Below are 54,466 nucleotides of genomic sequence, written 5' to 3'. Positions count from 1 at the left end.
TACTATTTAATTACAATTGCAAAATAATGTCCATTGTGATAAATTATATAAGGTATGTATACACACATATGCAGTTAGGAGGGATTCGTATGTCAAGAAAATGTGTTGTTACTGGACGTAAAACTGGAACTGGAAACCACCGTTCACACGCTATGAACGCTAACAAACGTAAATGGAAAGCGAACGTACAAAAAGTTAGAATTATGGTTGATGGAAAGCCTCAAAAAGTATACGTTTCTGCACGTGCTTTAAAATCAGGAAAAGTTGAACGTGTATAATCGACTTTTTATACAAAAATAGACGTCATCGTCTTCATGACAATGGCGTCTATTTTTCTCGTCTTATAACGTGAATTTATGTAACATTTCTTGTAATTTTTGTCCAACTAAACTTAAGTCATGACTTGCACTTGTAACATCTTCCATTGCACTACTTTGTCCTTCAATACTCGCTACGGTTTTTTTCGTGTTTTCCACTACTGTATTAGTGATTGTTTCTACTTGTTTCATGATATCATTGACCTGATCACTTGTCGCTGCCATTTGTTGGGTGGAAGCAGATACATCTTGCATTTCATTCGTTACACATTGAATACTCATAATAATTTCTTCCATTGCTTTTGTCGTTTGTGCTGCAATATCAATTCCAGTCTCAGATTCTTGTTTTCCTTTATCCATCGTCACAACAGCCTGTTCAACATCCACATGAATTGTTTGAATTAATTGAGCTATTTCATCTACAGATTGTTTCGATTGATCTGCTAAGGTACGTACTTCTTCGGCAACAATGGCAAATCCTCTACCGTGCTCTCCTGCTCGTGCTGCTTCTATTGCTGCATTTAGTGCAAGCAAATTCGTTTGTTCCGCAATATCCGTAATCGCATATAACATTTCTTCAATACGCTTAGATTGGCTTACTAATCGTTGAATCACTTTTTCAATATCCAGATTTGTATCATTAATTGCTTGCATTTGTGTGACAACCTTTTCAATTGTTTCATGCCCTGCTTGTGCTTCTTCTAACACTTGGACAGCAGAGTTTGTTGCATTCGTTGCTGCACTAGCAATCGTTTCAATACCTGTATTCATTTCCTGCATATTCATAGCAGTCTGCTCCACATAATCATGTTGTGTTTGTGCACCAGTAGCGAACCCTTCCATTAATTGCTCCATTTGACGGTTCGCTTCTAATGATTGATCAGCACTTGCAAATAGTTCTTCGGATGAGGCAGCAACAAGCTCAGATGTTGTCGCCACTTGAGTCATGACATCTTCTAATTCTTCTACCATCACCTCGAATGATGTACTTAATTGACCAACTTCATCTTGACGATTATTTGGTAAAGAAGTAATTTGTTCACTTGCTGCTTTTAGATTTCCAACTGCAATTTTTTCTGCAATTTCTTTAATGGTCTGTAATGGACGCATTTGTTTTAACACATAATATAATAGACCAATAGATGTAACGATAAAAATAACGACAAATACAATTAAGACAATAGGCAATACCTTTTTCATTACATTGTCCGTAATTGTTTGTACTTTTTCTGCACTAATATCCACAGCAATGATACCAATAGCATTTCCATTTTCATCTTCCAACGGGGCTAATGCGGTTAAAAAATCCCCGTATATTTCATTTTCTCGTATTTCAGTAGAAATGATTGCACCATCTAAAACAGATTGTAATAACTCTGGACTATATGTCGTCGTTTCCTCTTTGATTGCTGTTTGAACTTCAGCATTTTCTGGCTGACCATTAATCATAACATATGACTTATCGTCTTCTAACGAAATCGTATATACGTACAGTAAATCCGCTTTTTCGCGAAAATCATTCATGGATGTTTTTAGTTCTCTATATACGTCATCCTCTTTTTGCTGTTCTAAAAATTGTTTATATGTCGGAACATCCATATAATTTTTACTATTTTCAACAGCCTCTTCTGCATATAATGCTAATGTTTTCTCCGTCGAAACCTTTCCCATATATTGAAGTAAAATAATTCCAACAATCATTAATAAGAAAATCATACTTAAAGTAATGGCAACCATTTTTATCGCTAAACTTTTCCTATTCCACTTAATCTTCACTATCAAACACTCCTTTATACCCATTTTATTTATTTTATATAGGAAACAATAACTATTATACAACTGAATTCTATTAATTCCAGTATTGTAAAATAGATAAAAAGTTCTGAATTTACTGTGAAAATAGTGAAATAGGTATTACATACATAAAAAGCCACACTTCCTAGTAGCTTACTACAAGAAGTATGGCTTTATTATATGTGACAATTTTATAATTATTTCAAACTAATTACGAGAACAAATGATATGACCTGAACGAATCAGCACGACATCGAAACTTACATCATATAATCACTCTTCATTCTTTTTTCCATATATTGATGAATAATTTCACTATATTGCTCATAAATCGCGGCAATTTTATCGTATAAAATTTCATTTATTTGCCTCCTCCATCGTTCAAGTTAGCTTGACATTTTTTCTACTAATATTCTATGTACAAAGCTATATTTTAGAACAATGGAAGCAAAATTAATCTAATGTTACTTGACGAATAGCTGTAATTGCAGCTGCACGGTCTTCCTTATTATATACTGCACTTCCAGCTACAAGAACATCAGCGCCTCTATCTGTACATAATTTGGCAGTGTCTACATTGACACCACCATCAATTTCAATTTCAAATGAATATCCATGTTCCTTTCGCAATGTATGTAACTTTTCAATTTTAGGAAGTACTTCATGAATAAATGATTGTCCACCAAATCCTGGATTTACTGTCATGACTAACACCATGTCCACAGTGGATAATATTTCTTCAATGCTTGATACAGGTGTCGCCGGATTAATGACGACTCCCGCTTTTACTCCATTATCTTTAATTAATTGTATTGTACGGTGCAAATGTCGACAAGCCTCTTGATGAACTGTAATAATATCAGCTCCCGCTTTAGCAAATGCAGGGATATACTGATCTGGATGTTCAATCATTAAATGAACATCTAAAGGTAATGTCGTAATTGGACGAATCGCATCTACAATAAGTGGACCAATAGTAATATTTGGTACGAAATGGCCATCCATCACATCGACATGTATATAATCTGCTCCACCACGTTCCACATCTTTTATTTCTTCTCCTAATTTTGCAAAATCTGCAGATAAAATCGAAGGCGCTATTTTTGTCATCCTTAATACCTCGGCTTTCTTTCCATTATTTCTTGTAAAAATTGTACGTAATGATCATAACGATACTGTTTAATTTCCTTATTTTCAACTGCTGCTTTTACAGCACATTTTGGCTCTTTAACATGTAAACAACTTCTAAATTTACAATAACTACTTATCTCACTTATTTCAACGAATCCATGCATCAATTGTTCATGGTCCATGTCATCAAAATCTATGGAACTAAATCCTGGGGTATCTGCAACTAATCCTTCTCCTACGTCGTGTAATTCCACATGTCTCGTCGTATGTTTCCCACGACCTAAACTCATGGAAATTTCACCTGTTTCAATCGATAAGGATGGATTAATCGTATTTAATAGAGTTGATTTACCCGCACCAGATTGCCCCATTAATACCGTAATCTCATTTTTTAATAATGTTTTTAAAAATGCGATTTCATCGTCTTTTTGTAAGCTAACGATGAACACATCGTAACCTAATTGTTCATAATCTGCTTTATATGCGTCCATCTTCATTAATTCTTTTTCTGTTGCAAGGTCTTTTTTTGTCATGACAATACATGGTTTAATTCCTTTTAATTCCGTGATGACAAGAAAACGATCCAACAAATATGGGTTGAAGGAAGGAGCAGTAATGGCATTTACAATTACTGCTTGTGTAATATTAGCAATAGGCGGTCGTACAAATTCATTTTTTCTTTCTTCAATTGTCGTAATATATCCTTCTAAATCGCCAGATTCCTTGAACCAAACATAATCACCGACAAGAGGAGTTATTTTTTTGTTCCGAAATACGCCTCGTCCTTTACAAGCATATAGTGCATTTTCAGTTTGAACATAATAGAATCCACTTAATGCTTTTACAATTCTTCCTTCTTTCATTTAATCCCCGTCCTCATATGATATCGTCTTATTTAAAATTTCTTCTCCATCCCGGACTACTTTATATGTCGCTTCCTCATCAGGATCGATCACTAAAGTTAAGGTATATTGCTCATCTTTTTTTATTTCTTCCACATACAACGGTTTATCCATCGATGTATTTTTATCCTCTACGAATACTTCTACCTTTTGGGTTGTTGCTAGTTCCCCATCTTCATCCTCTTTTGGTTTAAACGGGACCGTAAATGTAACAGAATGAGATTTTGCTGGCAATTCTTCCGGGCCGACAGACACCGTCACTTTAATCGTATCTCCCTCTTCTACATCTGTATTTGCTTCAGGACTCTGCCCCATAATTTTACCTTCTTCTACATCATCTGAATAATCTTCCGTTACTTCTAATTTTAAATTATTTGTTTCTGCATATGCTTTTACATCATTTAATGACTGACCAACTAAGTTATTTAAGCTGATTTTTTTAGGACCACCACTAATTTCAAATATAACTTTCGTTTCACTTGGAACAACATCCGATTTTGGTGCTGGTTGAATCTGGGTTAAAATTTCGCCAACTGAACGGTCTGATTCCTTTTCGTATGCAATAATATCTTCAAAACCTAACCCTTCTAATACTTTTTCTACTTGTGAAAATTTATCTCCGACATAATCGTCCATTTCCAATGTTTCTTTTCCATCACTAACAAACATTTTAACAATGGATGTCTCTTTTACTTTTTTCCCCTTAACAGGTGTCGTTTTTGTCACATATCCTTCTTCTACATCTTCAGAAAAGGTCATTTCTTTTTCGACTTCCAAGTTTAAGTCATCTAAAATATCTTCTGCTTCATCTGCTTCTTTGCCAACGACATCCGGTACTTCCACTTCTTTCGGGGTAGTAAGTAAAACAATAGCAATAATACTTATAATGACAAGTGCTAGTATAAGTAAAACGATTTTTGTTTTACGAAATCGCTTCTTCTTTTTCGGCTTTGCATCCTTTTCTTCCGCTTTTGCAGGTTTTTCTTCTATCTTTTTCGTTTCTTCCGCATGATGAACTAGTGTTTCATCTGCACTCGTATCTTTTAATTGATCATCTGTAATAACAGGAATTGCCTTTGTTTCCTCGCCAGCTTCAAATGGTGGTGTATATTTTGCTACATTTGCTAATGATGGATCTAATGCATGTACTAATGCATCTTCCATTTCATGTACGGAATTATACCGATGAAACGGATCCTTTGCTGTTGCTTGTAATATAATGTTTTCCACACTTTGAGGTACTTCAGACCGTAATGTTCTTACAGACGGTGTATCATTTTGTAAATGTTTCAATGCAATGGATATAGGTGACTGTCCTGAAAAAGGCACTTGTCCCGTTAGCAATTCGTATAATACGATACCTAAGGCATAAATATCTGATTTTCTTGTCGCCATCCCACCTCGGGCTTGTTCTGGTGATAAATAATGTACAGAACCTAATATAGAATTTGTTTGTGTTAAAGAGGTTGCACTTAACGCTACTGCGATTCCAAAGTCTGTTATTTTTACATTACCATATTCATCCATTAAAATATTTTGTGGCTTAATATCGCGGTGCACAAGTCCGTTTGCATGTGCATGTGCAATCGCATCTGTTAATTGTTTCATGATCTGAATCGATTGTTCCACGTCTAATGGTCCATGTTCTTGAATAAATTCTTTCAAGGTCGATCCTTCCACATATTCCATGACCATATATAAAATATTGCCTTCTTCCCCTACATCATAAATACTTACGATATTCGGATGCGTTAAGCTCGTTGCAGCTTGTGCTTCACGATCAAATCGCGCAATAAACTCAGGATCATTTGCGAACTCCAAACGTAACACTTTAATGGCTACTTCTCTATCTAAAATCACATCATGTGCTAAATACACATTAGCCATTCCACCGCCACCAATTGTTTTTTCTATACGGTAACGTTCATTTAAAACATGTCCTTCTAACATAGTTGATCACCTACTTTACCAATAGGTCGATTACGGACAATAGATATCGTTATATTATCTTCTCCGCCTCTTTTATTCGCTTCTTCAATTAATCCATTTGCAACTAGATCTATATCTTTCATTTCGCGTAAACCATGTTCCAATTCTTCATCAGAAACTTTATTCGTCAAGCCGTCAGAACATAATAATAAAAGATCATCTTCCTCCCAAATGATTGTTCTAACATCTGCTTGCGCTTGGTGGTCTGTTCCAAGAGCCCTTATCAGAACATTTTTTTGTGGATGTTTTTCCGCTTCTTCTTTCGAAATTTCCCCAGTACGTATCAATTCATTTACTAAAGAATGATCTTCTGTAATTTGATCAAATTTTTCACTCGTCAATAAATAACAACGACTATCACCAACATGTGCGACCGTTACAAATTCGAACGTACAAATTGTCATAACGACCGTTGTTCCCATTCCTTTTAATGAGTCATTTTCTTTTGATTGTTGTAAAATTTCTGCATTCATTTTATCAATCATATTTTTTAACCAAATTTCGGCTTCCATCGGAGTGACAAATCTCTCTGCATTTTTCCAAGCTTCACGTGCAAGTTGTACAGCGAGTTGGCTGGCCACTTCTCCTGCTTGATGACCTCCCATTCCATCTGCAACAATTGCTAAAGCTTGTTCATGTTCATTGATTAAAATAGCTCCCGCATCTTCATTAGTTGAACGTACTTGTCCACGATCCGTTTTTATTTTCCCATCCACATGCTCACCTCATTCCATCCTAGTCTATCTAAAAAAAAGAATTATTATGTGCAACATCTTTGCCTATTTTTTCACCAATCTTGTAATGAAAAATCCATCTGCATTCAGTGTTTGCGGAAATAATTGTATTCCTTTCTCTGTAATATGTGCTGCATCAGCAAACATTTCTTTACACATCGTTATAAATGATTTGTCTACTTTAAAATCTGTATGTTCCGCTAAAAATGCTTGAACAACTGCTTCATTCTCTATCGTATTAACTGTACATGTACTGTATATAAGTTTTCCATTTTGTTTTAATAATGGTGCAATTTCTTTTAATATAGCAATTTGTACTTTTTGTAAAGCTTCCATATCTTTTTCCTGTTTATGATATTTAATGTCTGCTTTAGAACGAAGTACACCAAGCCCAGTACATGGAGCATCCACTAGAATACGGTCGAACGTCTCATTTTCATGTTCTTCCCTTAATGTTCGAGCGTCTTTTGCTGCAACAGTAATATTTTCAATTCCAAGTCTTATAGCATTGTTTCGAATTAATTTCGTTTTATTTTTGTGTAAATCATATGCATAAATGTCCCCTATTTGATGCATCATTTCTCCAACGTATGTTACTTTTCCACCTGGGGCACTACATGTATCGAGTACTGTCATTCCTTCTGCTACGTCCAAACAATAGCTTGCAAACATCGAGCTATAATCTTGCACCGTTATATACCCATCTTTTAATAAATTTGTTTTCAATACATTCCCATGTACAATTTTAAGAGCATCTGGTACAAAAGTACATGCAGTCGCTTCTATCCCGTGACTTTTCAATCTTTCCATTACCATTTCACGAGTCGTTTTTAATTGGTTGACACGGATATACATTGGTTTTTTCACATTGTTTTTTATGCACATTTCTTCTGTTCGTTCATATCCATATGTTTGAACCCAATAAGAAACTAACCATGTAGGATGACTCGTTTTAATGGCTAAACGTTCTATTTGATTTGGGATCGTATCAAGACTAGGAGGACCTTGACGTTGAAATGAACGTAAAACACCATTCACAACACTAGAAATACCTTTATGACCTCGCTTTTTAGCAATTTCTACCGCTTCATTGATTACTGCATATGAAGGTATTTGATCCAAATATACTAATTGAAAAATAGACATACGTAATAAAACACGTACCCAATCTTGTAAATTTTTCTGTTTCGTTATAAATGGTTGTACATAAAAATCTAAAGTCATTTTTCTTTCAATTGTCCCATAAACAATTTCAGTTAATAAAGCTGCATCTTTTTCATGCACTTTTCCTTGATCTATTACTTGATTTATTAATAAATGACTGTAACTACCTGATTTCTCTACCCTTAAAAGAAGTTCTAATGCAACTTCACGTACATTTTTCATTTTGGTCACTCCAGCACCTGTCCTACTTGAAATAATTGTTTATTTCCACGTAACAACTCTTTCACGGACATTTTTTTCTTGCCTGCAAGTTGAACTTCTGTAATACGTACAGCCCTTTCATCTCCACATACCACATCAATAGCTTCCTCATCTACGTGGGCGATTTCACCTGCTCGTTTACTAGGATACTCATTGATAGATTTCTCGCCCCACCATACTTTCATCGTTTTTCCTTCATGTGTTGTATAGGCAACAGGCCATGGATGTAACCCACGAATATGGTTATACACCTCTTCTTGTGTACGAGTAAAATCGATTTTCTCTTGTTCTCGTGTTATGTTTGGAGCAAATGTCGCTTTTGTTTCATCCTGTTCTATGCGATCATTTGTTTTTTCAAAAAGTGCCGGCAATGTCTCTATTAGTAAGTGTGCGCCAATTTCGGATAATTTATCATGCAGCGAACCTACATGATCCTCTTCTTCAATCCGAATTGCTCGTTGTGAAATTATATCTCCAGCATCTAATTTTTCAGCCATATACATGATGGAAATACCTGTCTCTTTTTCTCCTTGTAAAATAGCGTAGTGGATCGGTGCCCCACCACGTAATTTCGGCAATAAAGAGGCATGTACATTAATACATCCAAATGGAGGATGTTCTAATAATTCTTTTGGCAATAATTGACCATATGCAGCTGTAACGATTAAGTCTGCATCATAGGCAAATAACGCTTCATAACTATCTTTTAATTTTTCTGGCTGGTATACAGGGATATCATGTTTCAAAGCTGCTTCTTTCACCGGTGGGGCTGTAAGTACACGTTTTCTCCCAACCGGTCGATCTGGTTGTGTGACGACTAAAACAACTTCATAATTTGCTTGTACTATACTTTCTAAAATAGGCACTGCAAAATGCGGTGTTCCCATAAAAATAATTTTCTTCATATTATATTCCTTTCTACATCAATTGATATGGATTCATATCGACTATAATTTGTACATTTTGCTTTCGCTCATCTTGTAATTGTTCTAAAATATGATCCATCTCTTTCTCCAATGTTGGTTCATAACGATATTTAACCATCAACTGGAAACGATATTTATTTTTGATTCGAGCAATTGGTGATGGTGTTGGACCTAAAATAATGGATTGTGCTTGTAATGTTGGTTGTAACATTTGTACGATCTTATTCGCGACTTCATGTACTTTAAACATATTTTCATGCGAAATCGTCACAAGCATTAAATAAACATATGGTGGATATTTAAAAGTTCGTCTTAATCGCATTTCTTTTTCATAAAACTCCATATAATTATACTTGCTTGCTAAGTCGATACTATAATGGTCTGGTGTATATGTTTGAACAATTACTTTTCCTTCTAATTCATGCCGACCAGCACGACCACTTACTTGTGTTATTAATTGAAATGTTTTTTCAGCTGAACGAAAATCTGGTAAATGTAACATCGAGTCTGCTGCTAGCACACCTACTAATGTCACATTTTCAAAATCGAGTCCTTTTGCAATCATTTGTGTACCGAGAAGAATATTCGCTTCTTTGTTCGAAAATTTTTGTAATAAGCGCTCATGAGCTCCTTTACGACGTGTTGTGTCGTTATCCATTCGAATGACGGATGCTTCAGGCATTAATTTGATCAATGCTTCCTCTACTCTTTCTGTTCCCGTTCCAAAAAAGCGAAATAATTCACTTTCACAGCTTGGACAATGTGCAGGCATTGGTTGTTCATGTGTACAATAATGACATTTCAAGCGATGATCTCCTTTATGGTAAGTTAAGGAAATATCACAATTCGGGCATTGCTCCACATGACCACAATCACGACATAAAGCAAAGGTGGAATAGCCTCGTCGATTTAATAATAAAACGACTTGTTCTCCACGTGCCATGCATGCTTTCATTTCTTCCATTAATGTCCGAGAAAACATCGTTCGGTTACCTGCATGTAATTCAGCTCTCATATCTACGATGTCTACTTTCGGCATTGGCTGATTATTTGTACGTTGTTCTAATGTTAGCAATGTATATACATCTTTTTTTGCACGAGCAAATGACTCCAATGTTGGGGTTGCACTACCTAGTACAACTGGGCAACTATGTAGAGATGCCCTTTTAATTGCTACATCTCTTGCATGATAACGAGGTGTTTCCTCTTGTTTATAGGTCGTTTCATGTTCTTCATCAATAATAATAATGCCTAAGTTTTCAAAAGGGGCAAATATAGCCGACCTTGCTCCAACTACGACTTGTACTTCTTTTCGTTGTATTTTCCTCCACTCATCATATTTTTCACCGGTAGATAATCCACTATGCATCACAGCAACTTTGTCTCCGAAGCGGCCTTTAAACCGCTGTACCATTTGGGGCGTAAGTGATATTTCTGGAACGAGACAAATTGCCTCTTCCCCACGATTTAACACTTTCTCAATCGACTGTAAATATACTTCCGTTTTTCCACTTCCTGTTACTCCATGTAGTAAAAATGTTGTATCTTGTTCCTCTTGGATTGATTCGTGGATACGATTCACTGCGATTTGTTGTTCATCCGTCAATGTTAAATTAGTCGTTTTCTCAAAGTCTCTATCATATGGATTACGATACACTTCTACTCTTTTTTCTGTTAAATATCCTTTATCTAATAACGGTTTAATATTACTTCGTTGTATATTTAATTGATCACAAAGTAACTTTTGGTCTATCGGATCTGGATATTCTATAAAATATGCGATAATTTGTTTTTGTCTTTTCGCGCGATTATCCATTTCTTCATATACCTTTTTTAATGTTGATTTGTCAGTAGGAATAATCATCGTTTTATACTGTTTTGTAATATTTGATGTAACAACATACACAACTTGTACTACTTTTTCATCTATAAGCTCTTTTAAGATTCTATGACCAAATTTTTCAATAAAATCATCATATGGAACGGATTGTTTTTTATGAAAAAATGCAGCCACATCCGTTGGCAACATACTATCATCTATTCTTTGTATCTCTTTATCATATGTGGAACGTAAAGCTTGAGGTAACATCGCTTTATACGTCGAAATATATAACGATAAAGTTTTATGGGCTAACCACTTCCCAACGTGCAATAATTCTTCCGTTAAAACAGGAGCGATATCTAACACATCGATTATTTCCTTCAATGTTTCATAGGAAGAATGATTGACAAGAGAATCGACAAATCCTGTAATTTTACGTGGACCAAATGGAATGACAACACGCATCCCTGGCTGCACAATTCCTTTTAATCTTTCTGGAATTTCATAATCAAATGTTTGATTCACCATGCTCGACGGTACATCCACGATTACTTTCGCAATATTCAAGGACGATCATCCTTCATATCATCTACAATTTTTTGCAAAATTTGTACTGAAATATCTTCTTTCGATGCTAATGGAATATGTGTCTCTTCTAGGTCTTTATTTACATATGTCACAATGTTTGTATCGTGTCCAAAACCGGCACCATCAGATGAAACGTTATTAATAACGATTGCATCTAAATGTTTTTTCTGTAATTTTCCAATACCATATTCGATTGGGTCGTTCGTTTCAGCGGCAAATCCAACAAGATATTGGGATGTTTTCTTTTCCCCTAATGACTGTAAAATATCTTTCGTACGCTCCATTTCAATGACTAAATTTCCACCTTGTTTTTTCATTTTTTGATCAAACGTTTCCTTAGGACGATAATCCGCCACTGCTGCTGCCTTAATAACAATGTCTACCTCTTCATAATAACGCCACATAGCATCATACATATCTTCCGCACTTATAACATCGACACGTGTAATATTCGGATGATGAACACCCAAACTCGTCGGACCAGCAACTAACGTTACCTTCGCACCAAAATTTGCTGCCGTTTCCGCTAGAGCGAATCCCATTTTTCCTGTCGAACGATTAGAGAAAAAACGAACAGGATCAAGTACCTCTCTAGTTGGACCAGCAGAAATTAACACATGTTTTCCAGCTAATAATTCAGCGTTTTTTTGGTGATCTTCAATAGCTTGTATAATCGTAAGTGGTTCTTCTAAGCGACCCTTTCCAACATACCCACATGCTAAATATCCTGCACCAGGTTCAATGAAATGAAAACCTAAACCAGCTAATTTTTTCATATTTTCCTTGATGACCGGATGATCATACATATGTACATTCATTGCAGGGGCAATATAAATATCTGCCCTTGTAGCGAGTAATATCGTCGTTAACATATCATCTGCAATACCGTTTGCTAATTTACTAATCATATTCGCTGTCGTTGGAGCAATGATTGCCACATCAGCCCAGTCGGCTAAATCAATATGTGCTATCTTTCTAGCATCTTTCTCATCAAAAGTATCGATAAACACTTCATTTCTCGATAATGCTTGGAATGTTAATGGTGAAACAAACTTCATCGCGTTTTCAGTCATGACAACTTTCACATCTGCGCCTAATTGTGTCAATTTACTTGTTAAATCACATGCTTTATATACTGCAATGCCTCCTGAGACACCTAGTAAAACTTTTTTATTTTTTAACATGCTGTATCACCTCTTTAAAATATAGACGTCAAATAATAAAGGAAAAAGACGAACGATTTGTTATCGTACCTTAGCCATTTAAAATAAAAAATTATTTAAACGGTTAAAGGCTCAAATACAAAGATCATGTTCGTCTTTTCTTACTTTCTATTTCCAAAAGTTTTTATGCCTCTTCTTTTAATACTAATTTTTCTTCTTGAATCTCTTCTAAAGCAATCCCAACGGGTTTAATCGATGTTGGATTTTCTATTGGTGTATTCCCTTCATCTTGCAATTCTCTTGCACGACGTGATGATATTGTTACCAGTGTATACTTTGAATCAATCTTCTTTAATAGGTTATCAATTGATGGTTCTAACATTTTTTGTTCATCCTTCCAATATTTTTTGATATGCTGCTTCAATTCTTTCTCTTTTACAATGTTCACTCGTAATAATTGCCTTTACTTTTTGAACTGCTTGATCTACATCATCATTGACGACAACATAATCGTATTCAGACATCAACCTAATTTCTTTTTCCGCTTCTTTTAGTCTATTACGAACAAGATCATCAGATTCTGTCCCACGTCCAATAATTCGATTTTTTAATTCTTCCAAACTAGGTGGAAATAAAAAGATAAAGACACCTTCAGGGAAGTTTTCCTTTACTTGTAATGCACCTTGTACTTCAATCTCAAGGAATACATCGTTTCCTTTTTCTAATTGTTCTTCCACATATGCACGTGGTGTACCATAATAGTTCTGAACATATTGTGCATGTTCCAATAGTTCTCCATTTTGAATCATTGCCTCAAATTGTTCTTTCGTTGTATAAAAATAATCGATACCTTCTTGTTCGCCCGTACGTTTTTCTCTCGTCGTTGCTGACACCGAATATTTTAAATGTGTTTCCTGTTCAAATAAATGTTGTCTTACCGTCCCTTTACCGACACCTGATGGTCCAGATAAAATAAATAAAATACCTTTCTGTTCAAACAACCTGTATCCTCCTAATTAGTCTTCTGTCATCTCATCTTGCGTTAATACTCTTTGTCCAACTGTTTCAGGTTGTACAGCTGATAAAATAACATAGGAACTATCTGTAATAATGACTGCTCTCGTTCTTCTACCATATGTCGCATCAATTAAATTATTATTCTCTCTCGCTACTTGAACAATTCTTTTAATCGGTGCTGATTCTGGTGACACAATGGAAATGATTCGATTTGCTGAAACAACATTTCCAAATCCGATATTAATTAGTTGTAAAGCCAAAATTGCACCCCCTAATAGTATACCATGAATGTTTCATTCTATATTTTGAACCTGTTCTTTAATTTTTTCGTTTTCACTTTTTAATGTAACGACTAATTCACTCATCAATGGATCAATGGACTTTGAACCAATCGTATTTATTTCCCTGTGTATTTCTTGATTAATAAAATCTAATTTTCTTCCAACCGCACCTTCTTCTTTCAACACATTGGTGAAATGTCGAAAATGACTTTGTAAGCGAGTAATTTCTTCGGTAATCTCGCCTTTCTCGGCTAAAAGTGCAATTTCTTGCAATACATTTGTTCCTTCTATTTGTATATGTTCGCCTATGTAAGTTTCAATTCTCTCTTGAATACGGGATTTATACGCCTCCATGATGATGGGAGCACGCTCTTTTATTTGTTCAACGAGATCTTTCATTGTATGAAGCCGGTTCATGATATCTTTGAGTAAAAAGTTCGCTTCTTCTTCCCGTTTTCTCTTCACTTCATTTAATACATCTTCCATACAATGAAAAAATTTCTCCTGAAATGCATCAAGCTTTTTAGGTTTTTCTTGCACAGAAAAAATGTCTTCATGATGAATAAAGGAATGAATGGAAAGGTCGTTTTTCAATCCATATGATGACATTAACTCAGTTGCCTTATTCAAATAGGCCTGTAGCAATGGTTCATCTACATGTAACTCTTTTTCCATAAATGCATCTCCAGCTATCGATACATATACTTCCACTCTTCCTCGTAAAAAATAACGTTGAATGAGTTGTTTCATATCTAATTCGAAAGCCTGTAATATACGAGGCATTTTTGGAACAAAGTCTAAGTAACGACTATTGATTGTTTTTATTTCGATCGTACAAGTTGTATTCCCTACATGGAACTCACTTATACCGTATCCTGTCATACTCATTACCATTATCATCACTCCAATAATTTATATTATACAATTTTACGTGAAAATTCTCTATTAATATGTGATGATAAGGAATGTTTTAAGAAATGTTATTTTTTGCGATGTTTCGTGAAAATACTAACAATAGTAGGAATACTCCCTAATAACACTATCATACCCCAATCTCCCTTTAATAAAGGAACCGTTTGGAAAATTTGTTGTAAAAATGGGACATATAACACGACCAATAATAAAACAAGTGATGAAAGAACTGCACCTACTAAATATAGATTACCAAAAGGGGATCTCGTCCATATCCCTCTTTCATTTCGGCAATCAAAAACATGAATCAATTGTGCAACAATAATCGTTGAAAATGCAATCGTTCTTGCATAGGTAATATCATTCGATATGTGGTAACTGACAATAAAAGCAATTAATGAAACAAGTCCAATTAATAATCCTCTCGAAATGATTTTCCAACCTAATCCTCTTGACAAAATCCGTTCATTTGGATGCCGAGGTTTTTCATTCATGACATTTTTTTCTGGTCTATCCATACTTAATGCCATTGCTGGTAAACCATCCGTTACTAAATTGACCCATAATATTTGCACTGGGATAAGTGGCAATGGATACGACAATAAAATTGCAAACAACATTAATATGATTTCTCCAACATTCGAGGTTAATAAATAGCGAATAAATTTTCGAATATTTTCATATATATTTCGTCCTTCTTTGATCGCTTCCTGTAAGGTTATAAAATTATCATCCATTAATACGATAGAAGAAGCTTCTTTCGTTACATCTGTTCCAGTAATCCCCATACTTATTCCGATATTACTCTGTTTTATTGCTGGTGCATCATTCACCCCATCCCCTGTCATTGCCACGATATGTCCTTTTGCTTGAAATGCTTCTACAATGCGCAATTTATGTGTAGGAGTGACACGTGCAAATACATTTATGTTGGAAACTACTTCTTGTAGCTTCGCATCTGACATATGTTCTAATGTTTTTCCATCCAACACTTCATTATGAGTATCGTTTACAATGCCTACTTCTTTCGCAATCGCACTTGCTGTAAGTGGATGATCTCCAGTAATCATTACCGTTTGAATACCCGCATTTCGACATGTAGCGATTGCTTTTTTCACTCCTTTACGAGGTGGATCAAATAATCCATACATCCCTAAAAAAATACAATCATTTTCATCTACTGTGGAGCCTTTTATTTCTTTCATTGCAATTGCAATAACACGATACGCTTTTTCTGCCATATGTTCCGCCGCTTTTTGCAACTTCCTATTGTCGGCGGATCGTTTTTTTCCAGCAGTATCTAGCTGGTAACGACTTCGTGGAATAATTTCCTCTGGTGCTCCTTTCATAATAAAATATCTTTTTCCATCTTCACCTTCTACAATGGTATGCATTCGTTTTTTTAACACATCGAAAGGTTCCATTGTCACTTTGTCGTATTTTTCATCTTCTACGTAAGAGATACCATAATTTCTCGCTGCAATTAATATTGCCCCATCTGTTGGATCCCCATCTACAACATAAGCGCCACGTTTCACTTGTAAACTCGCTTCATTACATAATGCGCCAAACTGTAACATTTGTTGTACATTGTTTGAAGAAATATTTTTGGGTAGACTACTTTGTAAAAGGTCATCGAATGCAATATATTGTCCATCCATATATAATTCTTTTACGACCATTTTATTTTCTGTAATCGTCCCTGTTTTATCTGTACAGATTACAGACGTACAACCTAATGTTTCAACAGATGATAGTTTACGTACTAAAACTTTCCTACGTAACATTCGTTGTACTCCTAAAGATAAAGTGACAGTGACGATGGCTGGTAACCCTTCAGGGATGACTGCAACTGCCAACGATATACCAATTAAAAACATATCATACATCGGTTTCCCGTCATATAATCCAATTAATACGGTTAATATCGTTAAAGCTAACACAATATAAATTAATACTTTACCTAAATCAGCTAGTTTTCGTTCCAAAGGTGTAGTAGTAACCGTTGTTTTTTCTAATAGCTGTGCAACTTGTCCGATTTCCGTCTGCATTCCTGTGCGAACAATGATTCCAACACCACTTCCTTTTCGAACGAGCGTACTTTTAAATGCCATATTCGTTTGGTTATGAATTTCTTCTCCATGATGAGTAAGTGCTGCTTCTTGTTTATGTACTGGCGCAGATTCACCCGTCAAAATTGCTTCATCGATTTGTAATGCATTGACATGAACCAACCGAATATCTGCTGGTACTCTATCCCCTGTACGTAGTGCAACTACATCGCCAATAACCGCTTCCTTCGCTTGAATCGTCTTCCACTCTCCATTTCGGAGAACACGCATTTCAGGTGCTGATAATGCTTTTAATTGTTCCAATGATCGTTCTGCTTTTCTTTCTTGAAAAAAACCGATACATCCATTTAATAACACAATTAACAATATAGCTGTTGCATCAATATATTCTCCTAAAATTGCAGCTATAAATGTTGCAGCAAATAAAATAAGAACCAAAAAATCTTGAAATTGTTTCATCCATAAGACAAGAATGGATGGTCTTTCTGCCTCTTGCATCAAATTTTCGCCATATTTTTTTCGTCTTTCATCTATTTGGGTTTGTAATAGCCCCCTTTTATGAAATACATGTAATTTTCGTTCCACTTCATTTACCGGTAATTTATACCATTCCATTTACACCCCACCTATCTAACATTCTTTTTCATATATATGCAGTGGGACAATGATTAATGATATAATAGAGGACGAGGTGAAGGAAATGCCATTTGATGGAATTGTTACACGAGCTGTAACAGAAGATTTACAACAAAGTTTAATCGGTGGAAGAATTAATAAGATTTATCAGCCGACAAATTACGAAATTATTATGACGGTTCGTAACAATCGAACAAATTATACATTGTTATTATCGATTCATCCGTCCTATGCTCGTATTCATTTGACGAAGGACAAATTTCAATATCCGAATGAACCTCCAACTTTTTGTATGGTTCTTCGTAAACATTTAGAAAGTGCCATTATTGAAAGTATTGAACAATACGGCCTAGAAAGAATGGTTTCCATCAAAGTAAAAGGTTTTAATGAAATTGGAGATCCTATTACAAAAACGTTTATATTAGAAATTATGGGACGCCATAGTAACATACTTCTATTAAATGATGATGAAACAAAAATTATTAATTGTATGAAACATGTACCACCATATCAAAATAGTTACCGAACATTATTACCTGGTGCCGATTATAAACGACCACCATCACAAGAAAAGATTGACCTATTACAACATTCCAGTGAAAAAATCGTTTATAAGCTCGATTTTAATCAAGGTAAAATAGACCAACAACTCGTTCAAATTGTCACTGGTATTTCACCATTTATAGCAAAAGAATTGGTTCACAAAGCACACTTAGGAGCGCAAAAGGAATTTATAAAGGCAATGGATACCTTTCAAGCGCAGGTTCGAACCAATCAATTCGTTCCAACTATTTATCGAAAGGACCGGGAAGATTTCCACGTACTCCCCATCACATATTTGAACGGGGATACGATACAATTTGATAGTGTTCATGAGATGCTAGATGCCTTTTATTCTAATAAAGCAGAACGTGATCGTGTGAAACAGCAAGCAAAAGATTTAGAACGAATCGTAAAAAATGAGTTGCAGAAAAATAAAAAGAAACTACTCATTCATGAAAAAACAATTAAAAAAGCGAAAAAAGCAGATCTACTTCAAAAACAAGGCGAATTATTAACAGCACATTTGCATCTCGTTCAAAAGGGAGATTCTTCCGTTACGGTCATAGATTATTATGATCCCGAACAACGTGAAATGACGATTGAATTATTAACGGATAAAACTCCGAGTGAAAATGCTCAACGTTTCTTTAAACAATATCGAAAATTAGTAATTGCTAAAGATATTGCTGCAACAGAAATGATGAAAACGAAAAAAGAAATAGCATATTTAGAAGAAATTGAGCAACAAATCGCTACCGCTCGTGATGAAGATATTGACGATATACGGGAGGAACTAAGAGAAGAAGGATATATTAAAAAACAAAAAGGAAAACAAAAGCGTAGAAAGAAACCTACACCAGAACATTTCATTTCTTCTGATGGAACAGATATTTATGTCGGTCGAAATAATATACAAAATGAATATGTTACACATAAATTAGCACATCGTGAAGACATATGGTTACACACGTTAAATATTCCCGGTTCACATGTGATCATTAAAGACTCAAATCCAAGTGAAGAAACGCTTTATGAAGCAGCACAAATTGCTGCCTACTATAGTAAGGCTCAATTTTCTGCTAGTGTTCCTGTCGATTATACGAAAGTAAAATATGTGAAAAAACCATCTGGTAGTAAACCTGGATTTGTCACATATACAGATCAAAAAACCATTCACGTTACACCAGTAGAATCAACTATAAAACAATTAAAAGTGAAGTGATTATCTAAATGAGATCTGTCGTTGCTTTACGATGCTCAAGTAGATCATTGTGTATCATTATATCACTACTGAAATATACTTAGCTTCCTTCTGCGCCTCCGTCTTGCCGTACGTTTGCTTAGCAAAACTTCATTTGACAGGAAGATATGAATATTTTCTTATTTGATGTTTCTATTGCAAGATTTGAGACACCCATCTATGTAACTTAAGCTACATAGATGGGTGATTCTTTTTATATCCCATCTTTCTTCCTATAATGGATCGAATGCTTCGATCCAAATATTTTATTATAAAGGGACATTCACTTTTTTTCTATTTTGATAACAGAAAAAAGGTGCCAGTGGATTTCCACCAACACCATATATGGTAGAGCCGAAAAAGCCCCCCTAAAGTAATCAGATGTTTTGTTTTTTTAATCTTTCTACCTTAATGGGAGCATATCATTTCTGCCACAACCCTATTCATTGTAGAAACATCTTTATATGATTAGAGTTGAAACTAGGTTATTTTTCGCTAAACTATATTTATTCAAATTCTTCACTTAAAAACAAATCAATAAAACTATTTACTTGTGGTAAATTACGCATACCAGGTTGATAGCAAAGCCATGTATCACGTGTAATCGGCTCTCCTTCAATCTCTAATGGTAAATGCGCATATTGATTCATTAAATTATTCGAAATACTTTTCGGTAAAATAGCCATACCGAGTCCTTGCTTCATAAATTGCTTACATGTTTCAATTTGATCCACACTAATTTTTTGAATCGGTTGGATTTGATCTTGACGATAAAATAACCAATGATTCATCAACTCATGCAAATCGTCATCACTTTTGAATGAAATAAGTGGGCGATTTTTCACTTCTTTATTTTCAAATGGCTCTGTATCAAAAATATAAAGTGGATCTTTAAACAATAATACAGATGTGCTATCTTTAATTTTTTCACCACGTACGATTGTAATGTGGTATTTATTAAAATCACGTTTTATATTTTCACTCATCCCAGTTACTAAATCAATAGATACTAATGGGAACTTCTTTGTAAACTTTGCCAAAATCGTTGGTAAATATCGTTGACTAATCAATGATGAGCAAGCAATGGATAACGTACCACGTACTTCAATGCTAGATGCAGCTAATGTATTTTTTATTTCCGTTTCACGTTCTACCACTTCTTGAGCATGTTTTAAAATGATTTCACCACTCGGTGTTAATTTTAAACGTTTTGATGTACGGATAAAAATTTGTTCACCAAAATACTCCTCAATATATTTCAATCTTTGTGAGACTGCCGGTTGTGAAATTAACACTGCCTTTGCTGTTCCCCGAACCGTTCCGATTTTATTTAATTGGATAAGTAATTCATAATCATCAATTTTCATTTCATACCACTACTTTACTATCGTATTTTATAATTGATCACGCCATTTTAATAAGCGAGATGTATCCTCACTATTTATTTTACCATCTTCTTGTAAAACGTCTAATAAATGATCGAAATTTGTGATTGTATCCATAAATAAATCTTCTTGCTTGAATCGTTCCACTGCTTTTTGTAATCCATAAGTGAAGATAGCAAACACGCCTAGGACATCTGCCCCTTCTTCACGTAACACATTTGCCACATCAATAGAGGAGCCACCAGTAGAAATTAAGTCTTCAATTACTATAATTTTTTGACCCTTTTCAACCTTTCCCTCAATTTGATTTCCTTTCCCGTGTCCTTTTGGTTTTGAACGAACATATGCCATTGGAACATTTAATTCATCTGCAAGCCAAGCCGCATGGGGGATTCCAGCTGTAGCACAACCTGCAATCACATCCGGTGTCATATTTAATTCCACCAATTTTTCTGCAAAAGCTTTCGCAATTTGTGTTCGAATTTCAGGATATGACATCGTTAGACGGTTATCACAATAAATTGGCGACTGAATCCCTGATGTCCAAGTAAAGTACCCATCTGTTTTAATTTGAACTGCTTCAATTTCTAACAATGCTCTCGCTACTTTATTTTGTAATTCCATGTTCCCACTCCTCCAACGCTTGCTTATATGCAGCAAACGGCTGCTCTGCCTTTGTAATACTTCTTCCTATTACGATATAATCCGAATTTAGTTCTTTTGCCATCGCTGGTGTTGCAACTCGTTTTTGATCATCATCTTTTGAATTCATTAGACGAATACCAGGTGTTACCGTTAAAAATTCATTGGAGCAAGCCTCTTTAATCGCTCGTACTTCATGTACCGAACAAACGACACCATCTGCACCACTTTGTTTAGCTAACGTAGATAAGTGTAACACATTATCATTAATATTGTTCGGTAAACGTAAGTCACGTGACATTTCCATTTCATCCATCGACGTTAAAATGGTAACGGCAATTAATTTCGTTTTATCATGCACACTCGTTAATCCTTCTTTAGCGCGTTTAATCATTTCACTTCCACCGATTGCATGTACATTCACAAGATCTACTTCCGCATGTGCTAAGTTTTTCATTGCACGCATGACCGTCGTTGGAATATCATGTAATTTTAAATCTAAAAATATTGGATGATTTCTTTTTTTCAATTCTTCAATAACATACATACCTTCGCGATAAAAAAGTTCCATACCTACTTTCACTGGAACTTCATGCAAATTATTTTCTTCTAAAAATTGTTTGGACATTTCCCACGTCGGAAAGTCTAACGCTAAATACATTCCATTATTCATGCTTGTGCGCTCCTCCAGTTGCTTCTTTTACGGATGAAAATCCATATGTTTCTAATACTTTAGGTAATGCATCAATAATTTCTGGGCATACAAATGGATTTTGAAAATTTGCTGTCCCCACTGCTACTGCATCTGCACCTGCAAGTAAAAATTCTAACACATCTTCTGCGGTTTCAATTCCGCCCATTCCAATAATCGGAATGTTTACATGTTGTTTCACTTCGTAAATCATCCGAATTGCCACTGGTTTAATAGCTGGACCGGATAAGCCCCCTGTTTTATTCGCAATTACTGGTTTACGTGTTGGCAAATGAATTTGCATGCCAGTTAATGTATTGATCATGGATAAACCGTCAGCTCCAGCGGCTTCAATCGCTTTTGCCATATCCACAATATTCGTTACATTGGGAGATAATTTGACATAAACCGGTACATTACTCGCCTGCTTCACTTTTTCTGTTACTGTAGCGGCCATATGAGGGTCGATTCCGAACTGAATTCCTCCCTCTTTTACATTTGGACAAGAAATATTTAGTTCAATCGCCCGTAAATCTTCAGCTTCATTTAGAACGGTTGCAACATTCACATATTCTTCCATCGTACTACCTGAAACATTAGCGATAATCGGTATATGAAATTTACTTAAAAAGGGAATTTCTGTTTCCACAATTTTTTCTACGCCTGGATTTTGTAACCCAATTGCGTTCAACATACCTGAAGCCGTTTCTGCTACACGAGGTGTTGGATTTCCTAATCGTTCCTTTCCAGTCGCTGCTTTCATAATGACTGCACCAAGCTTACTTAAGTCATAAAACTGACTATACTCTCTCCCAAACCCGAAACAACCTGAAGCAGGCATGATCGGATTTTTTAGTTCCAAACCTGGTAATGATACAGATAAATCCATTATAAACTCACCTCTTCTGCACGAAATACTGGACCATCTTGACAAATCTTCTTATAATTGGAGCCATCGTTTGTCGGTATGATACACGCATAACATGCCCCAATACCACATCCCATACGCTCTTCAAAAGATAAGTATCCTTCCTTATCTTGAAATGTATTCGTTACAGCTTTCAGCATCGGAGCTGGACCGCAAGAATAATAACGATCAAATGAAGTTATTTTATCAACCATATCTGTAACAAAACCTTTTTCACCGTAAGAACCATCATTCGTTACAACGATTGTTTCGCCCAATTTTTTAAATCGTTCTTCATAAAAGACAAAATCTTTCGATTGAAAACCAATTACTGCTTGTACATCATACCCCAACTCTTTCAATGTACATCCTAAAAAATATAACGGTGGGACACCAATACCTCCACCGATTAATAAAACTTTATCCTTTTTCGACAAGTTTTTTAAAGGAAATCCATTTCCAGCAGGTCCCAACACATCAACCGTTTCCCCTTCGACGTATTCACTTAATCGTTTCGTACCTTTTCCAATTATTTTAAATAAAATGGTTACCGTCATAGCAGTACGGTTCACAGCCGCAATGGATAGCGGCCGTCTTAACGTACATCCCGATACGGAGATATGCAAAAATTGTCCTGGAGCTGCATTTTCACTAATATACTCATTTTGTAAAACCATTTCTACTGTTTCTTTGGCAATTACATTAATTGAAATGATTTTCATCGTTTCTTTTTTTATCATGCTTATAATGCCCCTTTATCTACCATTCTGTTCGCACTAAATGTTGTGGATTCAATCACATTGACAATCGCTTCTGCTGTATCTAAGTTCGTTAAACTAATAATACCATGTTCAACGGCTTCCCGACGAATTCTAAATCCGTCTGAGCGTGTTTGTTTTCCAGATGTTAAAGTATTGATAACAAATTGGACTTCTCCATTCGTAATAAGGGAAAGTACATTCGTATCTATACTTCCAATTTTATCTACTGCCGTTACACGTAGTCCTTCATTTTGTAGATATTTCGCTGTACCTTCTGTCGCATAAATTTGGAAACCTAAGTCATGAAAACGTTCGGCAATCTCAAATGCTTCCTGTTTATCTTTATCTGCCACTGTCATTAATACAGAACCTTCATGTGGAATCTTTAAGCCTGAAGCGATTAGGCCTTTATATAATGCCTTTTCTAATGTTTTGTCATAACCAATTGCTTCCCCTGTTGATTTCATTTCAGGCCCAAGTGTCGTATCAACACTACGTAATTTCTCAAAGGAGAACACCGGTAATTTTACATACACATTTTCACATTCTGGTAAGATTTCCGTTTTTAATCCTTTATTTGCTAGTTTTTCACCTAAAATTGCACGGGTAGCAATATTAGCCATCGTTACACCAGTAATTTTACTTAAGAAAGGAATCGTACGTGATGCTCTTGGGTTCACTTCAATTACATACACATCTTCCTCTTTAATAATAAACTGGATGTTTAATAATCCAACTACGTTTAATTCTTTCGCTATTTTATCTGTCGCTTCTAAACATTTTTGTTTCACCGCATCGCTTAAACGTTGTGGTGGATATACGGCAATCGAGTCTCCTGAGTGCACACCTGATCGTTCGATATGTTCCATAATCCCCGGAACAAATGTCGTCTCTCCATCGCTAATGGCATCAATATCCACTTCGATCCCTGTTATATATTGATCGATTAATAATGGTTTATCAGGATTAATGGTCGTTACTTTATTTAAATAATTGTTTAATTCCTCATCGTTATAGACAATTTCCATTTGACTTCCACCAATCACATAAGACGGTCGAACTAAAACAGGGTAGCCAATATGATTCGCTGTCTCTACAACGATTTCTTTTTTTGTTACTGCTTTTCCATTTGGACGAATTAAGTTTAATTTTTCTAATAAAGCTTCAAACTTTTCACGGTCTTCCGCACGGTCAATTGCTTCTAAGCTTGTACCTAGAATATTCACACCACGTGCTTTTAAACCTGCCGCTAAGTTGATTGCTGTTTGACCACCAAACTGAACGATTACACCTAATGGTTGTTCTAATTCCACTACGTGCATGACATCTTCTAATGTTAATGGTTCAAAATATAACTTATCCGAAATAGAAAAATCGGTTGATACTGTTTCAGGGTTATTATTCATAATAATCGCTTCATAACCCATTTCTTGTATCGCTAAAACAGAATGTACTGTCGCATAGTCAAATTCAATTCCTTGTCCGATTCGAATTGGCCCAGAACCTAAAACGAGTACTTTTTCTCGCTCTGTTTTTACAGACTCATTTTCCTGTTCATACGTACTGTAAAAATATGGCGCCTTTGATTCGTATGCCGCTGCACATGTGTCGACCATTTTGTATACAGGTAGAATTTGATGTTGTTTACGGAATTCATATACCTCTTCTTCCTCCACGCCCCATACACGTGCAATTTGCGTATCTGAAAATCCGTAACGTTTCACTCGTTCAACCATTTCCTGATCAAATTTTGCTTCTTTTAATTGTTCTTCTAAATCAATAATATGTTTAATTTTACGTAAGAAAAGGAAATCAATTTTCGTTAATGCATGTATTTCTTCAATTGTCATTCCACGGCGTAATAATTCAGCTAAGACGAACATTCTTTCGTCATCTGCTTTTACAACTCGTGTTAATAATACATCCTGTGCCACATCATTTAATTTAGTTAAATGAAAGTCTCCATTTCCTACTTCTAATGAACGAACACCTTTTAAGAAAGATTCCTCAAGGTTTCGTCCAATCGCCATAATTTCTCCTGTCGCTTTCATCTGTGTTCCTAATTTACGGTCTCCGGATGTAAATTTATCAAATGGAAAACGCGGGAATTTTGTCACTACATAATCTAATTGAGGCTCAAAACAAGCATAGGTCGTTTCTGTAATTGGATTTTTAATTTCATCTAATGTTAATCCGACTGCAATTTTAGCGGCAATTTTAGCAATTGGGTACCCTGTCGCTTTGGAAGCTAACGCAGATGAACGACTTACACGTGGATTCACTTCAATAATATAATACTGGAAACTATGAGGATCTAACGCTAATTGTACGTTACACCCACCTTCAATTTCTAATGCACGTATTAATTTCAATGAAACCCGACGCAACATTTGATACTCTTTATCTGATAATGTCACAGACGGAGCTACAACGATCGAATCCCCTGTATGAATCCCCACTGGATCAATATTTTCCATGTTACAAACGACTATTGCTTGATCCTTTTTATCACGAATAACTTCATATTCAATTTCTTTAAAACCTGCAATACTTTTTTCTATTAAACATTGATTTACAGGTGATAATGCTAAACCATTTTTAACAATATGTTCTAATTCTTCCCGGCTATCACACATTCCACCACCTGTACCACCTAAAGTAAATGCTGGACGAACGATAACAGGATAACCGATTTCTTCTGCAAAATGTACTGCTGCTTCTACCGTATTTACGATATCACTTGGAGGTACTGGTTCATTTAATTCCTCCATTAATGAACGGAACTTTTCACGGTCCTCCGCTTTTTCAATCGCTTCTAATGAAGTACCTAAAAGTTGTACATTGAATTGTTCTAAAATCCCTGATTCATCTAATGCTATTGCTAAGTTTAACCCTGTTTGACCACCTAATGTTGGTAATATTGCACAAGGACGCTCCTTACGAATAATTTTACTTAAAAATTCAACAGTAAGTGGTTCCATATATACTTTATCTGCGACTGTAAAGTCTGTCATGATTGTTGCTGGATTCGAATTTGCTAAAATAACTTCATATCCTTCTTCTTTTAAAGCATGACAAGCTTGAGTTCCAGAATAATCAAATTCCGCCGCTTGTCCGATTACAATTGGTCCTGAACCAATGACTAAGATCTTTTCAATGTTTTCATTTCTAGGCATGTTGTTGGCCTCCATTTTTTACCCTGTTTTGTTTCATCATTTGAATAAATTGTTCGAATAAATATTTTGTATCGTTAGAACCTGGTGCTCCTTCTGGATTAAATTGTACAGAAAAAGCATCATACTTTTTATGTCTTAAACCTTCCACCGTATCATCATTTAAGGAACGAAATGTAATAGTTAAATCTGTATTTTCTATCGAAGCTTCCTCTACGTGGTATTGACGGCTCTGTGTCGTAATCCATGTTTTATCGATCGTTAAATCTTTCACTGGAAAACTATTTCCGTAATTTCCGTGTTTTAATTTTGTAATGTTTGCCCCACATGCTTGCGCAAATATTTGATGTCCCAATCCTATGCCGAAAATAGGAATCTTCCCTAACAAAGCATGAACTGTTTCCCTCGTCGTTTGTACAAATGTTGGATTTCCAGGTCCATTTGATAATAGAACCCCATCTGGTTTGAAACGTAAAATATCCTCCGCACTTGTATGATACGGAACTACTGTCACATGACATTGTAAATTCGTTAATTCATGTAGAATCGTTTGTTTCATTCCTAAATCAATCATAACGACTCTTGCACCTTCACCTGGTACGATATACGGCTTTGTAATGGATGTTTTCTCAACAAGTAAGCTCTTTTCTTCTTTTTCTAGCACTTCTTGAACAGACTCAAATGTTGTAGATGCATCTGTAATCATTCCACGCATAGAGCCTTTATCGCGTAGCAATCTCGTTAACATACGTGTATCAATCCCAGCGATTCCAGGTATTTGATATCTTTTCATAAAAGAGTCTAATGTTTCCTCACTTCTGAAGTTTGATGGTTCATCATTTACTTCTTTCGTAATAATTCCATTTATAAATGGTGTAATAGATTCAAAGTCATCACGATTTATTCCATAAGATCCGATAGAAGGATATGTCATTACAGCAATATGTCCTAAATAGTTTGGATCTGTCATAATTTCTTGGTATCCAGTCATTCCTGTATTGAAAATAACTTCTCCTTCTGTGACACATTCACTTCCGAAAGCTTCTCCAACAAAAGTTGTTCCATCTTCTAAAATTAATTTTCTTTTAGTCATCTTTACCATCCTCATATACGACTTTTCCTGCTGCGATCGTCATTACTGGAATACCTACAACTTCCCATCCATCAAAAGGAGTATTTTTACTTTTAGATACAAAATCTTTTCTGTCAATAACCATTTCTTTATCTAAATCCACTAAGGTAATATCTGCCACTTTTCCTTCTTCTAATGTCCCGTATGGCATATGAAATACTTCTGCTGGTAAACGTGTAAAAGCATCCACTAGATGTTGTAATGTCATTTTTCCGGTTTTTACTAAATGTGTGTACAATAACGGAAATGCTGTTTCTAAACCGACAATACCGAATGGAGCCTTAGCCATACCTACCGCTTTTTCATCTGCAGCGTGTGGCGCATGGTCTGTCGCGACAAAATCAATTGTGCCGTCAAGTAAACCTTCTAATAATGCATCTCTATCAGCTTTTGCACGTAAAGGTGGATTCATTTTCCAATCAGCATTATCTTCTTTAATATCATCTTCTGTTAATAATAAGTGATGCGGACTTACTTCTGCTGTTACACGAATCCCAGCTCTTTTTGCATCACGAATGACACGGACAGATTCCTTCGTACTTACGTGACAAACATGGTAATGACAATTTGCAGTTTCTGCTAATAATACATCACGTGCAATTTGTACGGATTCACATGCATTTAAAATACCTGGTAAACCTAAACGTTTACTCACATTCCCTTCATGTACTGCTCCTCCATAAAGAATCGAGTTATCTTCACAATGTGCCACAATTGCACGGTCATTTGCTGCCGCTTCTTGCATCGCCTCTAACATTTGACCCGCCGTTTGGATACCAACTCCATCATCTGTAAAAGCAAAAATGTCTGTTTTACTTAATGCTGAAATATCTGTTCGTTCTTCTCCTTTTAATCCTTTCGTAATTGCTGCATATGGCAACACGCGAATGACAGCATCTTTCTTAATACGGTCAAATAACCTTTCTACCTCTTCTACACTATCTGGTACTGGGTTTGTATTAGGCATTGAACAAACCGTCGTATATCCACCACGAGCTGCTGCTTCTGTACCTGTTTTAATCGTTTCTTTATGTTCCCCGCCTGGTTCGCGTAAATGAATATGAACATCAATAAATCCCGGTGTCACTAACTTTCCTGTACAATCAACAACTCTTTCTACTTCCATATTTATTTCTGGAGCAATTTGTTTAATCGTATCTCCTTCAATTAACAGATCGCATTTTTGTAAATGATTGTCCCCTGAAAGTACTGTTGCGTTTTTTAATATCATGTTCATGAATAATCCCCCATTTTAATAGTTGTGTTGTTAATACTGCCATTCTTACATATACGCCATTCGACATTTGCTTAAAGATTCTTGAACGCTCACATTCTACTAATGTCGTATCTATTTCTACCCCTCGATTGACTGGTCCAGGGTGTAATACAATTGCATGTTCTTTCATTTTCTTTTCTCTTTCCATTGTTAGCCCATAATGTTCATTGTAATTGACGGTTGAACTTGAAAATTGATCATGACGTTCATGTTGAATTCGTAACAACATAAGTACATCACTCATTTCAATTGCTTCATCCATCGTTACATATGGATAGGCTAAACTGTCATCCATAAAATCTGGTGCACCTGTAAAATATACATTTGCTCCTAACTTTGTTAACATTTGTGCATTCGAACGAGCGACACGACTATGTTTTATATCCCCTGCAATAACGATATTTAATCCATCAAAAGAACCGAATTCTTGATATATCGTAATAGCATCTAATAAACTTTGTGTCGGATGGTCTTTTTTCCCTGCACCTGCATTCACAATCGGTACATTCATTCTATCTTTTAATTCATCTGCCCAGTCATCACTTTCATGACGAATGACGAGCACATCCGCCCCAATTGCTTCAAATGTTTTTGCTGTATCATATAACGTCTCGCCTTTTTTCATACTTGAGTTTTCGGAATTAAATTCTAATGCTTCTATACCTAATCTGCGCTCCGCAACAATAAAACTCATTTTTGTTCTTGTGCTAGGTTCAAAAAATAAATTTGCACTAAATAGTTGTTTCGTTAACTCGTATTCATCTTGGCGATATTTTTCCGCCATCTCTAACAAAGCAATAATTTCCTCTTTTGTCATATGTTCTACAGATAAAAAGTGTTTCATGAATGACATCCTCTCTGTTCATGTAAGATGTACCTAGGCAATAAAAAATGCCTCTTTGCAAAAGGTCGCAAAGAGGCATACGTATCTTTACATATACGTATCTCGTTTGATTGCCACCTTTTAAATCTCTCTGGATTTAATTAAAGGTACATTTATAATTGTTTTTCTAAAATACTGACTTCATCCATCTCATCAAGTTCTGTAATTCCTACAGAGATTACTTCTTCCTTTGATGTAGGAATATTTTTTCCAACATAATCTGCTCGAATCGGTAATTCACGATGTCCTCGATCAATTAAAACAGCTAATTGAATTTGGGACGGACGACCGATATCCATGACAGCATCCATCGCTGCCCTTACCGTTCTACCAGTGTATAATACATCATCAACTAAAACGATCGTTTTATCTTGAATATCTACATCGATATTTGTTGCAATTAAGGTTGGAGCGGTAGATTTTTCTTGCAAGTCATCTCTATATAATGTAATATCTAGCTCCCCAATCGGCACTGTAATTTGTTCAATTTGAGCAATTTTTTCTTTCAAACGTTTTGCGATTGGTACACCTCTAGTTTTGATTCCAACTAGTACGAGGTTTTCTCCACCTTTGTTATGTTCTAAAATTTCATGTGCAATTCTCGTTAATGCGCGGTTAATTGCTGCTTGATCTAGAACGACCGTTTTCTTCTTCACTTCTAAATCCCCCTAAACATTATAAAAAAACCTTTTACCTATATGTGAGGTAAAAGGTTTTGGACATACGTATCCCTAAACATTCCGTATATCCCTTTTTAGCCTCACAGGACTATTTTTAAAGGATTTCTTATTTAAGTTGTCTTTATTATTTCAAAATCCATCTTAAAAGTCAAGTAATGTTTTGTAACTTTTCAATGACGCTTTTAAAATATGACGGTTGTTCGACTTCTACTGTTATTTGTTCCTTTAATACAGGATGTACAAAACTTACTTTCTTCGCAAATAATGCTTGTCCTTTAATATAAGGAGATTTCTTTTTTGTATATACCTCATCTCCGATAATCGGATGATTCATATATTTCATATGCACTCTTATTTGGTGTGTTCGACCTGTAATAAGTTCACATTCTACATGCGTATATTGCTGAAATCTTTCTAACACACGGAATTTTGTTTCCGATTCTTTTCCACCTTCTACAACTGCCATTTCTAACCGATTTTTTGGATTTCTTCCAATCGGTGCCCGAACGATCCCTTGATCATGTGGCACCACCCCATAAACAATTGCTTCGTAAATACGAGTAACTGTACGAGCTTGAAATTGTTCTTTTAAATGGGCATGTACATCATTGTTTTTTGCAATAATAATTACACCACTTGTATCTTGGTCTAAACGATGTACAATTCCTTCACGTTCTTCCCCACCAACATCTGATAATGTTTTACAGTGATATTTTACTGCATTTACTAATGTACCAGTACGAACATGATGGGTCGGATGTACGAGCATCCCTCGTGGTTTATTCACGACGAGTAATGCATTATCTTCATATACAATATCAAGTGGGATATTTTCTGCTTCAATAGGTTTTTCTTCTACTGCCTCTTCTTGAATATGTAATGTAATAGTATCTGCTTCTTTACATTTATAGTTTGGTTTAACTACTTCTCCATTTACTAAAATGGAACCATTTTTAATATATGATTGGATTTGTTGTCTAGAATAATCTGTTTTCGTTACGAGTAGTTTATCCATTCGCTGATTTACTTCTTCGGGTTCAACCATAATTTGCTTTGTCATGCTTTTTTTCCTTTCTTTTTTTCATCCAAAAATGTTGCAATGAAAAATAATATGACACCGACTGTTAAACAACTATCCGCTACATTAAATATTGGAAAATCATAAGAAAATATCATCACGTCTAAAAAATCTACTACTTCTTTTCTAAACAATCGGTCGATGAAGTTACCGATCGCTCCTCCTAAAATAACACTTAATGAAATTGCTAGCAAAGCACTTTCTCGTGCATATTTTTGCATATAATAAATGATGCCGACAATAACGACAATTGTAATAATATAAAAGAAAATCATTTGTCCTTGTAATATGCCCCATGCGGCACCTTCATTACGATGAGATGTTATATAAAATAGTTCATCGATTACTGGGATACTTTCATGCAAATCCATTTTTTCTACGATGAGCCATTTCGTCCACTGGTCTATAAGGATCATAAATAATGCTACGATATAATAACGGGTCATTTTTTTCCTCCTGCTATGTAAACATATACAATCGTTTTGATACATCTTAAAGTATAACATGGTTCGTTAAAAATAGTATGTCATTCACTTAGTGAAATATATATTTTTATCATGTAATGCATTGTAAATCAATTTAAGTTGGTGTGTAGTTGTATGTTTGATTCCTTCTATTTGATTGGAGAGGTACACGAAATAGATGAGGACATTTTTCTATTATAGTATTTCGCACTTTTTTACAATCTATTTCAAAACAAATTATAGCTTCCATATGTCGTTGAGGCCGTCATCACTATTTGACAAAGAGCCAAAAATAGCAGGTAACATTTTTTAGTCACCTGCTATGTTCATATTGTATTATTACTGTACTAAATGGCTATAATGTTCCTCCACTACTTCTGCACAACGGTCACATAATGTAGGGTGTTTTTCGTTTTGTCCTACAGTATGAGCATGCATCCAGCATCGATCACATTTTTCGCCGTCATGTTTCTCCACATATACGTACACATACTGGTATTCTTTCGCATTTTCATGCTTTTCTCCAATTGCCGCTTCAGATACAATTAATAACTGATGGATATGAGGAATAGATGCTAAAACAGCTTTCGTTTGTTCATCTTTTCCAGCAATCGTAATTTTTGCTTCTAATGGTTTACCAATCACTTTCTCATTACGTGCTTCTTCTAATGCCTTTAATACATCTGTACGAATTTTTAGGAAGTGATCCCATTTCACAGCATCTTCTTCTTTAAATCCTACTACTTCACGTGCTTCTGGCATATCTGTTAATTGAACATATTCTGCCTCCACTCCATGAATATGTTCCCATACTTCTTCTGTCGTATGTGGAATAATAGGTGTCAGTAATTGTACAATGGAAACTAATGTTTCATAATAAACCGTTTGGATACTACGACGACGTGGGTGGTCTGCAGCTTCAATATATAAAATATCCTTTGCAAAGTCTAAATAAAATGCACTTAAGTCAATCGTAATATAATTATGAATCGCTTGTGATACATTTTGAAAATCATATGTATCATAACTTTCTTTTACATTTTTCACTAATTGTTGTAAACGATATAACATGTAACGATCGACTTCTTCTAAATCCTTTTCGGCAACTGTATGTTGTTTCGGATCAAAGTCTGCTAAATTCGCTAACATGAAACGGAATGTATTTCTAATTTTACGATAGTTTTCAGATACTTGTTTTAAAATATCTTGAGAAATACGGACATCTGCTTGATAGTCAACAGATGATACCCATAAACGTAAAATATCTGCCCCTAGTTGTTTTTGAACATTTCCAGGTAAAATAACATTTCCTAATGATTTACTCATTTTACGGCCATCACCATCTAAAACGAAACCATGGCTTATCACATTTTTATATGGAGCTTTACCTGTAATTGCTACTGCAGTTGATAAAGAAGAGTTAAACCAACCACGATATTGGTCACTACCTTCTAAATAAATATCTGCCGGTCGGACATGGTCTTCACGATGTAATAATACCGCTTCATGAGATGAACCTGAATCAAACCAAACGTCCATAATGTCTGTTTCTTTCGTAAACTCACCATTCGGACTATGTTCAGATGTGAATCCTTCAGGTAATAAATCTTTTGCATCCCATTCAAACCAAATATTTGAACCATGTTCTGCAAATAAGTTTGATACATGTGTAATTGTCTCATCCGTGATGACCGGTTCTCCATCTTCTCCGTAAAATACTGGAATTGGAACTCCCCATGTACGTTGACGTGAAATACACCAATCTTCACGGTCACGAACCATATTATAAAGACGCGTTTCGCCCCAATGTGGCAACCATTCTACTTCTTTAATTTCATCTAAAATATTATGACGGAAATCTTTAATCGATGCAAACCATTGTGAAGTAGCACGGAAAATTGTCGGCTTTTTCGTACGCCAGTCATGTGGGTATGAGTGGGTAATGAATTTCATTAATAACAGTGCGCCAACTTCTTCTAATTTTTCAGTAACAACTTTGTTTCCATCATCATAAAATAACCCTTCAAAACCAGGTGCTTCATCCGTAAAATATCCTAATTCATCGACAGGACATAATGCATCAATACCGTATTCCTTTGCTACGTAGAAGTCATCTTCCCCGTGGCCAGGAGCCGTATGAACACAACCAGTCCCTGCTTCTGTCGTTACATGAGTTCCTAACATAACGAGTACATCACGGTCATAGAATGGATGTTGTGCGACGACACGGTCTGCTTGACGTCCCATAAATGTTTTTTCCACTTTAACATGTTCCCATTTTAACTCTTCTTCAAGTGGATCTAGTAAATCATGGGCAACAACATATTTTTCCCCATCCGCTTCGACGACAACATACTCTAAATGAGGATGTAAGCTAATTCCTAAGCTCGCCGGAATAGTCCAAGGAGTCGTCGTCCAAATAATAATGTTCGTACCTTCTTCTAATACACCTTTACCATCTTTTACCTTATAGCTAACGTAAATAGAAGGAGAACGTTTATCTTGATATTCAATCTCCGCTTCTGCTAAAGCTGATTCAGAGGATGGCGACCAATATACAGGCTTTAATCCTTTGTAAATATACCCCTTTTTCGCCATTTCACCGAACACTTTAATTTGTGCTGCTTCGTAATCTTTTGTTAGCGTAATATATGGATTATCCCAATCACCACGAACCCCTAATTGTTTAAACTGGTTACGTTGATTGTTAATTTGCTTCATCGCATAATCTGCACACATTTGACGAAATTCGGCAATCGACATTTTTTTACGATCAATTTTCTTCTGTTTCGTTAAAGCAGTTTCAATTGGTAATCCATGCGTATCCCAGCCAGGAATGTATGGAGCATGAAATCCATTCATCGATTTATAACGAGTAATAAAGTCTTTTAATATTTTATTTAACGCATGTCCAATATGAAGATCCCCATTCGCATATGGTGGTCCATCATGTAAAACGAATAATGGTCTACCTTTCGTTCTTTCTAATGATTGTTCATATACGTTATTTTCTTCCCATCCTTCTCGACGGACTGGTTCTTTGTTCGGTAAATTTCCACGCATCGGAAATTTTGTTTTCGGCATTAGTAATGTTTCTTTATATTCCATTTGTATATAAATCCTCCTATATAAACAAATTATTTACTTATAAAAAACAAAAAAACCTCGAATCCCTAAAGGGACGAGGAATCTCGCGGTACCACCCTTATAAATGTGTCCTTTTCTCACACATTCACTTGAACAATTCATAACGTGAATTACCCGGCCAATCCTACTATTATTTCAAACGGCTACTCAAGAATGATGTTATAAAAGAAACTGCATTAGGCTTCCACCATCCCTAACTCGCTTGGAGCAGTTTTTATCTTCTATACTTTTTCTATCAATGTATTTATTATTTTGTTCAATTGACATCATTATAGCATATTTTTTAAATTTTTATACAATAAAAACTATTTCTATAATGAATTACTTTACAGGTATCTCTGTATCTTCTTCAGCAAGTTTTAAAAACTCTTCCCAATCGCTATTGTTAACCATTTCTAATTGCGCTTCAATTAGCATTTTTAAACGCGTACGGAACACTTTTGCATGCTTTTTTAATTCATTTGTTTCCATCGCAATTTGACGTGACTCACTTAATGCCTCGTTCAAAATACGATCTGCATTTTTTTCTGCCTCTTTAATAATTAATTTACTTTCTTTTCTTGCGTTATCTTTTAACTCTTCTGCAGTTTCTTGCGCAATAACAATTGATTGGTTTAATGTTTCTTCAATGCTCTTGAAATGGGCAACTTTATCTTCTAACTCAGTTACTCTTTCTTGTAATTCATTTTTTTCACGTATCGTCATTTCATAATCTTTTATTATTTGATCTAAAAATTCATTTACATCATCTTCATTAAATCCCATGAAACCTTTGGAAAATTCTTTGTTATGAATATCTAACGGCGTTAACACCAATCATACACCTCCTGAAATTTCAACAATCATCTTATTTGTCTATTATAATCTATTTTTCAATATAATAAAGCATTTTTCTTACATTTTTAATTTTGCTGTCGTTATTCGAACCTTTTCTTTCCGTGTTACCCCATCGATGGAAATAATTTTGCCTCGACCATGACCACGAACAGATAGTAAATCATCTACCTCTACTATAAATGCCGGATCATTCACTACAGTGAAATTTACTTTCACCCGTTCTCCTTGAATGAGTAAAGAGGCGTCTTTTCGTGACATATTGTACATTTCTTTTATTAAAACATCTAATCTTAGAGAAGATACGGTAGACGTCTGTTCCATCCATTCATCATCACTTGGAAATATGGTATTCCTAGGTACTTCCTTTAATTGTACCGAAGCGTTTTTTATTTTATCGATATTTAGCATAATAAAGGATGCTAGTTCTTCCGTCGTGACAATTTGAAACGCATCATCACGAACAAAAATATCTCCGATTTTCTTTCGGTCTAATCCTTCCGAAATAAATGTTCCTAATATATCACGATGTTGAATCGTAACAAATTTCTTTGGAAAACTCGCTTCTAGTAAAACGAGTTTAAAATGATCTTCCTCAATGGTTTCATAAAATGGTGCGATAATTGCTCGTTGTCGCTCCGTATGATCCGCTCCACCAAAAAATGCGTATTGAACATCTTCATTAGAGGAGCCAATTAAACTTTCAATTATTTTTCGTTCCCGTGGGTCCAGGAAATCTGTTATGTACGAAGTATACGTACGTTCCACTTGCTCTTTCCAAGATAATACTTGGTCCACAAATTGGTGTTCATGTTTTCGGAAATGCTGGTAAATTGACATTAGATTATCCTATACAAACATTCGGAGTATTTCAATAATACCCTTTTCCGCTAATCTTAAAGTTATAATTGCAACAATTGGAGAAATATCGATCATCCCTAATGGTGGAATAAATTTTCTAAACTGTTCTAAGTATGGTTCACAAACTCTCCCTACAAACTCACCAAATGCCGTATCTCTTGCCCCTGGAAACCAAGACATTAAAATGTAAATAATGAGAACATACGTATAAACTGTAAACCCTATACTGATATAATACGCTAATTGCATCATTGACTATTACCATTCCTTTTCAAATTCGTCTTCCATATATTCTAAATTTGTGATCACACCTGTTACCTCCACATTATCAGGTGTACATAAAAATGTTGCGACACCTAGCTTTTGAATATCTCCTTTTATAGCATATACAGTTCCACTTAAAAAGTCGACAATTCGCTTCGCCTGTCTTTGATCTACTCGTTGTAAATTAATAACGACAGAGCGTTTGTTTAATAAATGATCGGCAATTTCTTGTACTTCGTTATATGTTTTCGGTTCACATAACATTACTTTTGAATTCGCTTGATGAATAGCAGATAAATTAACAACATTACTATCTGTCGTCCTTTGCTTTGGTGTTGCCATTTTTTGTTCTTGCTTTACCGGCGTTGTTTCTTCTTCATATTCTTCAATATACTCGTATTCATCCTCTGTATTAAAGAAATTTTTTAATTTTTCTTTAAAACTCATTTTTACCACCTCGCTTTATGAACCGACTAAACTCGTTCCTAATCGAATATGTGTTGCACCCTCTTCAATTGCAATTTGAAAATCATTACTCATTCCCATCGATAATTGTGTACATGGAGCATTAATATATTTCTTTTCACTCACTTCATCACGCAACTGACGTAAACGACGGAATACTTGTCTAATTTCTTCCTTATCTTGAATATGTGGCGCCATCGTCATTAAACCAACAACATGTACTTTTTCAAATTGCTGTAATGATTCTATAAATGGAATAACATCTTCGGGTTCTAAACCGTGTTTAGATTCCTCCCCACTCACATTTACCTGTACGAAACAATCAATCGGATTATTGGAACGACTATTAATTTGTTTCGCAACAGATAATCGATCTAGTGAATGAATTGCTGTTACTTTATCGACAATATCTTTTACTTTTCTCGACTGTAATGTACCGATAAAATGCCACTTTGCTCGTTCACCAATAGCGCCATATTTATGCAACATTTCTTCAGCACGATTTTCGCCAACATCTTTATAGCCTGTTGCAAGTAATTGTTCTGTTCGTTCTATTGTAACATATTTTGTTACTCCAATTACGGTAATTTCATTACGATTCCGCTGTACTTTCTCACATACACGTACAATTTCCTCTTCTATTTGTTTCACATTGTTTGCAACATCCATTGATTCATACTCTCCTATTTAATAGTGATATTGCTTTTATTTTATCATATTTTAAAAATAGTTCATTTAATCACTATTTTCTTTCTCCTTTTTTTCTTCTTTTACTAAAATGATATCCGCACCGATCGTTACAATTTGATCCCACATAACTTTTCTTTCTTCTTGTTTTTGAAAAAATGCACCTCTTAATTGACGGTCAGAAATAATAAATGATTGAATGGCACCACTATTTTCCGCGATTTCAATATCTTGAATATATCCTAATCGTTTTCCACTTTCCAAAACGACAACTTCTTTCATCTGAATTTCTGATAATAACAAAGTAATCCCTCCTAGAATATAAAAAAGACAAAAACTTTTAGATAAAAAGTTCTTGTCTTATTTGTATGATTGAAAACAACTTTGTATGTAATGGACAATATTAAAACATATCGCTTCGAATTTGCTTAATTGCTGTTTTTTCAAGTCGTGATATTTGTGCTTGGGAAATACCGATTTCTTCCGCCACTTCCATTTGTGTTTTTCCGCGGAAAAACCGTTCTTCAATAATCATCTTTTCTCGATCTGTTAATCGGTGCATCCCTTCTTTAATTGAAAGATGATCATCCCATTCTTCATCGTTAATTTTATCATCACTAATTTGATCCATCATCAATATAGGATCTCCACCTTCATTATAAATTGGCTCAAATAATGATACGGGTTCTTGTACAGCATCGATTGCAAATATAACATCTTCACATGGTACGCCCATTTCTTTCGCTATTTCATATGGACTTGGTTCTTTTTCATGTTTATTCATTAGTTGTTCTCTTATTTGTAGAGCTTTATATGCAGTATCACGTAACGATCTTGATACACGTATAGCATAATTATCACGTAAATATCGTTTAATCTCTCCAATGATCATCGGTACAGCATACGTTGAAAAACGAACATTATGTTTTAAATCAAAATTGTCAATCGATTTCATTAACCCAATACAACCTACTTGAAATAAATCGTCCGCATTTTCACCACGATATGTAAAACGTTTAATAATACTTAATACGAGTCGTAAATTACCATTTACTAATGTTTCACGTGCTTCTAGTACGTCTTCACCTCGTTCAATTTGCTGAAATAACTTTTTCATTTCCTCGTTTTTTAATACTGGGAGTTTGGATGTATCGACACCACAAATTTCTACTTTATGCTTCATCATACTTTCTACCCCTCTCGACAATCATACTCAACGTAAGTGTTTCCTGAACGAGAGGGGAATATGCAAAATTTTTACAACGGTCGTATACCAGTTTATACCATTTTTTCAATTTCCTTTTGTAATCGTCTTATAATTTTCTTCTCTAGTCGTGATATATAGGACTGGGAAATACCTAACATGTCCGCCACATCTTTTTGTGTTTTTTCTTCTTTTCCAATTAGGCCAAAACGTAATTCCATAATTTGCTTTTCACGATCATTCAATGTTTTTAATGCATTTTCCAATAATTGCTTATCTACTTTTAGCTCTAAATCTTTTGTAATAATATCTTCTTCCGTTCCTAAAATATCAGACAATAATAGTTCATTCCCATCCCAATCTGTATTTAGTGGTTCATCGAAAGATACTTCTGTTTTAATGCGGTTATTTTTTCGTAAAAACATTAATATTTCATTTTCAATACATCTGGAAGCATATGTCGCTAGTTTTATTTTTTTCGTTGGATCAAAAGTATTTACTGCTTTAATCAAACCAATCGAACCGATACTTATTAAATCTTCCATATGCACATTCGTATTTTCAAATTTTCGGGCAATATAAACAACCAATCTTAAATTATGTTCTATTAATGTTGCTCTAGCAACTTGATCATCTTCTTGTAAACGTTCCAGTAATCTTTTTTCTTCCATTTTTTCTAATGGTGAAGGAAGTGCTGTTTTACTACCAATATAATAAATTTCATCTTTTTTTAATCGGAAAAGACGTAATAACCGATTCATCCAAACTCGCAATTTAAATTTCCACATTAAATATTTTCCTCCTCTACAATTTAAGCTGCTTGTACTACGTGAATATGCAATAAATCTGGATGTAATAAACATTGATACCCATGTTCATTTGATAATGTTCCAAATTGCACCCCAATTAATACGTGATCCGTCTCATATTTTTTGCGTTTATTATAAATGGTTATATTTTTCGGTTGTATCGTATACAACATATCTTGTACACCTTGTACACCTTGAAATGGAACAATTTGTACATCTTTTCGAATATCTTTCGGTAATAAGGTTAAATCATGGACCATACATGCCTGTTTAAATAAATCCCATTCTTCAGGATGAAAATAAGATTGCAAAAATGCTTCTTCCACAATAATGACTGGTTTATTTGTTAATGGATCTAATAATTGATTACCGCTATCTAAAAACCCTCTAGTTGTATTTGTACTACCAATCATTTGAATTGCAATATCATACATAAATGTTTGAAAAAAAGTTGTTCGAATATGTGCATGCATTTGCCAACGAACGAATAAAATAAAAATAATCAGTCCAATGGTTAAAACGGTGACACTTGTCGTCGATCCTGAAATATTTTGAACGAATAAAAAGTATCTTTGGAGTTTCTCAGACTGTGGAATAAACTGATGGATTGCTAACATCATTCCACCTAAAATGAAAGTTAAAAAATAAAATAAGCCAACATGTTTCCATAAATATATTTTTCCAAACATTATATAATTGATTACGAAGGCAATTACGATATTAAGTAATAATGAAGAAATAGATGAAACTATGAAAAAATCAAACATGAAATAACATGTTGCAATACCTGTCGCCAATAGCCACTTTTTTATTATTATTTTTTGTTTTGCTAATTTCCCTGTGACATAAAGTAACACACCATTAAAACAAAGGTTCAACAGTAACAGTACATCGATATAAATAACTTCCATGACATCCCCCTTTTTGTAATGATGTTGTAGCATGTATTATAAAACAAAAATGATTCAGAAATTGTCATAATTTCACCTATGTTCAAGTCATTTTTACGACAAAATGTACGACTATTTATCGAAAAAAAAAGACAGAATATATGCATACTTTTTTTAAAAAACATCCTCATATAGAAGAAAAAATTAATAAGATGATAGAAAATATGTGAGTGGTTAAATTTTTAACGCTAATATACGATTCTGTGGAGGAGAAGAATGAACATTTGCTCAGTTAATATAATTGAAAACAAAGCGTTTTTTGCCCTTTTCCATTTTGTGGGGAAGGTAATTGGACTTTATAATTGCGTTCTTGTGGGTTTCAGGTTTGGTTCTTGCAACTTTGCATTGGATTCTTGCAACTTAGCGTTGGATTCTTGCAACTTTGGCATGCATTCTTGCAACTTTGGCATGCATTCTTGCAACTTCGCGTTGCATTCTTGCAACTTTGGTATGTATTCTTGCAACTTCTTGTTTCCATTTATCTTATCAAGATAGGAGGCATTTTTAATACCACACTAAGAACTGAAAACCCCCGGCAGAGCCAGGGATTTTCAAATGTATAAAAAAACACTTTTCAAAGTAATATACTTTGAAAAGTGTTTGTGAACAGCTTAACGTTTATTTCGATTTCTTAAAAACGTCGGAATATCTAATGTGTCTTCATCATGATGGAATGAATCTTCCACCTGTTTCTCTTGTGGACGTTGTTGCTTTTCCATCTCTTGAACTGGCTGAGCTGGCTGTTTTTGTTGAGGAACCTGTCTTTGTCCACCTTGCTTTGGCTCAAGCTTCGACTCATCAAAACCAGTAGCAATTACAGTTACAACCACTTCTTCTTTTAAATTTTCATTAATAACGTTACCAAAGATAACATTCACTTCTTCATCAGCAGCATATGTTACTAAATCAGCAGCCTCTTGCACTTCAAATAAACTTAATGATGGTCCACCTGAAATATTCATTAAAATTCCTTGTGCACCGTCAATAGAAGTCTCTAATAGTGGAGAGGAAATAGCTTTCTTCGCCGCTTCTACAGCACGATTTTCACCTGTTGCAACACCGATTCCCATCAATGCTGAACCTTTATCATACATAATCGTTTTTACGTCCGCAAAGTCAACGTTAATTAACCCTGGTTTTGCGATTAAATCGGAAATACCTTGGACACCTTGACGTAAAACGTTATCTGCTTCCCTAAACGCTTCTAACATCGGTGTGTTCTTATCAACAATTTCTAATAAACGGTCATTTGGAATAACGATTAAAGTATCTACGCTATTTTTTAATGATTCAATTCCAGCATTTGCTTGTTTTCTACGGCGAATTCCCTCAAACGAGAATGGACGAGTTACAACCCCTACGGTTAATGCTCCTAAATCTTTTGCGATTTGTGCAATAACTGGCGCTGCACCTGTTCCAGTTCCCCCACCTTTACCTGCAGTTACGAAAACCATATCTGCACCTTGTAAAACTTCTTCGATTTGTTCGCGGCTTTCTTCAGCAGCTTTCTTTCCAATTTCTGGATTCGCTCCTGCTCCTAAACCTCTAGTTAATTTATCGCCAATTTGCAATTTAATTTCAGCTTTAGATAAATTTAACGCTTGTGAATCCGTATTTACAGCGATAAATTCTACCCCTTCTACTCCATGATCAATCATTCGGTTAACAGCGTTGTTTCCACCGCCCCCGACTCCGATTACTTTAATTGTCGCTAGTTGGTCCATATTCGTATCAAATTCTAACATGTTTCGTCCTCCTATTGTGAATTCACCTGTATTAAATACGCTATTTACAGTTTCACCTATTATTCAAAGAATGATTTAAAGAAATTAGCCACTTTTGATTCTTTCGGTTCATCACTTTTCGGTTCATTCTTCTGTTGTACTTTTCGTTTTGGCTTTGGAGCCGATTGTTGTGTCGGTGCATCTACCGTTAAACCAGATGATAAATTTTTCCCTTGAATTTTCGCATTATAATATGAAAATTGTAATGTTCCAACTCCTACGGTAAATTGTGGTTCACGAACACCGATATAATTAGGAATCGCAATACGAGCATTGGCATTAAATACTTCCTGTGCAAGCTCTAATGCGCCCTGCATCTTCATCGTTCCTCCAGTTAATACATACCCACCTCGGATATCATAAAAACCTAATCTACTAATTTCTTGATTCACTAATTCAAAAATTTCTTCTAATCTTGCTTCTATCATATCAGAAATGAATAATTGATTATATGTTTCTTTTTGATCACTTCCGATAATTGTCGCTTGAAAAGTTTCTTCCTCTGAAGCTGTAGCATAATATGCATGACCATATGTTAGTTTAATTTCTTCCGCTTCATCCGTCGTTGTACGTAATCCAATCGAAATATCTTTCGTAATATTATTTCCTCCTAGAGGAATAATAGAAGTAGCTTTTAAATGGTCATTTTCAAAAATCGAAACAGTTGTACAGCCACCACCTATATCAATTAAAGCGACGCCTAAATTTTTCTCATCACCTGATAGTGCAACAGAACCGGCAGCGATTGGTTGTAAACATATATCAGCAATATGTAATCCAGCACGCTCTACACAGCGTAAAACATTATGTAAAACCGTTTTAGAACAAGTGATAATTGTTCCTTCCATCTCTAAACGAACACCAATCATCCCTCTTGGGTCAGTAATTTCATCTAATCCATCTACAATAAATTGCTTCGGAATGATGTCGATGATCTCTCGTTCAGGTGGCAAGGACATTACTTGTGCACCATCTAATACTCTTTCTACATCTTCATTTGTAATTTCACGGTCTTCACTTTGAACAGCTACTATACCGTGGCAAGGATGTAATTGTACATGGTTTCCATTGACAGAAACAATGACTTGTTCAATTTTCATATCTACCATATGTTCTGCTTGGCCAATCGCATTTTTGATTGATTGTACAGTTTTATCAATGTCGACGATTGCACCTTTTCTCATACCTTCTGATTTAGCTGTACCTACTCCGATAATATTAATGGAGCCATTTAATACTTCTCCAATAATGACTTTTATTTCTGATGTTCCAATATCTAAACTTACTAAAATTTCTCCATTACTCATTTACAAGGCACCTCCAAAGTCAACCAATTATTTCTTCTTTATTTTTTCGAAATATATTCCAACACCCATATGCACGATCCCTTTTTCTTTCGGATCTAATTGTGCAATTATCGACGGATAATTTTTCATCTTATCTGAGAAATCACGTAATGTTGCATCTACGATAAATCCGTCATTCATATATAACAAGATTTTATTTTTATTGTTTTTCGTTGGTTCCCAAGATACTTCGGAAATTAACCGTAAAACATGCTCAGGTAACTCATTTAATTGTGTTGCAATCATTTCCATGTATGCTTGTTCATCAAAATTTAAAATAAAAGGACGATCACCTCGATACGGCATCGGATAATCCTTTATCACAGAACCATCAACTAAAACAGGATAATATTTCCCTTTTTCTTCTGTATACCCTATAATATTAAATTCTGTCACAGTTATTTTAACTGTTTGTGGTAAACTACGCTTTATTGTCATAGATTCAATTAATGGATGTCCTTCAATATGCTTTTTTGCTTGACGTTTTTGTAACATCCAAATATTCGTCTCATCATCGATCCCACTTAATTCTTTTATTTCATCAGTTGGGACGACATCATTTCCAGTAACAGTGATTTCCGTTACATTACTATAAGGTGACTGTAAATAAACAACACAAGCGATTAAAATGAAAAAGATAGTTAAATAAAAAATCAAACGACGATTCGCTTTTTTCTTTCGTTCTTCTTTTAATTTTGGTATTCTATCTTCTATGGAAATTATCTTTTTCTCTTCTGTTTTATCTTCCATTTATTTACTTCCTTTACCTTAAATTCATCCATACATACAAATATTTACTTATATTATAAAATTATAACATATTTTAATGACAAACATATACTACATTCATTAAATATGTATTAAATTAGTATGAAATATTATAACTTATATTTAACACAATTCCAATAGAGATTAATGTCATCATTAAGGAAGAACCCCCATAACTTAAAAAAGGCAATGTAATACCTGTTACTGGAAGTAAACCAATGACGACACAAATGTTGATCATAACCTGAATCGCAATCATTGCCATAATCCCGAAAACAACGTAACGAGCAAAGTCATCACGCGTCTTTAATGCGACAATCATCCCTTCACGAAACAATAAGAAAAATATGATAATAACAACCGTCGCACCAATCAAACCGAACTCTTCAGCGATGATAGCAAAGATAAAATCCGTTTGTGGTTCTGGTAAATAAAAATATTTTTGAACACTCTTTAAATATCCTACACCAACGAGTTGTCCGGGTCCAATTGCATATAAAGATTGAATAATTTGGAAACCATCACCGAGTGGATCTTCCCATGGATTTAGAAATGATGTAATCCTTTTGAGTCTATATGGTGCAGATATAATCAATCCTGTTAATCCTACCATACCAAAAATGGAAAATATTACATAATAAGTGAGTCTTAATCCTGTAATAAACATCACACATAATGATGTTAATACAATAACTAAACCAGTACCAAAGTCTGGCTGTAACATAATAATAACAAAAATAAGCAGAACAATAATAAGTGGTTGTAAAAAATGTTTGAAAGATAAATGGCGTTGTTTTTTCCGAATCGCATAATAATGAGCGAGAAATAAAATTAATGCTAGCTTTATAAATTCGGCTGGTTGAATACTAAATATTCCGACACCTATCCAACTTCTTGCTCCACCACGTACCATTCCAATACCTGGCACGAGTACAATAAGTAGAAGAATAAAGGACACAATAAAAAGAACGTACACATGTTGACGCCAATATTGATAATGTATTTTGGATACAAACAACATCCCTATGAAACCGAGCATTAAAAAAAACATTTGTCGTTTGACAAAATAAAAAGGGTCCCCATACATATAATTCGCCCAAACATATGAGGCACTATACACCATGCATATTCCAATTGTCACTAATAATAATGTTAAACATAAAATATGCATATAATGGGAATATTGTCTTTGAAAAAGCGGAAATTGACGCATAAAAAATCCTCCTTCTAAACAATTAGATAGGAGGATGCAAGGGGAAAGTTGATTCATCCTCCTATGCTAATGTATGCACAGCTTGGACGAACATATTCCCTCTTTCTTCAAACGTTTTATATTGATCCCAACTAGCACAAGCTGGTGATAATAAAATAACGTCTTTTTCATTGGACATCGAAAATGCTACTGGTACAGCTTCTTTTACATTTTCAACCATCGCAATGTGTTCAATATTTGCTTTTTCGGCCATTTCTTTTAATTTCAATTTTGTTTCTCCGAATAAAACGACCCCTTTTACATTGGATAAATAAGGAATTAGATCATCATAGTCATCCCCACGATCTAACCCACCAGCTAATAAAATAGTCGGACGTTGAAATGATTGTAATGCCATTTCCGTTGCTAGTTTATTCGTTGCCTTTGAATCATTGTAAAATAGCCTGTTTTGTATGTTTCCAACAAATTGTAATCGATGTTCTACCCCAGAGAATGTGGTCAATGTTTTCACGATACCTTCATTCGTTGCACCACTTAATTTACTAGCTACTATTGCAGCTAAAATATTTGAAATATTGTGGGATCCAACTAATACAACATCTTCTATATCGATGATTTTTTCTTGTTTAAAATAAAGTGCATCGTCTTTCACGTATGCTCCACGCTCATCTATTTCATTAACTGAAAAAGGAATACAAATTGCTTTCATATTCTTTACATATGATACAATACGTGCATCATCTGCATTATAAATAAAATAATCATTTTCCGTCTGATTTTTAACCATATTAAACTTCGCACGTTCATAAGATAACACATCACCATGATAATCCAAATGCGCTTCAAATAAGTTTAACATTACAGCGATATGCGGCCTAAATGTATCGATTCCCATTAATTGAAACGATGATAATTCTAATAATAAAGTTTCATCCTCATCTAATGTTTCAGCCATTTCCGAAGCAACGAAACCAATATTACCGGCTAACTTTACTTTTTTATTGCTCGCTGTTAACATCGCATCAATTAACGTTGTCGTAGTCGTTTTTCCATTTGAACCTGTTACACCAATCATCGGATTCGGTGCAGCTAGTCGACCTGCTAGCTCTACTTCTGTAATAATTGGAATTTCTCGTTTTATTGCTTCTTTAATTAAAATATTTTCATACGGAATACCTGGATTTTTTACAATTAAATCAATATTGTCTAAAACAGATAATGGATGAGAACCGACAATTACTTCAGCCCCCTTCGCCCGTAGTTCTACAACGACCGACTCTGTTTCTTCTGTTTTAAAATCATTTACAATCGTATGGACGCCATTTTTTAACAATAGATTCGCAGTTGCTGTACCGCTTTTAGCTAACCCTAAGACGAGCACTCTTTCATATGGAAACGGGGTTAATGTTCGACTCATAAAACCACCTCAATAAAAATGGCAATACTTGCAAATACAATTCCTACTGCCCAGAACGTCGTGACGACTCTCCATTCAGACCAGCCAATCAACTCAAAATGGTGATGGATTGGGCTCATTTTAAAAATTCGTTTTCCGGTCGTTTTAAACGAAATAACTTGTAGAATAACAGATAATGTTTCTATAACGAATACACCACCGATAATGACTAAAATAATTTCTAACTTTGCTAAAATTGCAATCCCTGCAATAGCCCCGCCTAATGCAAGGGATCCTGTATCTCCCATAAAAACTTTTGCTGGATGTGCATTAAAAACTAAGAAACCTAATAATGCCCCAACGATTGTTAAAGCGAAAATAGTAATGAATTGTGTTTCTTCACCATGATAAGTTGTAATAATTGCAAAAGCACCAAAAGCAACAGAAGCCGTTCCTGCTAAAAGCCCGTCTAGTCCATCCGTTAAGTTTACTGCATTGGATGAACCTACTAACATAAATACAATTAAAATAGCATAGAAAAATCCTAATTCCCATTCAACATCCGTTCCAGGAATTGCAATTGTCGTCGGATAATCATTCATTCTTAAGGTAATATAAAAAACGACTGCAATAACAATTTGACCTAATAATTTTTGTTTGGATGTAAGACCTTGATTATTTTTACGAACAACGATAATAAAGTCATCTAAGAAACCAATAAGTCCATATCCAATAATAACAAATAATAACAACCAAAATTGGTAGTTTACTGTCTGCTCCGTAAATAAAAATGATACGAGTAAAAAGGTAATGACAACACTCGCAATAATCATTAGGCCACCCATTGTCGGTGTTCCTGACTTTTTCATATGCGATTGTGGTCCTTCCTCTCGAATGCTTTGGCCAAATTTTAACCTTCTTAAAAACGGTATAAAAATTGGGCTTAATAGGACGGTAATTAGAAAGCTTATTGCTATCGCCATTACCACTACATAAATACTCATACTTTCTTTTCCTCCTTATATAAAACCGTCCAACATTCTATTTTAATGCCTCAACGATTTCTTCAAACGCCATCCCACGCGATGCCTTAAATAAAATTGTCGTATCGCTTAATGTATATGTTTCTAATTTTTTTATTATCGCATCTTTTGCCTCAAAGTAATCAACATGGTTCACATTGTCTTTTTGTTGTAACACATCATATAAATATCGCATACTTTCTCCAAATAATAAAGTATGATCAATTTGCTCATCAATTACTTCTGCAATCGATCGATGTAATTCCTCTGTATATGGTCCTAACTCTAAAATATCACCTAATACAATGATTTTCCTTTTGTTATCTTTCAATTGCTTCATTACTTCAATCGCTGCTTTCATCGATGTCGGTGAAGCATTGTATGCATCATTGATTAACGTAACCCCATTTCTACCAATCAACCGTTCAAATCGCATATTACTATATTGTAATGCGCTAAAGCCAGCTTGAATCTGTTCATCATTCATGTGTAAATGTTTCGCTAACGCAAAAACAAAGCTAGCATTTTGTGCATGGTGTTTACCTACTAAAGGAATCGTAAAAGGAACATCGTTTACAGCAAACTTTGTTTCCTCTTCCGTAATAACAACATTTGTCACGATATACTCGTTTGTTTGTGTAAATCCACATGTCAGAACATATTCCTGTTCATGCTCGTTTTCCATGAGCACTTCATCACCGTCTATAATAAGCAAGCCTCCCTCTTTCAAACCTGCTTTTATTTCTAATTTAGCCTTTGCAATACCTTCTCTTGAACCGAGATGTTCAATATGAGATTCACCAATATTTGTAATAATTGCATAATCTGGTAAGCCGATCTTAGACAATGTTTCAATTTCCTTGAAATCACTCATCCCCATTTCAAGAATTAACATTTCTGTCTCTTGCTCCATTTGTAAAATCGTCAACGGTAGACCGATATGGTTATTAAAATTTCCTACTGTGCCATATGTACGATACTTTTGTTGTAACACTGTCTTTAATAAATCTTTTGTCGAAGTTTTTCCGTTAGACCCAGTCACACCAACAACGATTGGGTTTACTTTCTTCCGATACGCTGTCGCTAGTTTTTGTAACCCTTCAATTGTATCGTTTACGATAAAAAACACCATCGAATCGGTTAAATGAGTTGGCACAGGAATAGATTCGTCCCACAAAGTAGCAATTGCTCCATGTTCCACTGCATCTTCTATAAACGTATGGGCATCAAAATGCTCTCCTATTATTGGAACAAATAACCCTTTTTCAACTTTCATTCGGCTATCTGTATATACTTCATTTATTTCTGCTTCTCCGGAAAAATTCCCTTCAATACGAGGGAATAGACTTTTTAACTGTTCCAATGTAAACATACACATTAACCTCTCTGTTCAATTGCATTTTTAGCAATGACACGATCATCAAAATCATGTCGAATGCCATGAATTTCCTGATATGTTTCATGTCCTTTTCCAGCGATCAAAATAATATCATCTTTTTCCGCTAATTGTATAGCTCTTTCAATCGCTTCTTTACGATTCACTATTACTTCATAATTGCTTGCATGAAGCCCCTTCGTCATATCAGCTAAAATAGCATTAGGATCTTCCGTTCTCGGATTATCGGATGTTAAGATCGCTACATCACTATGTTGTACAGCAACTTGTGCCATTAATGGCCGTTTTGTTTTATCTCGGTCTCCCCCACAGCCGACAACAACATATACTTTTCGTTGCTTAAATGCATTAATAGTGTCTAAAACATTTCGTAACGAATCATCCGTGTGCGCATAATCTACAATCACTCCAAAATCTTGACCCGCAATGACTGGTTCAAAACGTCCATCCACTCCACGGATAGATTGTAATGCTTCTTTAATAACATCTAGTGGGATATGTTGTGATATTGCAACAGCTACTGCTCCTAAAATATTATACACATTAAACGCACCAATAAGACGACTTTCTACCGTTACATTCCCGATTGGTGTGGTTAATTCAAACGTTGTTTTCGTTAATTCATACGTAATATTCGTCGCCATAACATCTGCATCATTTTCAATTCCATATGTCATTAATGGTTGTGCGGTACTTTTGGCAATCGTTTTACTCGCCTCATCATCTGCATTTAAAATAGCAATTTTGGCATGATTTCCATACCCATTTCCAAGGCCTGTGAATAATAATGTCTTAGCCCGTAAATAATCATCCATATCTTTATGATAGTCTAAATGGTCTTGAGATAAATTTGTAAATAACGCGACATCAAAGTCCGCTCCATACACTCTTCCTAAATCAAGTGCATGAGAAGATACTTCCATAACTGCTGCAGCAACATTCGCTTTCTCCATTTGATGGAATGTTTTTTGTAAGGTCAATGCATCTGGTGTTGTATTTTTAATTGGAAAAGTTTGTTCCCCAATTTTCATTTGGATTGTACCAATTAATCCAATCTTTTTTTCATATGCTTCATATATTTTTTCGATAATATAAGTCGTTGTCGTTTTTCCATTCGTTCCCGTTATCCCAATTAATGGGAACTTTGTCGATGCAAAATCATAATATTTGGATGCCAATAATGCTAATGCTCGACTCGTATCTGGCACAAGGACAACGATTGCCCCAGTAATATGTAATGGTTGTTGGGCAATTATTACTTTTGCACCTTTTTCAACCGCTTCTTCTGCAAACTTATGACCATCAACGGTAAAACCTTTTATACAAACAAATATATTCCCTTCTTTTAATAAACGGTGGTCACTTTCCAGTCCTGTCACTTCTATTTTTTCGATAGATTGATCTACTTGATAAACTGGTAAAATAGATAATAATTCTTGTAATTTCACGTTCATCCCTACTTTATAAAAATTTACATGTATAACTTTATATTATAGCAGAATTTAGTTGTTTTCACGATCATAAGAACGAGAAAGATAAACTTTTAGTGTACTTCCACTTTCTACCTTTACTCCAGGATCTGGTGATTGATCAATAATGTACGTACCATTCCCGTGAAGATCAATTTTAAAATCTTCTTGTCTTTTTAATATATCTGATTTTTTCTCCCCGATTAGATTTGGCACCTCCACTTTCGGTACATCTGGCCATGTGTATTCTTTCGGTAATGCCCCTTTTCTTTTTTCGATATTACGTAAACTCAAACTTTCTTCTATAATATTTCCAACAATAGGTGCTGTAACTACTCCACCAAATTGTACCGTGTTTTTAGGATTATCAACGGCAACATAAACAACTACTTCCGGTTCATCAGCTGGTGCAAAACCAATAAAAGATAAAATATAATTATCTTTCATATATGCTCCATCTTTTCCAACCTTTTGTGCGGTTCCTGTTTTACCACCAACACGATATCCTTCTACATATGCTGGTCGACCCGTTCCATTAGCAACTACACTTTCTAATGCTTCCCGAACATGTTTGGATGTATCTTCAGAAAGAACACGACGTTTTTTTACGGGTTTGTGTGTGGCAATAACTTCTTTCGTTTCAGGATCGATCCATTGTTTGGCAAAATACGGTTCATATAAAACCCCACCATTAACCGCCGCAGATACTGCCATCACTTGTTGGATCGGCGTTACGGAAACACCTTGTCCAAAAGACGTTGTAGCAAGTTCTACTGGACCAACATTTTCTTCCTTAAATAAAATACCTGTCCCCTCGCCAGATAAATCGATCCCTGTTTTCTCCCCAAAACCAAATGCCCGAATATAGTCAAATAACTTTTCTTTTCCTAACAATTGTCCAATATGGACGAATCCAGGGTTACATGAATTTTCAACGACTTCTAACATCGATTGTTCTTTATGTCCTCCTGCTTTCCAACATCTAAGATTGGCTCCTGCTACCTTAATACTTCCTCGATCAAAAAAGGTATCTTTTTCCAAATCCATTTTCCCTTCCTCAAGAGCAGCTGCTAGAGTTATAATTTTAAACGTGGAACCAGGTTCATATGTACTCCATATTGGTAGGTTACGGTTATATACACTTTGAGGTACTTGTTGAAAATGACTCGGATGAAAATCTGGCCTAGAGGCCATTGATAGCACTTCCCCATTATTTGGATCTACGACAATCGCTATCATTTGGTCCGGATTGTATAAAAGTGATGCTTTATCTAATTCTTTTTCTACGATCTGTTGAATTTGCATATCAATTGTCGTCACAAGATGATGTCCGTTAATTGGTTTATTGTAAAAGTCATTTTTATATGCAATCCGATTTCCCTTCGCATCAGAAAAATAAGATAATGCACCATTTTTTCCTTGTAATTTGTCATCGTATTGTAATTCCAATCCAGTTAATCCGTCATTATCAATACCAACAAAACCAGTAATATGGGCTAGTTGTTTTCCGAATGGATAATGGCGTTTCGTATCTTTAGCAATGTATACTCCATCCATTCTTAATGCTTGAATCGCCGTCACTTGTTCTTCAGATAGTTTTCTTCCTTCAGGATGGACGATCACATTCATTGCTTGTTTTGTGACATATTCATACGCTTTTTCCTCGGACATATTTACAATCGATGCAATCTCTTTCGCCGCTTCCTCTTTGTTTTTTATTTGCGCTGGAATTAATAATAATGTTGGACTATATACATTTCGAACAATTTCTTTCCCGTTTCGGTCTAAAATAAGCCCTCGTTCCGCTGCATAAGGAATATCACGCAACCATGTTTGTAATGCTTTTTCTTTAATTTCATCGCTCATAAATAATTGAACATATAATAAGCGAGCAATCATAAATATAAATAATAATGTAAAACTACTCGCAATAAAAATGATGCGTTTTTTAGTTATGGACGTCGATATAAACTTCAATTACTGTCCCTCCTATCGATATAAAACTTACATCTACTATATGAAGGGGAATAATTGAATAGAAGTCTCTCCTAGAAAACATATAAAAACAAACACATTGGGCACTTGTTGTTTAGTGCAAAATAAAAGTTAAGAGTATTGCAACCAAAATGTTAGAAGGTTGCGGAAAAGAAAAAGGCTTGCCAGCCCCTTCAAAATACCCTACCGTTATTGGTGTCGAATCAATTAATGGTGGGAGGAAGAAAGGATGCTAGCAATGCCTGAAATTAATCATATCAAAAAGTTAAGGAATATTAAATCTCTGTCAATC

Annotated in this window: 49 protein-coding genes and 1 other annotated feature; of the genes, 2 read left to right on the top strand and 47 right to left on the bottom strand. The window is 35.0% G+C overall.

Translation table 11 applies throughout. The features are described 5' to 3' along the window. The first annotated feature begins 89 nt into the window (after positions 1-89). Positions 90-278, top strand: coding sequence for a 50S ribosomal protein L28 (gene rpmB, locus WKT09_RS07905; protein WP_336265770.1), 189 nt, complete (start codon positions 90-92; stop codon positions 276-278). Between the two features lie 63 nt (positions 279-341). Here the strand turns inward: rpmB and WKT09_RS07900 are convergent, their stop codons facing one another. The 15 genes from WKT09_RS07900 to WKT09_RS07835 all read right to left on the bottom strand — a co-directional run bounded on the left by WKT09_RS07900 (position 342) and on the right by WKT09_RS07835 (position 17,688). Beyond that, complete coding sequence (locus WKT09_RS07900; protein ID WP_340415521.1) at positions 342-2,093, bottom strand: methyl-accepting chemotaxis protein; 1,752 nt, start codon at positions 2,091-2,093, stop codon at positions 342-344. A gap of 298 nt (positions 2,094-2,391) precedes the next feature. Beyond that, the gene (spoVM, locus tag WKT09_RS13810; RefSeq protein WP_442961977.1) at positions 2,392-2,472 is read right to left on the bottom strand and encodes a stage V sporulation protein SpoVM; all 81 of its coding nucleotides are present in this window, start codon (positions 2,470-2,472) and stop codon (positions 2,392-2,394) included. Positions 2,473-2,564: 92 nt separating this feature from the next. Continuing rightward, entirely contained in the window at positions 2,565-3,221 is a 657-nt protein-coding gene (rpe, locus tag WKT09_RS07895) for a ribulose-phosphate 3-epimerase (RefSeq protein WP_340415520.1), read from the bottom strand. A 2-nt stretch (positions 3,222-3,223) separates the two neighbouring features. Beyond that, the gene (gene rsgA, locus WKT09_RS07890) at positions 3,224-4,105 is read right to left on the bottom strand and encodes a ribosome small subunit-dependent GTPase A (RefSeq protein ID WP_340415519.1); all 882 of its coding nucleotides are present in this window, start codon (positions 4,103-4,105) and stop codon (positions 3,224-3,226) included. Further along, the gene (pknB, locus tag WKT09_RS07885) at positions 4,106-6,094 is read right to left on the bottom strand and encodes a Stk1 family PASTA domain-containing Ser/Thr kinase (protein WP_340415518.1); all 1,989 of its coding nucleotides are present in this window, start codon (positions 6,092-6,094) and stop codon (positions 4,106-4,108) included. Beyond that, entirely contained in the window at positions 6,088-6,849 is a 762-nt protein-coding gene (locus WKT09_RS07880) for a Stp1/IreP family PP2C-type Ser/Thr phosphatase (RefSeq protein WP_340415517.1), read from the bottom strand. The genes pknB and WKT09_RS07880 overlap by 7 nt, the downstream gene beginning before the upstream one ends. Before the next feature lie 63 nt (positions 6,850-6,912). Beyond that, positions 6,913-8,253, bottom strand: a complete 1,341-nt coding sequence (rsmB, locus tag WKT09_RS07875; protein WP_340415516.1) for a 16S rRNA (cytosine(967)-C(5))-methyltransferase RsmB — start codon at positions 8,251-8,253, stop codon at positions 6,913-6,915. 5 nt (positions 8,254-8,258) lie between these two features. Further along, positions 8,259-9,197, bottom strand: a complete 939-nt coding sequence (gene fmt / locus WKT09_RS07870; protein ID WP_340415515.1) for a methionyl-tRNA formyltransferase — start codon at positions 9,195-9,197, stop codon at positions 8,259-8,261. 13 nt (positions 9,198-9,210) lie between these two features. Beyond that, positions 9,211-11,607, bottom strand: a complete 2,397-nt coding sequence (gene priA / locus WKT09_RS07865; RefSeq protein ID WP_340415514.1) for a primosomal protein N' — start codon at positions 11,605-11,607, stop codon at positions 9,211-9,213. Next, positions 11,604-12,812 carry a bifunctional phosphopantothenoylcysteine decarboxylase/phosphopantothenate--cysteine ligase CoaBC gene (gene coaBC, locus WKT09_RS07860; protein WP_340415513.1) on the bottom strand — a complete coding sequence of 403 codons (1,209 nt, stop codon included), beginning with the start codon at positions 12,810-12,812 and terminating at the stop codon, positions 11,604-11,606. Before coaBC ends, priA begins: the two co-directional genes overlap by 4 nt. Positions 12,813-12,975: 163 nt before the next feature. Beyond that, a complete protein-coding gene (rpoZ, locus tag WKT09_RS07855; protein ID WP_340415512.1) occupies positions 12,976-13,173 on the bottom strand; it encodes a DNA-directed RNA polymerase subunit omega in 198 nt (65 codons plus the stop codon). A 7-nt stretch (positions 13,174-13,180) separates the two neighbouring features. Beyond that, complete coding sequence (gene gmk, locus WKT09_RS07850; protein WP_340415511.1) at positions 13,181-13,792, bottom strand: guanylate kinase; 612 nt, start codon at positions 13,790-13,792, stop codon at positions 13,181-13,183. Between the two features lie 15 nt (positions 13,793-13,807). Next, complete coding sequence (gene remA, locus WKT09_RS07845; RefSeq protein ID WP_336265782.1) at positions 13,808-14,068, bottom strand: extracellular matrix/biofilm regulator RemA; 261 nt, start codon at positions 14,066-14,068, stop codon at positions 13,808-13,810. Between the two features lie 33 nt (positions 14,069-14,101). Further along, positions 14,102-14,983: a YicC/YloC family endoribonuclease gene (locus WKT09_RS07840; RefSeq protein WP_340415510.1), complete on the bottom strand. Its 882-nt coding sequence runs from the start codon at positions 14,981-14,983 to the stop codon at positions 14,102-14,104. Positions 14,984-15,069: 86 nt separating this feature from the next. After that, complete coding sequence (locus tag WKT09_RS07835) at positions 15,070-17,688, bottom strand: cation-translocating P-type ATPase (RefSeq protein WP_340415509.1); 2,619 nt, start codon at positions 17,686-17,688, stop codon at positions 15,070-15,072. A 49-nt stretch (positions 17,689-17,737) separates the two neighbouring features. On the opposite strand from WKT09_RS07835, the gene WKT09_RS07830 reads away from it, so the two are divergent. Continuing rightward, a complete protein-coding gene (locus tag WKT09_RS07830; protein WP_340415508.1) occupies positions 17,738-19,474 on the top strand; it encodes an Rqc2 family fibronectin-binding protein in 1,737 nt (578 codons plus the stop codon). 524 nt (positions 19,475-19,998) lie between these two features. Here the strand turns inward: WKT09_RS07830 and WKT09_RS07825 are convergent. The 32 genes from WKT09_RS07825 to WKT09_RS07670 all read right to left on the bottom strand — a co-directional run bounded on the left by WKT09_RS07825 (position 19,999) and on the right by WKT09_RS07670 (position 54,156). Further along, positions 19,999-20,859, bottom strand: coding sequence for a LysR family transcriptional regulator (locus tag WKT09_RS07825; protein WP_336265786.1), 861 nt, complete (start codon positions 20,857-20,859; stop codon positions 19,999-20,001). Positions 20,860-20,886: 27 nt separating this feature from the next. After that, entirely contained in the window at positions 20,887-21,501 is a 615-nt protein-coding gene (gene pyrE, locus WKT09_RS07820; protein ID WP_340415507.1) for an orotate phosphoribosyltransferase, read from the bottom strand. Continuing rightward, positions 21,485-22,192, bottom strand: a complete 708-nt coding sequence (pyrF, locus tag WKT09_RS07815; protein ID WP_340415506.1) for an orotidine-5'-phosphate decarboxylase — start codon at positions 22,190-22,192, stop codon at positions 21,485-21,487. The genes pyrE and pyrF overlap by 17 nt, the downstream gene beginning before the upstream one ends. After that, on the bottom strand, positions 22,185-23,099 hold the full coding sequence (locus WKT09_RS07810; protein ID WP_340415505.1) for a dihydroorotate dehydrogenase: 915 nt from the start codon (positions 23,097-23,099) through the stop codon (positions 22,185-22,187). The genes pyrF and WKT09_RS07810 overlap by 8 nt, the downstream gene beginning before the upstream one ends. Continuing rightward, the gene (locus WKT09_RS07805; protein WP_340415504.1) at positions 23,099-23,857 is read right to left on the bottom strand and encodes a dihydroorotate dehydrogenase electron transfer subunit; all 759 of its coding nucleotides are present in this window, start codon (positions 23,855-23,857) and stop codon (positions 23,099-23,101) included. The genes WKT09_RS07810 and WKT09_RS07805 overlap by 1 nt, the downstream gene beginning before the upstream one ends. A gap of 2 nt (positions 23,858-23,859) precedes the next feature. Continuing rightward, complete coding sequence (gene carB, locus WKT09_RS07800; protein WP_340415503.1) at positions 23,860-27,054, bottom strand: carbamoyl-phosphate synthase large subunit; 3,195 nt, start codon at positions 27,052-27,054, stop codon at positions 23,860-23,862. Continuing rightward, positions 27,047-28,144 carry a carbamoyl phosphate synthase small subunit gene (locus WKT09_RS07795; protein WP_340415502.1) on the bottom strand — a complete coding sequence of 366 codons (1,098 nt, stop codon included), beginning with the start codon at positions 28,142-28,144 and terminating at the stop codon, positions 27,047-27,049. Before WKT09_RS07795 ends, carB begins: the two co-directional genes overlap by 8 nt. Next, complete coding sequence (locus tag WKT09_RS07790) at positions 28,137-29,420, bottom strand: dihydroorotase (RefSeq protein WP_340415501.1); 1,284 nt, start codon at positions 29,418-29,420, stop codon at positions 28,137-28,139. The genes WKT09_RS07795 and WKT09_RS07790 overlap by 8 nt, the downstream gene beginning before the upstream one ends. After that, positions 29,347-30,303: an aspartate carbamoyltransferase catalytic subunit gene (locus WKT09_RS07785; RefSeq protein WP_340415500.1), complete on the bottom strand. Its 957-nt coding sequence runs from the start codon at positions 30,301-30,303 to the stop codon at positions 29,347-29,349. Before WKT09_RS07785 ends, WKT09_RS07790 begins: the two co-directional genes overlap by 74 nt. Positions 30,304-30,455: 152 nt before the next feature. Next, on the bottom strand, positions 30,456-30,998 hold the full coding sequence (gene pyrR / locus WKT09_RS07780) for a bifunctional pyr operon transcriptional regulator/uracil phosphoribosyltransferase PyrR (protein ID WP_340415499.1): 543 nt from the start codon (positions 30,996-30,998) through the stop codon (positions 30,456-30,458). Positions 30,999-31,170: 172 nt separating this feature from the next. Continuing rightward, entirely contained in the window at positions 31,171-32,082 is a 912-nt protein-coding gene (locus tag WKT09_RS07775) for an RluA family pseudouridine synthase (protein WP_340415498.1), read from the bottom strand. After that, the gene (gene lspA / locus WKT09_RS07770; protein WP_340415497.1) at positions 32,079-32,546 is read right to left on the bottom strand and encodes a signal peptidase II; all 468 of its coding nucleotides are present in this window, start codon (positions 32,544-32,546) and stop codon (positions 32,079-32,081) included. Before lspA ends, WKT09_RS07775 begins: the two co-directional genes overlap by 4 nt. Before the next feature lie 357 nt (positions 32,547-32,903). After that, positions 32,904-35,672 (bottom strand): isoleucine--tRNA ligase, encoded by a 2,769-nt coding sequence (gene ileS, locus WKT09_RS07765; RefSeq protein ID WP_340415496.1) that lies wholly within the window; start codon positions 35,670-35,672, stop codon positions 32,904-32,906. A 66-nt stretch (positions 35,673-35,738) separates the two neighbouring features. After that, positions 35,739-35,959: a binding site (T-box leader), on the bottom strand. Positions 35,960-36,032: 73 nt separating this feature from the next. Beyond that, entirely contained in the window at positions 36,033-36,527 is a 495-nt protein-coding gene (locus WKT09_RS07760; RefSeq protein WP_340415495.1) for a DivIVA domain-containing protein, read from the bottom strand. A gap of 78 nt (positions 36,528-36,605) precedes the next feature. Beyond that, positions 36,606-37,385: a YlmH family RNA-binding protein gene (locus tag WKT09_RS07755; RefSeq protein WP_340415494.1), complete on the bottom strand. Its 780-nt coding sequence runs from the start codon at positions 37,383-37,385 to the stop codon at positions 36,606-36,608. A 9-nt stretch (positions 37,386-37,394) separates the two neighbouring features. Continuing rightward, positions 37,395-37,658 (bottom strand): YggT family protein, encoded by a 264-nt coding sequence (locus tag WKT09_RS07750; protein ID WP_340415493.1) that lies wholly within the window; start codon positions 37,656-37,658, stop codon positions 37,395-37,397. A 6-nt stretch (positions 37,659-37,664) separates the two neighbouring features. Beyond that, entirely contained in the window at positions 37,665-38,117 is a 453-nt protein-coding gene (locus tag WKT09_RS07745) for a cell division protein SepF (protein WP_336265802.1), read from the bottom strand. Positions 38,118-38,132: 15 nt separating this feature from the next. Continuing rightward, positions 38,133-38,804, bottom strand: coding sequence for a YggS family pyridoxal phosphate-dependent enzyme (locus WKT09_RS07740; RefSeq protein WP_340415492.1), 672 nt, complete (start codon positions 38,802-38,804; stop codon positions 38,133-38,135). Positions 38,805-38,870: 66 nt separating this feature from the next. Beyond that, positions 38,871-39,125 carry a YlmC/YmxH family sporulation protein gene (locus WKT09_RS07735; RefSeq protein ID WP_336265804.1) on the bottom strand — a complete coding sequence of 85 codons (255 nt, stop codon included), beginning with the start codon at positions 39,123-39,125 and terminating at the stop codon, positions 38,871-38,873. Between the two features lie 100 nt (positions 39,126-39,225). After that, positions 39,226-40,008 (bottom strand): RNA polymerase sporulation sigma factor SigG, encoded by a 783-nt coding sequence (gene sigG, locus WKT09_RS07730; RefSeq protein ID WP_340415491.1) that lies wholly within the window; start codon positions 40,006-40,008, stop codon positions 39,226-39,228. 92 nt (positions 40,009-40,100) lie between these two features. Next, positions 40,101-40,814: an RNA polymerase sporulation sigma factor SigE gene (sigE, locus tag WKT09_RS07725; protein WP_340415490.1), complete on the bottom strand. Its 714-nt coding sequence runs from the start codon at positions 40,812-40,814 to the stop codon at positions 40,101-40,103. Positions 40,815-40,837: 23 nt separating this feature from the next. Next, complete coding sequence (locus WKT09_RS07720) at positions 40,838-41,746, bottom strand: sigma-E processing peptidase SpoIIGA (RefSeq protein ID WP_340415489.1); 909 nt, start codon at positions 41,744-41,746, stop codon at positions 40,838-40,840. A 335-nt stretch (positions 41,747-42,081) separates the two neighbouring features. Further along, positions 42,082-42,249, bottom strand: coding sequence for a hypothetical protein (locus WKT09_RS07715; RefSeq protein ID WP_340415488.1), 168 nt, complete (start codon positions 42,247-42,249; stop codon positions 42,082-42,084). Positions 42,250-42,396: 147 nt separating this feature from the next. After that, positions 42,397-43,530 carry a cell division protein FtsZ gene (ftsZ, locus tag WKT09_RS07710; protein ID WP_340415487.1) on the bottom strand — a complete coding sequence of 378 codons (1,134 nt, stop codon included), beginning with the start codon at positions 43,528-43,530 and terminating at the stop codon, positions 42,397-42,399. Between the two features lie 59 nt (positions 43,531-43,589). After that, the gene (gene ftsA, locus WKT09_RS07705; RefSeq protein WP_340415486.1) at positions 43,590-44,876 is read right to left on the bottom strand and encodes a cell division protein FtsA; all 1,287 of its coding nucleotides are present in this window, start codon (positions 44,874-44,876) and stop codon (positions 43,590-43,592) included. Positions 44,877-44,903: 27 nt separating this feature from the next. Continuing rightward, positions 44,904-45,665 (bottom strand): cell division protein FtsQ/DivIB, encoded by a 762-nt coding sequence (locus WKT09_RS07700; protein ID WP_340415485.1) that lies wholly within the window; start codon positions 45,663-45,665, stop codon positions 44,904-44,906. A gap of 115 nt (positions 45,666-45,780) precedes the next feature. After that, positions 45,781-46,896 (bottom strand): putative lipid II flippase FtsW, encoded by a 1,116-nt coding sequence (gene ftsW, locus WKT09_RS07695; protein WP_340415484.1) that lies wholly within the window; start codon positions 46,894-46,896, stop codon positions 45,781-45,783. A gap of 61 nt (positions 46,897-46,957) precedes the next feature. Next, entirely contained in the window at positions 46,958-48,313 is a 1,356-nt protein-coding gene (gene murD / locus WKT09_RS07690) for a UDP-N-acetylmuramoyl-L-alanine--D-glutamate ligase (protein ID WP_340415483.1), read from the bottom strand. Beyond that, complete coding sequence (gene mraY / locus WKT09_RS07685; RefSeq protein WP_340415482.1) at positions 48,310-49,296, bottom strand: phospho-N-acetylmuramoyl-pentapeptide-transferase; 987 nt, start codon at positions 49,294-49,296, stop codon at positions 48,310-48,312. The genes murD and mraY overlap by 4 nt, the downstream gene beginning before the upstream one ends. Positions 49,297-49,333: 37 nt before the next feature. Further along, positions 49,334-50,686: a UDP-N-acetylmuramoyl-tripeptide--D-alanyl-D-alanine ligase gene (locus tag WKT09_RS07680; RefSeq protein WP_340415481.1), complete on the bottom strand. Its 1,353-nt coding sequence runs from the start codon at positions 50,684-50,686 to the stop codon at positions 49,334-49,336. A gap of 5 nt (positions 50,687-50,691) precedes the next feature. Next, positions 50,692-52,158 carry a UDP-N-acetylmuramoyl-L-alanyl-D-glutamate--2,6-diaminopimelate ligase gene (locus WKT09_RS07675; protein WP_340415480.1) on the bottom strand — a complete coding sequence of 489 codons (1,467 nt, stop codon included), beginning with the start codon at positions 52,156-52,158 and terminating at the stop codon, positions 50,692-50,694. Between the two features lie 54 nt (positions 52,159-52,212). Then, positions 52,213-54,156 (bottom strand): stage V sporulation protein D, encoded by a 1,944-nt coding sequence (locus tag WKT09_RS07670; protein ID WP_340415479.1) that lies wholly within the window; start codon positions 54,154-54,156, stop codon positions 52,213-52,215. Between the last annotated feature and the right edge of the window lie 310 nt (positions 54,157-54,466).

The organism is Pseudogracilibacillus sp. ICA-222130 (genome assembly GCF_037892545.1).
Classification (GTDB): domain Bacteria; phylum Bacillota; class Bacilli; order Bacillales; family Amphibacillaceae; genus Pseudogracilibacillus.
Note: the sequence above shows the minus strand (reverse complement) of the source record. Positions and strands in the feature narration are given on the sequence as shown.

Coding starts and splice junctions, on each gene's coding strand:
- WKT09_RS07700 (WP_340415485.1), bottom strand. CDS start 45,665: ATGGAAGATAAAACAGAAGAGAAAAAGATAATTTCCATAGAAGATAGA.
- pknB (WP_340415518.1), bottom strand. CDS start 6,094: ATGTTAGAAGGACATGTTTTAAATGAACGTTACCGTATAGAAAAAACA.
- WKT09_RS07805 (WP_340415504.1), bottom strand. CDS start 23,857: ATGATAAAAAAAGAAACGATGAAAATCATTTCAATTAATGTAATTGCC.
- WKT09_RS07775 (WP_340415498.1), bottom strand. CDS start 32,082: ATGACAAAGCAAATTATGGTTGAACCCGAAGAAGTAAATCAGCGAATG.
- rsgA (WP_340415519.1), bottom strand. CDS start 4,105: ATGAAAGAAGGAAGAATTGTAAAAGCATTAAGTGGATTCTATTATGTT.
- ftsZ (WP_340415487.1), bottom strand. CDS start 43,530: ATGTTAGAATTTGATACGAATATGGACCAACTAGCGACAATTAAAGTA.
- WKT09_RS07750 (WP_340415493.1), bottom strand. CDS start 37,658: ATGATGCAATTAGCGTATTATATCAGTATAGGGTTTACAGTTTATACG.
- murD (WP_340415483.1), bottom strand. CDS start 48,313: ATGAGTCGAACATTAACCCCGTTTCCATATGAAAGAGTGCTCGTCTTA.
- WKT09_RS07810 (WP_340415505.1), bottom strand. CDS start 23,099: ATGGATTTATCTGTATCATTACCAGGTTTGGAACTAAAAAATCCGATC.
- WKT09_RS07830 (WP_340415508.1), top strand. CDS start 17,738: ATGATTAATGATATAATAGAGGACGAGGTGAAGGAAATGCCATTTGAT.
- pyrE (WP_340415507.1), bottom strand. CDS start 21,501: ATGGAATTACAAAATAAAGTAGCGAGAGCATTGTTAGAAATTGAAGCA.
- WKT09_RS07740 (WP_340415492.1), bottom strand. CDS start 38,804: ATGGATGTTGCAAACAATGTGAAACAAATAGAAGAGGAAATTGTACGT.
- WKT09_RS07795 (WP_340415502.1), bottom strand. CDS start 28,144: ATGACTAAAAGAAAATTAATTTTAGAAGATGGAACAACTTTTGTTGGA.
- WKT09_RS07835 (WP_340415509.1), bottom strand. CDS start 17,688: ATGGAATGGTATAAATTACCGGTAAATGAAGTGGAACGAAAATTACAT.
- rpmB (WP_336265770.1), top strand. CDS start 90: ATGTCAAGAAAATGTGTTGTTACTGGACGTAAAACTGGAACTGGAAAC.
- WKT09_RS07825 (WP_336265786.1), bottom strand. CDS start 20,859: ATGAAAATTGATGATTATGAATTACTTATCCAATTAAATAAAATCGGA.
- spoVM (WP_442961977.1), bottom strand. CDS start 2,472: ATGAAATTTTATACGATAAAATTGCCGCGATTTATGAGCAATATAGTG.
- WKT09_RS07755 (WP_340415494.1), bottom strand. CDS start 37,385: ATGTCAATTTACCAGCATTTCCGAAAACATGAACACCAATTTGTGGAC.
- WKT09_RS07840 (WP_340415510.1), bottom strand. CDS start 14,983: ATGGTAATGAGTATGACAGGATACGGTATAAGTGAGTTCCATGTAGGG.
- pyrF (WP_340415506.1), bottom strand. CDS start 22,192: ATGAATAATGGAATGTATTTAGCGTTAGACTTTCCGACGTGGGAAATG.
- coaBC (WP_340415513.1), bottom strand. CDS start 12,812: ATGTTAAAAAATAAAAAAGTTTTACTAGGTGTCTCAGGAGGCATTGCA.
- ftsW (WP_340415484.1), bottom strand. CDS start 46,896: ATGCGTCAATTTCCGCTTTTTCAAAGACAATATTCCCATTATATGCAT.
- mraY (WP_340415482.1), bottom strand. CDS start 49,296: ATGAGTATTTATGTAGTGGTAATGGCGATAGCAATAAGCTTTCTAATT.
- sigG (WP_340415491.1), bottom strand. CDS start 40,008: ATGATGAAGCATAAAGTAGAAATTTGTGGTGTCGATACATCCAAACTC.
- rpe (WP_340415520.1), bottom strand. CDS start 3,221: ATGACAAAAATAGCGCCTTCGATTTTATCTGCAGATTTTGCAAAATTA.
- WKT09_RS07680 (WP_340415481.1), bottom strand. CDS start 50,686: ATGTTTACATTGGAACAGTTAAAAAGTCTATTCCCTCGTATTGAAGGG.
- lspA (WP_340415497.1), bottom strand. CDS start 32,546: ATGACCCGTTATTATATCGTAGCATTATTTATGATCCTTATAGACCAG.
- WKT09_RS07720 (WP_340415489.1), bottom strand. CDS start 41,746: ATGGAAGTTATTTATATCGATGTACTGTTACTGTTGAACCTTTGTTTT.
- fmt (WP_340415515.1), bottom strand. CDS start 9,197: ATGAAGAAAATTATTTTTATGGGAACACCGCATTTTGCAGTGCCTATT.
- WKT09_RS07785 (WP_340415500.1), bottom strand. CDS start 30,303: ATGAAACACTTTTTATCTGTAGAACATATGACAAAAGAGGAAATTATT.
- sigE (WP_340415490.1), bottom strand. CDS start 40,814: ATGTGGAAATTTAAATTGCGAGTTTGGATGAATCGGTTATTACGTCTT.
- ileS (WP_340415496.1), bottom strand. CDS start 35,672: ATGGAATATAAAGAAACATTACTAATGCCGAAAACAAAATTTCCGATG.
- rpoZ (WP_340415512.1), bottom strand. CDS start 13,173: ATGTTAGAACCATCAATTGATAACCTATTAAAGAAGATTGATTCAAAG.
- WKT09_RS07790 (WP_340415501.1), bottom strand. CDS start 29,420: ATGAACATGATATTAAAAAACGCAACAGTACTTTCAGGGGACAATCAT.
- rsmB (WP_340415516.1), bottom strand. CDS start 8,253: ATGAAAAATGTACGTGAAGTTGCATTAGAACTTCTTTTAAGGGTAGAG.
- ftsA (WP_340415486.1), bottom strand. CDS start 44,876: ATGAGTAATGGAGAAATTTTAGTAAGTTTAGATATTGGAACATCAGAA.
- WKT09_RS07745 (WP_336265802.1), bottom strand. CDS start 38,117: ATGAGTTTTAAAGAAAAATTAAAAAATTTCTTTAATACAGAGGATGAA.
- carB (WP_340415503.1), bottom strand. CDS start 27,054: ATGCCTAGAAATGAAAACATTGAAAAGATCTTAGTCATTGGTTCAGGA.